Here is a 57,218-nt window from a genome sequence, read left to right as displayed (position 1 = left end):
CAGAATGCCGCCGATATCGTTGATGGTGGCGCGGCGCACCTGTTCGGCGCTTTCCATCACGATCTGCGTGCCGATGCCATCGCGGGAAAACAGTTCCTGGAGCAGCGCGCCGTCTTCCCGATAGCTGAGCAGATGGCTGCGGCGCACGCCGCTGCGGCAGGCTTTGACCGCGCCGCGTAAAAATCTGACGGTGCCGGACTGGTAATCCCCTTCCTGCTCCATGGCTTCAATGCGCTGCTGGGCGTCATCCGGGAATAGCTCGGAAATGATCTTGCCGTCTTCATTAATCACCCCCTGCGAAGAACAGAAGCCGATCATTTTCTCCGCCTTCAGCTTGATCGCCAACTGGGTAGCGACTTCTTCCGAGGTCAGATTAAAGCTCTCCCCGGTGACGGAAACCGCCACCGGCCCCAGCAGAACGATCGCCCCGCTGTCCAACTGGCGGTGCAGGGCATCTTCGTCGATACGGCGGATGCGTCCGCTGTGGCAGTAGTCGACGCCGTCGTCCACGCCGAGGGGCTGGGCGATGATAAAGTTTCCGCTGACGACGTTAATGTGTGCGCCCTGTAGCGGGGTATTGTTCAGGCTCATGGAGAGCCGGGCGGTGATATCCAGTTGCAGCATCCCGGCGGCCTGCTTGACCAGTTCCAGCGTGGTCCGGTCGGTGATGCGGATATTCTTGTGGTAGTGCGGCTCGTAGTGGTGCGTGGTCAGGTTGCTGTCAATCTGGGGGCGCGCGCCGTACACCACCACCAGCTTAATCCCCAGACTATGCAGCAGCCCGATATCGTTAATGATGCTGGCGAAGTTTTCATTCTCGATGGCTTCGCCGCCCAGCATGATGACAAAGGTTTTGCCACGGTGGGCATTGATATAGGGAACCGAGTGGCGGAAGCCTTCCACCAGTTCTGTACTACGCTCCTTCACTGTGACTCCTTTTTGCATGTTTATTCGTAATTTTTGTATTTTTATTCTTTATCAAACAAAACGCAAGGGGTAAGTAACCGGCGAAAGAGGGGAGGGATAAATTAGGAATTTCCCCTAACGGGCCTGAAATATAGGGCGCGTAATGCATAAAAATCATTTTTGAATGACATAGGGATGGAGATTGGTTAAAGTTTTCGAAATTTTTAGCGCTCTGTTTTGCGCATCCGCCAACGACACAGTAATCAGATCGGAGTTGCATGTCTTATTCGAATCACAATCTGACTCGGCGGCGCCTGTTGCAAAGCGCCGCGGCAACCTGGCTGTTAAGTGTAAGCGGTATCGGCATGGCCGCCGCCGCGCAGGTGATAGCCGTGCGCGTCTGGCCTTCCTCTTCCTATACCCGCGTCACGCTGGAATCAAATCTGGCGCTCAAGTATAAGCAGTTCACCCTCGGCAACCCGGATCGCATCGTGGTGGATATCGAAAATATCCACCTGAATAGCGTGCTGAAAACAATCTCCAGCCAGTTTCAGCAGAACGATCCCTTGATTAAAAACGCCCGCATCGGCCAGTTTGATAAAAATACCGTGCGTCTGGTGCTGGAGCTAAAACAGGGGACCGACGCCAAACTGTTTACCCTGAGCCCGGTCGCCGAGTTCCGGCATCGCCTGGTGATGGATCTCTACCCGCTGGCCGGCCGTTATGATAATGCGGAAGATCCGTTGCTGGCGCTGCTGGAGGATTACAACAAGGGCGATCTGGAGCGGACGCTGCCGGCGGAGGCGCCGCAGCAGGGCAAAGCCGGGCGCGACCGTCCGCTGGTGGTCATGCTCGATCCCGGTCACGGCGGCGAAGACCCCGGCGCTATCGGTAAAAACAAAACCCGCGAAAAGGATATCGTGCTGCAAATCGCCCGCCGGCTGCGCGCGTTGATCGAACGCGAGCCCAGGATGAAAGTGTATATGACGCGCAATGAAGACGTGTTTATTCCGCTGCGCGTGCGGGTGGCCAAAGCGCGCAAACAGCGGGCCGACCTGTTTATTTCCATTCATGCGGATGCGTTTACCAACCGCGCGGCCAGAGGCTCGTCGGTATTCGCGCTGTCGAAGAAAGGGGCGACCAGCACCGCGGCGAGATTTCTGGCGCAGACGCAGAACGAATCGGATTTGATCGGCGGGGTCAGTATGAGCGGCGATCGCTATCTCGACCACACCATGTTTGACCTGGTCCAGACTGTGACCATTAACGACAGCCTGAAGTTCGGCGGGGAAATATTGACCCGGCTGGGCAAGGTGAACCGGCTGCATAAGAACCGCGTCGATCAGGCCGGATTCGCGGTGCTGAAAGCGCCGGACATCCCGTCGGTGCTGGTGGAAACGGCTTTTATCAGCAATCTGGAAGAAGAACGTAAATTGCGCACCAGCCGTTTTCAGCAACAGGTGGCCGAATCCATTTTCGCCGGCATTAAAGCCTATTTCGACAGCCAGGCGCGGAGGTAGCGCGCAAGCGACGGCCCGCAGGGGGACCGCCGGGGATGGCAGCGCACAAACAAAAAAACACCCGTCAGGGTGTTCTTGTTATGCTGATAATCAATTGGTTGCGGGGGCCAGATTTGAACTGACGACCTTCGGGTTATGAGCCCGACGAGCTACCGGGCTGCTCCACCCCGCGTCCGTCTTGATATCGTACTGCTTTTGATGTTCTATTCACATCAATTGGTTGCGGGGGCCGGATTTGAACCGACGACCTTCGGGTTATGAGCCCGACGAGCTACCAGGCTGCTCCACCCCGCGTCCGTGGATGCGCACTATACTCCCCATCCGTTTCTATGCAACCTATTTCTGTGAAAAATATGCCATAACCCGCGCAGGTGTTGAATTTACCGCCTGATGGATTATTTTTTAAACGTTATGGCGCGGGTTTCTATAATGTGGGGGGCGGCGTTTGAGGTCGGACCCCACCCCCCCTTCGCAGGGGAGGGCGCGTTGTTGCTCCTCCCCCTGGCAAGGGGGAGGTCGGGAGGGGGTCATTAATGGCAAAGCATCGGACTGAAAGGCTTCTGCAATTTTTTATGGCGGGCTATCCCTGCCCGCCACCCTGCGGGCCGCCGTATCCGGCGTTAAAAATTGCTCCTGCAATTTTTTATCTGCGCCGTTTCTTTCTCTATAGGTGTTTGTTATCGTTCGGCGGTGGATCCGTCGATGTCATAAAGAGAGCGCAAAGAAGATGAGAGGATGTTGGGGAAAATACGTGCTGACCGGTATCGTCATCGCCATTCTGGCCGGGTGCCAATCCAAACCTACCGATCGCGGGCAGCAATATAAGGACGGACACCTCAACCAGCCTTTGGAACTGGTGAATGAGCCGAATGCCGCGGGCAAACCGGTCAACGCCAGGGATTTCGCCACCCAGGTCTCCGAAATCAGAGCCGCATCGCCGGGCTTATATACCAGCAACAACAACACCTTTGACGCGATAAAACGCTGGATGATATCGGGCGCCGATACCCGGGAGCTGAGCCAATTCGGTCTCAGCGCCTGGCAGATGGAGGGGGTGGACAACTTCGGCAACGTGCAGTTTACCGGCTATTACACCCCGGTGCTGCAGGCCCGCTATACCCGTCAGGGAGAGTTCCGCTATCCGCTCTATGCCATGCCTTCCCGCGGCAAGAAAAACCGTCGCCTGCCGGATCGGGCGGCGATTTATTCCGGCGCGTTGGACGAGGGGCTGGTTCTGGCATGGTCCAACTCGCTGGTGGATAACTTTATGATGGAAGTGCAGGGCAGCGCCTATATTGATTTCGGCGACGGCCGCCCGCTGACGTTCTTCGGCTATGCCGGCAAGAACGGCCATGCCTACCGCAGTATCGGCAAGGTGCTGATCGACCGCGGCGAAGTGGCGCGGGAAGAGATGTCGATGCAGGCGATCCGTAAATGGGCCGAACAGCACTCCGAGTATGAAGTCCGCGAACTGCTGGAACAGAATCCCTCCTTTGTGTTCTTTAAACCGATGATGACGTCGCCGGTGAAGGGGGCGAGCGCCGTACCGCTGGTGGCCAAGGCCTCGGTGGCCTCCGACCGCTCGCTGATCCCCGCCGGCACGGCGCTGCTGGCGGAGGTGCCTTTGTTGGATAATGAAGGGAAGTTCACCGGTAAATACGAGATGCGTCTGATGGTGGCGCTGGATGTCGGCGGGGCGATCAAAGGCCAGCACTTCGATATTTATCAGGGCATCGGGCATGAAGCCGGTCACGCGGCGGGGTTTTATAACCACTATGGCCGGGTATGGGTATTGAAAAATACTCAAAGCAATGGAGTGTTATTCAGCGCGTCTCAGGGCGGTCAAACAATAAATAACCATAGTTCAGGGCCGCTGCTGGTTAATAATTCAGTGCAATAATGACCCCGCCTAATCTATCTCAGGGGGAAATCCCCTGAGATAGTAATTTTCAGCGCCTGTTTTAATTATTTGCTTGAGTTTTATTTATTATTCCTTTGATTCCCTTCATCCTTTGCGTTTTTTTGGCTAAACAAATACAGTAAATTTTCTTTGAAAAAATGAACCAAATGATAATATCCGCTGCGGCATTATATTAACTCGAACGATATCTTTCCAAGCTAAACCCTCTTCTTTCTTATAGAGACGGGATTTTATTGTCGATAAATTCGTAAATGCCTATCTGGTTTATTTTCGCTATTTGTTTTTTACTTATATATAACATTTCGGGGAAAATGATGAAATTAAAATTATTGACGGCTGCCATAGCTTCTTTAATCAGTATTAATGCGCTGGCGGTAACCATTGATTATCGCCATGAGTTTAAAGATACCGCCAAAGCCGATCATCGAGATCGCCTGTTAATCTCCAACCGTTTTGCCAATGGTTTCGGTTTGTCCGTCGAAGCCCGATGGGCCCAGCATAACAACGACAACACGCCGAACAAGCCGTTCAACGAGACGGTGAGCAACGGCACCGAGGTGATTGCCAGCTACCTGTATAAATTTGACGATACCTTCTCCCTGGAGCCGGGATTATCTTTGGATTCCACCTCCAGCTATAATAGCTATCGTCCTTATTTACGCGGTAAAGCCAATATTACCAGCGATTGGGCGGTAAGTTTGCGCTATCGTCCTTATTATAAGCGCATCAGCAGTAATATCGGTACGACAGGATCAACCTCGGAGAACGGCTACAATCTTACCGCGGTGGTCAGCTATTCTTTCCTGAAGGATTTTCAGGCGGAGTATGAACTGGATTACCAAAAATCAAATTCCGCCAGAGTAAAATTGTCGGATAATGAAAACTACAGTCTCGCTCATGATTTAAAAGTTTCTTATAAATGGGATAAAAACTGGCGGCCTTATGTCGCGTTGGCAAATGTGCCCGAATCCGGCACTACCGATAATCGTCAAACGCGTTATCGCGTCGGGGTGCAATATAACTTCTGATAGGTTATAGCATCAATAATCGCCGACGATAAAATCGAGCCGTCTGATATTCAGACGGCTTTTTCACATGATTAAATTAACGCGGAAATTAAATTTTAAAGCCGTATTTGGCGCTTAATCCCAATTCGTTGACAATGCGCACGCCGGTTTGCAGCGCCTCGCCCTGCAAATCCCGCAGCGGCCGGCGCAGGCTGCCCGCCGGCAAGCCGACCGCTTTCATCAGCGATTTTACCGCCACCGGGTTGATCGCCGAATAGGTATAGTGCAGCAGCGGCAGCAGGTGCTGATAGGCCGTGCGAAAGCGTTCCGCGTCGGCGCCGTCTTTCCACGGCCGGGAGATCTCCGCCAGCTCCGCCGGCGCGATGTTGCCGGTCATATTGGCGGTGCCGTGCCCGCCCAGCGACATGGTCGGCACCACCAGACCGAGGTTCGGCGAGTCGCAGCACATAACGGAAACGTCAGGATTGCCCGCCAGAACCTGGGCGACCTGACCGACGCGCGTGGTGGACTCTTTATGAATCACGTAGTTCGGATGCTTAAATATGCGCAGCAGCGAGCTCCAGTGCAGGTCGGTTTTCACCCGCGGCGGATTATTATAGATCCCTAACGGCAGGTCGGTGGCGTCGGCGATCTCCAGAAAGTAGTTTTCGATGTCGCTTTCGCTGGCGCAAATGTAGGCCGGCGCGGCGATAATGGCGCCGTCCGCGCCGTTATCCCTGGCGTAGCGCACGTAATCGATGGTGGTGTCGGTATTATTGCCGGTGCAGCCGTAGAACAGCTTCATTTTATCGGTGCCGTATTGCGCGGTGCGGCGGATAATCTCTTTTCTCTCTTCCACGGAAAGCATGGAGACCTCCCCGGTCGACCCCATGATTAATACGGCGGCGGTGCCGTGGTCTTCCTGAAATTTCAATAAGGTTTCAAACGCCCCGAAGTCGACGCTGCCGTCTTCATTAAATGGGGTGATCAGGGCGACGAACGACCCGGTGATTTTTTCTCTACTCATCTCTCTTTCCTGCCTGTTTAGTCATATACGGATAAATACGCATCAGGATTGCAGCGGCTCGGCGATAAAGCCCGCCTCGACAAAACGTAATAGATGCGCCAGAACGCGATCGTCGTCGCTGTTGTCGCACAGCCCTTTGGATAGCAGCGCCAGACGGCCGGAGCGCGGATCCGCATCGGTCAGCACGTGCATCGCCGCGCCGCGGGCGAATTCATAGCGCCAGATAATCTCCTCGCGGGATAATTCAGGCAGCGCGCGGGAAAACGCATCGATAAAACGATGAGCCGTGTGATCGAACTGGGCAGAAAGCAGGGCGGTCACCCCCAGCCCCGGCGTGGCGCGCAGATGTTGCAGCAGACGAACCACGATGCGTCCGCCGTCGGGGGTGCGGGCCGTCTTGACCAGCGGGCGCAACAGCGCATCCAGCAGCGCGGCGACGGGCGGGACGGCGCCGTAAGCCTGCTCCACCTCATCCAGCAGGCGCGTCCTTTCTTCATTCAACGGACCGAGAACCGCATCCAGCACGGCGCGCAGCAACCCATCCTTGGAGCCGAAGTAATAATTCACCGCCGCCAGATTGACGTTGGTGGCCTCGGTAATTTCACGAATGGTCGTCAGTTCGCTGCCTTTGCAGGCAAAGATGGTGATCGCTTCCCGCAGGATGCGCTGCTTGATGTCCGCCTCTTTCTCTTGGCTCTGTTGTTTGCTTTTCACTAAAGCCACCATGACTCATCCTTTTCGTGTTGTGGTTTAAGCCGGCCGCAGTTCCTGATAGACCAGCGTCGCCCAGTAGCGGATACCCAATGGAATCAACGCATCGTTAAAGTCGTAGTGCGGGGTGTGCAGATGGCGCACCTCCGCGTCGTCCTGGGCGCTGTTTCCCAGCATCATAAAAGCGCCGGGGCGCTGTTCCAGCATGTAGGAAAAATCCTCCGCCCCCAACAGCGGGGTCATCGCCGTGTCGACCTGCTCGGCGCCGACAACCTGCGCGGCGGCGGCGATCGCCAGCTCTGTGACCCGGGCGTCGTTAATCAGCGGCGGATACTGATGCTGGTAGCTCACCTCCGCCGTGGCGCCAAAGCCCTGCGCGGCGTGGTGCGCCAGTTCGCGCAGGCGCGTTTCCAGCAGTTGGCGGACCGCCGGGGAGTAGCTGCGTCCGGTGCCTTTCAGCCGCACACGGTCGGGGATCACGTTAGGGGCATTGATATCGCCGCCCTGGATATGGCCGATGCTCAGTACGGCGGCTTCCATCGCCGGAACGTTGCGGCTGATAATGGTTTGCAAGCCGAGCATAAACTGCGCGGCGGGCAGGGTGGGGTCGATGGATAAATGCGCCCCTGAGCCGCCGTGCCCGCCGGTGCCGTGAAAGGTTACCTGCCAGACATCGCTGGCCGCCAGCATCGGGCCGCTGCGAATGGAAAAGCGGCCGGCGGCGATGCCGGGCTTATTGTGCAAGCCAAATAGCTGGTCGCAGGGAAAGCGCGTCAGCAGGCCGTCGTTCAGCATGGCGGGCGCGCCGCCCAATCCTTCCTCCGCCGGCTGAAAAATAAAATGCACCGTGCCGGCGAAATCCGGGTGCAGCGCCAGATAGCGCGCGGCGCCGAGCAGCATGGCGGTATGGCCGTCGTGGCCGCAGGCATGCATTTTTCCCGGATGCCGCGAGGCGTAAGGCAGGCCGGTTTTTTCGCTGATGTACAGCGCGTCCATATCCGCCCGCAGGCCGATGCTCCCTGCGCCGGGGTAGCGGCCGCGCAGCGTGGCGACCACGCCGGTTCCGCCGATGCCTGTGGCGACGGAAAGCCCCCAGGCCGTCAGCTTTTCCGCCACCAGCTGCGCGGTGGCGAACTCTTCAAAGCCGATTTCCGGGTGCTGATGAATGTGGCGGCGGATGGCGATTAGCTCCGGTAAAAAGCGCCGAATGGCCGATTCCATCTCCCCTTGATCGACAAGGGTAAGGGTTGAGTCTGTCATGATGCGTTTCCTGTGTTCGCCCGCGCTTAAAACGTGCCCGGATAGCTGCCGCCGTCGATAAGCAGGTTTTGTCCGGTGATATAGCCCGACTGCGCCGCGCACAGAAAGGCGCAGGCGGCGCCGAACTCTTCCGGGCGGCCGTAGCGTTTCGCGGTATTGGCGGCGGCCCGCTCGCGCTGGATATCGGCGAAGTCCCGGCCGGTTTGTTCCGACAGCGAGCGGATGTGCTGCCACTGCCCCTCGGTGTCGAAAATCCCCGGCAGAATATTATTAATGGTCACGTTGCGCTCAACGACCGTACGGGACAGGCCGGCGACAAACCCGGTCAGCCCTGAGCGGGCGCTGTTGGACAAGCCCAGTTCAAGCTGGGGAATTTTCACGCTGCGGGAGGTAATATTGACGATGCGGCCGAAACCGCGTTCGCTCATGCCGTCGACGGTCAGCCGGATCATCTCGATCGGCCCCAGCATCATGCTGTCGAGCGCCGCCAGCCAGTGTTCGCGCTGCCAGTGGCGGAAATCCCCCGGCGTCGGCCCGCTGGCGTTATTAATCAAAATATCGGGCCGGGGGCAGGCTTGCAGCGCGGCCCGGCGCCCGGCTTCGGTGGTGATGTCGGCGACGGCGGCGGCCGGGCGGTTGCCGGTCTGCTGATAAATGTCCTGCCGGGCGTCCTCTAAGGCGCTTTCGCTGCGGGACAGCAGCGTCACCTCGACCCCTTCCCGCGCCAGCTGCAATGCGGCGGCTTTACCCAGCCCCCGGCTTGCGCCCCATACCAGCGCTTTTTTGCCCTGAATGCCAAGATCCATACCATTAAACCTCTTGAGTTAGCCGTTCGCCCACCGTCGGCGCGGCGTTGGGGGGAATCCGCCGTTGGCGCAGCGTGGTTTCCCGCTGTCCGCTTGGCACCGCGTCGATCAATTTGCGGGTGTAAGGGTGCTGCGGCTGGTGCCAGATACTGTAATGGTCGCCGCTTTCCACGCAGCGCCCGTCTTGCATCACCATCACCCGGTCGGCGATATAGCGCACCACGGCGAGATCGTGAGAAATAAACAGCAGCGACAGCCCCATTTCGTTCTTCAGTTCCACCAGCAGGTTGAGGATTTGCGCCTGAATAGAGACATCGAGGGCGGAAACGGGCTCATCGCAAATCACCAGCGACGGGCGCACCACCAGCGCCCTGGCGATGCCGATGCGCTGGCGCTGGCCGCCGGAAAATTCATGGGGATAGCGCGCCAGGCTGCTTTGCGGCAGCCCGACGCGTTCAATAATGTCGCGTATCGCCCGCTGGCGCTCGGCGCGGTTGCCGAGACCGTGCACGATCAGCGGAGTCTCAAGAATATGGCCGATATCGTGGCGCGGATTGAGCGAGGCGTAGGGATCCTGAAACACCATTTGCACCTGACGGCGCAGCGCTTGCAGGCGTGACTCTTTCAGGCGGGTAATCTCCTGGCCGTCAAGAATGATCTGGCCTTGCGACGGCGGCAGCAGGCGCAGGATGGTTTTCGACAGGGTGGACTTGCCGCAACCGGACTCGCCCACCAGACCCAGGGTTTCACCGGGATAGATATCCAGCGAGACGTCGTCCACGGCGGCGACGGCGCCCTGCGGCGTCGGATATTCGGTGCGGATATGGCGCAGCGACAGCAACGGCCGGCCGCTGCGATCCGGAATGCGTTCGGGCAGCGGCGGCGGGGTGAACAGGGAGAACGCGGTTTCATCGCCCTGCGTGTGGTGGTGAATCTCCGCCAGCCGCGCGGTGTGGTAATGCGCTTCCCCGTCCATATGCAGCGAAGTGGCCAGCAGCCCCTGGGTGTAGCGGTGCGCGGGGGCGGCGAACAGCTGCGCCGTCGGCGCTTCCTCCACTTTCTGCCCGGCGTACATCACGGCAACGCGGTCGGCCCACTGCGCCACCAGGCCGAGATCGTGGGTAATCAGCAGCAGGCTCATGGAAAGCTCATGGCGCAGATTATCCAGCAGTTCCAGAATTTGCGCCTGAATGGTGACGTCCAGCGCGGTGGTCGGCTCATCGGCGATCAACAGCCGCGGCTGGCAGGCGACCGCCATGGCGATCATCACCCGCTGGCGCTGTCCGCCGGACAGGTTATGCGGGAAATCGTCCACGCGGCGGGCGGGGTCGGGAATTTTTACCAGATCCAGCAGTTCGACGGCCCTGGCCCGCGCGGTGGCGGCGGACAGGTTTTCGTGCACCTGCAGGGTTTCGCTGATCTGCCGGCCGATGGATAACACCGGGTTGAGCGAGGTCATCGGCTCCTGAAAAATCATCGAGACGGCGTTGCCGCGCAGCCGACGCATCTGGCGGTCCGGCAGCGTGAGCAGATCCCGGCCTTCGAACAGAACGCGCCCGCTGATGCGGCCGGGTTCGGACACCAGCCGCATCAGCGCCAGCGCGGTGGCGGATTTGCCGCAGCCCGACTCCCCCACCAGCGCCAGCGTCTCGCCGGCGTTGATGGTCAGATTCAGCCCGCGCACGGCCTGATGCCCCGGAAAGGCGACGCGTAAATCCTGGATCTCCAGCAGCGGCTTCATACGTCTCTCCCCCGCAGGCGCGGATTCAAGGCGTCGTTCAGGGCGTCGCCCACCAGATTCAGCGACAGCACGGTCAGCACCAATACGGTGCCGGGCAGCACGGTGAGAAACCACTCGGTGCGCAGTGACTCGCGGCCGGCGCCGATCATGCTGCCCCAGCTCACCCGGTTCGGATCGCCGAAGCCGAGAAACGACAGCGCCGATTCGATCAGAATGGCCGACGCCACCATCACCGAGGTGGTGACGATAATCGAGGGCAGGGCGTTGGGCAGCATTTCCTGAAAAATAATGCGCAGGCTGGAAAAGCCCTGGCTGCGCGCGGCCATAACAAAATCGCTTTCCCGCAGCGAACGGAATTCGGAACGCACCAGACGGGCGATGGTCGGCCATGACGCAATCCCGATAGCCACGGAAATCAGGCCGACGGAAGGGCTGCCGATGGCGACCAGCACCACCACCAGCAGAAAGGTGGGGAAGGTCTGGAACAGTTCGGTAATGTGCACCAGCACATCGTCTATCCGGCCGCCGAAATAGCCGGCGAGGGCGCCCACCAGGGTGCCGATCAGCAGGCTGACGATCACCGCGGAGAAACCGATCTGCAGCGAGACCTGTGAGCCGTGGACGATGCCGGCGACGACGTTCCGCCCCAGCGAGTCTGTTCCCAGCGGAAACTGGGCGTCTTCCCCCGGCCACAGAAAGGGCTGGGCCACCATATCCAGCGGATCGCCGGGATAGATAAGCGATGCGCAGGCGGCCATCAGGAACACGGTAAGCAGCAACAGTAAACCGCACATCCCCGCCGGATTGCGGATAAAGGCGCGGATTTCCGGCGACAGGCGCAGGGGCGTTTTTAACGGTTTGGCCGCCGCGGCGCCGTTTTCCTCAGGGGCGATTTTGTCAGGGACAATGTTATTCATAATCAACGAACCTTAATGCGCGGATCGAGCCAGGATTGCAGTAAGTCCACCAGCACGTTCGCCAGAATGACCAGAAACGCCGACAGCAGCAGCACGCCAAGCAGCACGTTGAAATCGCGCGCCATCACGGCTTCCAGCGCCAGACGTCCCAGCCCCGGCCAGCTGAATACGGTTTCCACCACGGCGGCGCCGCCCAGCAGGTTGCCGAAATGCATGCCGGCCACGGTAGTGATGGGCAGCAGGGCGCAGCGTAAAATATGGCGAACGGTGACCAGCAACGGCGCCAGCCCTTTGGCATGGGCGGTGCGCACAAAATCCTGCTGGGCGATTTCCAGCATCGCCGCGCGGGTCAGACGCGCATAGATGGCGATAAAAAAGCTGCTGAGCGCCATTATCGGCAGGACGGCATGCCGCAGCATGTCCTGGAGATGCGCCCAGCCGGTCAGATTGGCGCCGATGGTCAGGTTCCCTCCGCTCGGCAGCCAGTCGAGGTGGACGGAAAACAGGATCAGGGCCATCAGGCCAATCCAGAATCCGGGGGTGGAATAGAGCAGCAGCGCCACTAGCGAAAGCAGCCGATCGGGCCATTTCCCCGCCCACACCGCCATCACGGCGCCCAGCAGGATGCCGACCACGATAGCCACCAGCTGCGACAGCAGCATCAGGAACAGCGTGCCGGGCAGGCGGGACATGATCAGCTCCATCACCGGCGCGTTGTAGCGCGGCGAAAAGCCGAGGCTGAACTGCGCCAGGTTGCTCAGGTAGGCGTACAGCTGTTGCAGAATGGGCAGATCGAGGCCGAACTGGGTGCGCATATGGGCCATGGTGGCTTCGGTCGCGCTGCCCGACTCGCCGGCCAGCACGTCGACCGCATCCCCCGGCACCAGCTGCAGCAGGAAAAACACCAGAATGACGATGCCGATCGCCGTCGGCAGCGCGTGGAGCAGCGTGCGTCGCAATACGCGCCCGATTCGTTCTAATCTCTTCATCACATGCCTTTATAAGGCTCCCTCCTGCGTCAGCGGGGGAGCATCCTCTTACCGATCCAGCCACACTTCGGCCAGGCTGCCGTTTACCCCCTGAATATCGGTCAGGTGGTTGTGTACCCGCTTGTTGTAAATGGTCAGGCGTTTAATCTGCAGCAGGTTAAGGTCCGGCAGCTCGACTTCGACGATGCGCTGGAACTGTTTATACAATTCGGCGCGTTTGGCCGGATCGATCTCCACCGAGGCCTGTTCCAGCAAGCGGTCCACTTCCGGGTTGTGGTAGTGAGATCCGTTGCCGAAGGGTACGCCGGGCTTAAAGGACTGCGACCAGTAGAGACGCTGTACGCCTACCGCGGGATCGAACAGGTTGGAAATGGAGTGGTTGGTAAAATCAAAGTCGCGATCGGAGTAAACGCGCTTGATATACGTGGCGAAATCCTGTGAGCGAATGGTGACGTCGATACCGACTTTCGCCAGGGCGGATTTAACGTATTCGGCCACGCGTTTAAAGCCGTCGCCGTAAGGCAGGTAGTCGTGGGTCAGCTTAAAGCGGATGCCGTTCGCCTGTTTGGGAAAGCCCGCCTCGTCCAGCAGGGCATTGGCCTTGGCGATATCGAAACCATAGGGGGACGGCGTGCTGTCATGGAATTGCGCCAGCTCCGGGGTAATCGGCGTCGGCGAGCTTACCGCGTAGCCGTACCACACCACGTTTTTCAGTACGTCGCGGTTAATACTGTGGGCGATGGCCTGGCGAACTTTCAGGTGTTTCAGGTAGCTATTATCCAGATTGAATTCGATGCGGGTTTGCGTCGGCCCGTAGCCGTAGCCGCCGGTTTCAATACCGAGCTTGCCGTTTTTCTCGATGCGTCCGATTTCGCTTAACGGCACCGGCGATTCGCTGCCGAGGTCGAGCGCGCCGGTTTCAAACGCAATGGTGCGCGTGGCGGCGTCGGGAATAAATTTCACCACCAGCTTATCAATATAGGGCTTGGGCTGATCCCAATAGTGCGGGTTGCGTTCGTAAATGATATGGCTGCCGCGCACCCATTCCTTAAAGACATAGGGGCCGGTGCCGACCGGCGCGGTATTGTGCGGATTGCTGCGAATATCGGTGCCTTCATACAGATGCTTCGGCACGATGGGCGCTTCATTCGCCGAGAAGGCGCTCAATAAATAGGGCGCCGGCTGCGACAGTTCAACCACCGCGGTATAGGGATCGGGGGTTTTCACGTCGGTGACGCTGGCGAAGGTCCCCTGGCCGCGTGAATTATATTGTCTGACCGCCAGTATGGAGAAGGCGACGTCCGCGGAGGTGAAATCCTTGCCGTCGTGCCATTTCACGCCCTGGCGCAGATGAAAGGTATACTGCTTGCCGTCCGGGCTGATCGACCAACTGGTGGCCAAGGCGGGAACGGGCTTCAGATCGAAATCATAATTAAGCAACCCTTCGATGACCTTGGAATTTACCTTGAGAATGGGACCGGCGGTATTGATCAGCGTGGTCAGCACCGGCGGTTCCGGCTCGACCAGAAAATTAAGGGTTCCGCCGCGTTTGGGCGTGGGTTCTGCTGCCTGGCCGTGTAGACTGAATAGCGAAGAAGCGACTACCAATATTGATAAAAGTGCATGTTTTTTCATCTTTCCCATCCGTATCGGAGCGTGGATTCTGCGTTTTTATTTTCTATCGCGACCGTATCCCAACGACCGTTTTAAACAAACGTTTAAATTCGGATAAGCAATGTCGAATTACGCATAAATCATTGGCGGCGCCGACGATTGGGCAAGGCGCGGATTCAGGCTATTATATAGTTCGCTAACTACTACCATGAGGTCGTCATGTCGATTAAACGTTATCCACACCTGGCTCACTGGGGCGCGTTTACCGCCGTTGTTGAAGACGGAAAATTGATTCGCTGCGAGCCATTCGCGGGCGACCCTTCACCTTCCCCCATGCTCGACTCCATCGTCCCGCTGGTCTATTCGGAACGCCGCATCCGGCGGCCCGCGGTGCGTCGTTCCTGGTTGCAGCAGCGTGAAAAAAGCGATGGTTCGCTGCGCGGCAAAGAAGACTTCGTCGAGGTCGACTGGGACGTGGCGCTCGACCTGGTGGCGGAGGAAAACCGCCGCATCCGCGATCGCTACGGCGCCGACGGGCTGTTTGCCGGCTCCTACGGCTGGTCTTCCGCCGGACGCTTTCACCATGCCCGCTCCCAGGTACGCCGGTTTTACTTTTCCGGCGGCGGCGCGGTGGATCAGCTGGGCAACTACAGCTGGGGGTCGGCGCAGTTTTTCCTGCCGTATGTCATCGGCACCTTTCATCCGCTGACCGGCAAGGTGACCGAGTGGCGCAGCGTCGCCGAACACTGCGATATTTTTCTCGCCTTTGGCGGCCTGGCGCTGAAAAACGCCCAGGTGGCCTCCGGCGGCGCGGGGCACCATACGCTGCGGCCGGCGCTGGAAAAGCTGGTGGCGAAGGGCATTCCGGTGATCAATATCAGCCCGATGCGCGATGACTGCCCGGCATTCGTCAATGCGGAGTGGATTCCCATCCGCCCGAATACCGACGTGGCGCTGATGCTGGCGCTGGGGTATGAGATTCAGCGTCTGGGGGCCGACGACAAGGATTTCCTGCAACGTTACTGCGTCGGCTATGAGCAATTGACGGACTATCTTGGCGGCCGTAGCGACGGCACGGCGAAAACGCCGGCCTGGGCCAGCGCCATTACCGGCATTCCGGCGGCGCGCATCGAGCGGCTGGCGCGGCAGTTGATCGGCGTGCGCAGCTTTATCACCTGCTCCTACTCCGTTCAGCGGGCGCATCGGGGCGAACAGCCCTATTGGATGATGATCGCCCTGTCGTCGATGCTGGGGCAGGTCGGGCTGCCGGGCGGCGGTTTCTCGTTCGGCCACGGCTCAATGAACAGCGTCGGCAACGAACGTATCGCCACCCCGGCGCCGGCGTCGCCTTCCCACCCGAATGCCGGGCGGTCGATTCCGGTGGCGCGCATCGCCGATATGCTGTTGCACCCCGGCCAGCCCTATACCTTTCAGGGGGAAACGCATCACTACCCCGATATCCATTTGATTCACTGGGCCGGGGGCAATCCTTTCCATCACCACCAGCAGTTGAACCGGCTGGTGGAGGGGTGGAGCAAGCCCGATACGGTGGTGGTGCAGGATATCGTCTGGACGCCGGCGGCGCGGATGGCGGATATCGTGCTGCCGGTGACCACCACCCTGGAGCGCAACGATATCGGCGGCTCTTCCCGCGATCGCTTTATTTTCGCCATGCATCAGGCCATCGCCCCGCGGCATCAGGCGCGCCATGATTTCGACATCTTCAGCGAACTGGCGCAGCGGCTGGGCTATGGGGATGCCTTTACCCAAAACCGCAGCGAGCGGGAGTGGCTGACGACGCTCTATGACGAGTGCCGCGCCAGACAGCAAGAGGCTGCGCAATCCTGGCCGTCGTTTGACGAGTTCTGGCGGCAAGGGCACGTCGAGATCCCGATGGACGACAAGCCGTTCGTGTTTTTTGAGGATTTCCGCCGCGATCCGCAGCAGCATGCGCTGCAAACGCCCAGCGGTAAAATCGAACTGTTCAGTTCCACCATCGCCGGGTATGACTACCCCGACTTTGCGCCGCATCCCGAATGGCGGCCGCCGGTTGAATGGCTGGGGGCGTCGGCCACGCAAACCTGGCCGCTGCACTTTATTTCCATTCAGCCTGGCGATCGGCTGCACAGCCAGCTGGCGACGACGCCGCAGGTCGAAGCGAATAAAACCGCGGGCCGGGAGACGCTCTATATGCATCCGCAGGATGCGGCGGCGCGCGGCATCAACGAGGGTTTCCAGGTGGAAGTCAGCAACGATCGCGGCCGTATTTACGCCGGCGTGCGGATCACCGACGGCGTGACGCCGGGGGTGGTGATTATGTCTACCGGCGCCTGGTTCGATCCCGGTTTCGGACAAAAAGAGTGGCATCCGGTCGAGCAGTCGGGGAACGCGAACGTGCTGACGCTGGATATCGGCACCTCCTCCTTGACCCAGGGGCCGAACGCCATGAGCTGCCTGGTGGAGGTGGCGCCGGTTTAGGGGTATCCTGTGGCGTTTTTATTTTCCCGATTTAAAGGTTGGCAGCAATGAGTACGCAATTATCCGAAGCCTATTTACAGCGTTTCGGCGGCACCGCGCGTTTATACGGTCGGCAGGCGCTGGCGCTGTTTTCTCAGGCGCATGTCTGCGTGATAGGCATCGGCGGGGTGGGGTCATGGGCGGCGGAAGCGCTGGCCCGCACCGGCATCGGCGCCATCACCCTGATTGATATGGATGATGTGTGCGTCAGTAACACCAACCGGCAGATCCACGCGCTGCGGCAGCATACCGGGCAGGCGAAAACCGAGGTGATGGCCGAACGCATTCTGGCCATCAATCCTGAATGCAGGGTGACCTGCGTGGATGATTTTATCAGCGCCGAGAATGTCGCGACGCTGCTCGACGGCGATTTCAGCTATGTGATCGACGCGATTGACAGCGTGCGCCCCAAAGCCGCGCTGCTCTCCTACTGTCGGCGCTACAAGATCCCGGTGGTGACCACGGGGGGCGCCGGCGGACAGATTGATCCGACGCGTATCGCGGTGGCCGATCTGGCAAAAACCATTCAGGATCCGCTGGCGGCCAAACTGCGCGAGCGGCTGAAGCACGACTTCAACGTGGTGAAAAACAGCAAGGGCAAGCTGGGGATAGACTGCGTGTTTTCCAGCGAACCACTGGTCTACCCGCAGCCCGACGGCTCGGTGTGCGCTTCGCGCGGCAGCGCCGAGGGGGTAAAACGCATGGACTGCGCCTCCGGTTTCGGCGCCGCGACCATGGTGACGGCGACGTTCGGTTTTGTTGCCGTTTCCCATGCGCTGAAGAAGATGATGGCGAAAGAGGCGCGCCGGTCAGGGGGGTAATCCAGGCTGTCCCATCCGTGGTTTTTAGCGTCGGCCGGCGTAAAATCAGCCCTGTCGCGCAATCGTACGCACCCTGGCGGCCAGCGCCGCCAGGCCGCTGGAGCGGGAGGCGCTGAGCTGTGCGCGCAGCCCCAGGGCGTCGAACAGCGCCAGCGGATCTTCCTCAAGCAGCGCCTGCGCGGTTTTCCCTTCCGCGGCGGTCAACAACACCGCCAGCAAACCGCGCACAATGCGCCCGTCGCTGTCGCCGTAAAAGTGCAGCGTGCCGTCTTCCTGACGTTGATAACCCAGCCAGACCTGATTTTCGCAGCCGGTCAGCGCGATATCTTCGCTTTTTAACCTTTCCGGCAGGGCGGGAAGCTGTTTGGCTAATAAAATAAGCTGCCGGTAGCGTTCCTCCCATGAACGACAGGCGTCGAAACGCGTTTTCAGGTCGGCGGCGCTAATCTGGCGGCCGAACGGATGAGGGGCGAGTGTTATCGTCATGGTGATAGCGTTTAATCCGTGAGTAATTCAAGCGCCGCGCGGACGGCGGCGATCAGCGCATCGATATCCTGCTGATTATTATAGGGCGCAAACGACGCGCGCAGCGTACCGTTGACGCCGAGCGCGGCCATCAACGGCTGGGCGCAATGATGGCCCGCCCGTAGCGCCACGCCGCTCTCGGCCAGCAGCGTCACCAGATCGCTGTGGTGAACGCCGGCGAAATCGAAAGAGAGCACGCTCGAATCAGCGCAGCGGAAACTGCGAAAACCGGGGAATTGCGCCAGCTGAACTTCCGCCTGCCGGGCCAGGTTCCGGCTGTACCGTTCCGCCGCCGGCCAATCCTGCTGTGACAGCCACTCCAGGGCGGCGGACAAACCGAGAACGCCGGCGATATGGGGCGTACCCGCCTCAAACCGCTGGGGGATCGCCTGGGGGGTAAATCCGTCAAAGGAAACCTGGGTCATCATTTTGCCGCCGCCCTGCCATGGGGTCATGCTTTCCAGCAGGGCCGTTTTGCCGTACAGCACGCCGAGGCCGGTGGGCGCATACAGCTTGTGGGCGGAAAAAGCATAAAAATCAATATCCAGCGCCTGAACATCGGGCGGGCTGTGCGCGATGCCTTGCGCGCCGTCCACCATCACCACCGCGCCGTAGCCATGAGCCAGCTGAATGGCTTTCGCCAGATCGGGCATGCCGCCGGTGACGTTGGACATCTGCCCCAACGCCAGCAGGCGGGTTCTGGGGGTGAGCAAATCGGCGAGCCGGTCGATATCCGGCAATAGATCGGCGCCGATGGGCAGTTTCACCACGCGCGCGCCGGTTTGCTGCGCCACCATCAGCCAGGGGATCAGGTTGGCGTGGTGTTCCGCTTCGCTGACCAGGATCTCATCCCCCGCCCGCAGTCGCGGACGGGCGTAGCTTTGCGCCACCAGATTGATTGCCTCGGTGGTGCCTTTGGTCCAGACGACGGCGCGCGGATCCGCCGCATTAATAAGCGCGGCGACCTGTTGCCGCGTATGCTCAAAACGCAGGGTCAGCCGCTGCGCTGCGCGGTGCTGGCTGCGATGGACCGTGCCGCTTCCCTGGCGATAAAACTGTTGCACGGCGTCGATGACCGGCTGCGGTTTTAAGGTGGTGGCAGCACTGTCAAGGTATACGCCCGGCTGGATAAGCGCGGGGAAATGCTGGCGGAAAATTGTGGCGTTAAACCGTGTCATGAGCATCCTCTTGTGGGAGTCAGATCCTGTCTCATTTTGAGGGGGGAAACAAGTTTAGGACGATGCTTAGCGCCGCTTTGTGGAAAAATGAATAAATCTTGCTATGCTTTAAAATGTTAATGTTCAGGATTTCATGATGTACAGGGTAGATTGGAAAATATTTTTATCCATTGGGAGTTAATTATGAAGAATAAAATCTCTATTTTTGCCGCTATCGTAATGGCGTTTTCTTTAGCCGCCTGTTCCAGCAATTATGTTATTCATACCGACGACGGGCGCACCATCATTACCGACGGCAAACCCAAGGTTGATGATGATACCGGCCTGATTAGCTATACCGATGCCTACGGCCAGAATCAGCAGCTTAACCGCGCCAATGTTAAAGAAATAGCTGAAGCTAAGTAGTTATCGCGGTCGTGGCGGGCAGGATAGCCCGCCATAAAAAAAGCACCGCATTCGCGGTGCTACATAAAATCACTATGGACAGACAGGATAAATGTACAGGAAGTGAAAAGGTAGCCTGGCTACCCTGTCCGCAAAGGCAGACAAATAAATAGCAAACACAACATCACAACCACAAGCCAAAAGCACCTCAGGTCACCCCTCCGCACTTTTCGTTCCGGCTCAGGAAGTTGCGCTAATATAGGTATTTGCTGGTACATCCTCAACGGACAATTTATAATGCCTCGGATTACAAAATCTAATAGATAAATAAAGATGATAAGCGTCTTATTTATCGATCAATAAAAGAATTTCATTCATGTCAAAACGTTTACCTCCGCTTAATTCTCTGCGGGTATTTGATGCGGCGGCCCGGCACCTGAGCTTTACCAAAGCGGCGGAGGAGCTGTTCGTTACGCAAGCGGCGGTCAGTCATCAGATTAAGTCTCTGGAGGATTTTCTGGGGCTGAAACTATTTCGCCGGCGTAACCGTTCGTTGCTGCTGACGGAAGAGGGGCAAAGTTACTATCTTGATATTAAAGAAATCTTTTCCTCACTTAATGAAGCGACCCGTAAATTGCAATCCCGCAGCGCCAAAGGCGCGCTGACCGTCAGTCTGCTTCCCAGCTTTGCCATTCACTGGCTGGTTCCCCGGCTTTCGAGCTTTAATGCGGACTATCCGGGCATTGACGTGCGCATTCAGGCGGTGGATCGTGACGAGGATCGCCTGTCGGACGATGTGGACGTCGCCATTTTTTACGGTCGCGGCAACTGGCCGGGGCTGCGGGTGGAAAAACTGTATGCCGAGTATCTGCTGCCCGTCTGCTCGCCGGTGCTGCTGACCGGGAACCATCCGTTGAAAACGCCGGCGGATCTGGCGGCGCATACGCTGCTGCACGATGCCTCGCGCCGCGACTGGCTGGCTTATACCCGCCAGCTCGGCGTACAGATTAACGTGCAGCAAGGGCCGATTTTCAGCCACAGCGCGATGGTGCTACAGGCGGCGATCCACGGGCAGGGCGTGGCGCTGGCGAACAATGTGATGGCGCAGACGGAGATCGAAGCCGGCAGACTGGTTTGTCCTTTTAACGATGTACTGGTGAGTAAAAATGCTTTTTATCTGGTATGTCATGACAGTCAGGCAGAACTGGGTAAAATAGCCGCCTTTCGGCATTGGATTCTGGCGCGGGCGGCCAGCGAGCAGGAAAAGTTTCGTTTCCGTTACGATAACGGTACGCGCTGAGGCCGGTGGTGGCCGGGCCTTGGCTTTACAGACCGATTGAATTGGATTTCAACAATGAATAGTCGTTTTATGCTGGTGTTTTCCGCCATCAGCGGTTTTATTTTCGTCGCCCTGGGGGCGTTCGGTTCTCACGTGTTAAGTAAAACGCTGGGGCCGACGGAGCTGGACTGGTTACAGACCGGGCTGGAGTATCAGGCGTTTCATACGCTGGCGATCCTGGCGCTGTCCATCTCCATGCATCAGCGCGCCAATCTGTGGTTTTACTGGAGCAGCGTGTTTCTGGCATTGGGTACGGTGTTGTTCAGCGGCAGTTTGTACTGCCTGGCGCTTTCGCATCTGAAGCTGTGGGTTTATGTCACGCCGCTTGGCGGATTCTGTTTTCTGATTGGGTGGCTGTTGATGCTGGTTGGCGCGTTGCGTCTGAAGAGAAAGGCCGAACGCCATGAATAAAGTTATTTTGTATTGCCGTCCCGGTTTTGAAAAAGAGTGTGCGGCGGAAATAACCGCCAAGGCGGCGCATCATGACGCCTATGGTTTTGCCCGGGTAAAGGATAACAGCGGGTATGTGATATTCGAGTGCTACCAGCATGAAGACGCCGAGCGGCTGATAAAAGAGCTGCCGTTTCATGAGCTGATTTTCGCCCGCCAGATGTTTCTCGGCGGCGATCTGCTGCGCGACCTGCCGCCGGAAGATCGCATCACGCCCATTGTCGGCATGCTGACCGGCGCCGTTGAGCGCGCCGGCGAACTGCGGGTGGAAGTGCCGGACACCAATGAAAGCAAAGAGCTGATGAAGTTCTGCCGCAAGTTTACCGTGCCTTTACGCGGCGCGCTGCGCAAAAACGGCATTCTGCTTGAGCGTGAAAAGGCCGAACGGCCGGTGTTGCACGTGCTGTTTATTGCCCCCGGCTGTTGTTACGTCGGCTATTCCTTCAGTAATAACAATTCTCCCTTCTATATGGGGATCCCGCGCCTGAAGTTTCCGTCCGAGGCGCCCAGCCGTTCAACCCTGAAACTCGAAGAGGCGTTTCACGTCTTTATTCCCGCCGATGAATGGGATGAGCGCCTTGGCAGCGGCATGTATGCGGTCGATCTGGGGGCCTGTCCCGGCGGCTGGACTTATCAGCTGGTGCGGCGCAGCATGATGGTGCACGCCGTGGATAACGGCCCGATGGCGCCGAGTCTGATGGATACCGGGCAGGTTATTCATCATCAGGCCGACGGTTTTCGTTTTGAGCCGCCGCGCAACAACGTTTACTGGCTGGTGTGCGATATGGTGGAAAAGCCGGCCAAGGTTACCAGCCTGATCGCCGACTGGCTGGTGAAAGGCTGGTGCCGGGAAGCGATATTCAATCTGAAACTGCCGATGAAAAAACGCTATGAGGAAGTTGCGCAGAACCTGACGCTACTCCGCGAGCGGCTGGAGGAAAACGGCATTAATGCGGAAGTTCATGCCAAACAGCTCTACCACGACCGCGAAGAAGTGACGGTGCACGCCCGCCGTTTCTGGGCCGCGGTGCCGGGTCGGCGCGATGAGCGGTAGCATTCGCCAGGGGCGGCGGGAGAAGCGGGATTAAGGATTTTGCTGCGGCAACCGTAACTGCTGAAGATTGCCGTCCAGCGTCAGATCCCGGCTGAGCGTCGCCACCCGGCGGCTGATAAAGGCCATCTCCCGCTGTTGTTCCAGTTTGGCGCGCCATTTTTCCGCTACGTTTTCCAGTTGCTGATAAAGCGCGTCCAGACTTCCCGCCTGTTGCAGCAAGAGCACCGCGCTTTTGGGGCCAATCCCGCTGACGCCGGGGATTTTACTGCTGCTGATGCCGGCCAGTCCCCAATAATCCGTAAGCTGCTGCGGCAGTACGCCGAACTCCTGCCGTACAAAAGGCAGGTCCAGCCAGCGCTTCTGGAAGTAATCTCTGATTTGGATGGTCGGCGCCAGTAGCTGACAGTAACCTTTGTCGGTGGAGACAATGGTCGCCTGATGCCCGGACGCCGCCACTTTGCTGGCCAGCGTCGCCGCCAGATCGTCGGCCTCGTTGCCGGGCGAATGCCAGTTGGCGACGCCCATCTCGGCAAATGCGGCTTTGATCTGCGGCAGTTCCTGTTTAAGGTCCTCCGGCATCGGCGCGCGCCCGGCTTTATAGTCGGGTAAAATCTGATGGCGCCAGCTGGCGCTGCGATCTTCATCGTCGAATACCGCCACGGCGTGGCTCGGCTGGCTGTGTTGCAGCAACTGGCCCAGCGCATGCTGACAGGCCGTGACGCAGGGCGAGCCTTGTACCGCATGAATCCGCCGTATCAGGTTAAGCGCATCGACAATCAGCAAATGTACGGGCATGGGCGTCTTCCTGGTGATGTCCCTTGTCTGCGGGGAAGGCGCGTTTCCCCGCGTTGGCGTCAAGCAGACGGCTAAGCGCAGATCTCGTAACAGGGAATATAGGCGCTGCCGGGCAGTTTCATGCGCTGCTGCGCCACGAAGCCCTGTAGCAACCTATCCATGCTTTTCATCATCCGCGGGTCGCCATGGAGTTTATAGGGGCCTTGCTGTTCAATGGCCTGAATGCCGACCTCCTTAACGTTTCCGGCGACGATGCCGGAGAAGGCGCGACGCAGCGCGGCGGCCAGTTCTTCCGCCGGCTGGTCGGGATGCAGGTTAAGGTTGGCCATATTTTCATGGCTGGGATTGAACGGCAACTGCAAGTCCGGCGCAATGCGCAACGACCAGTTAAAGCTGTATGCGTCGCCGGTATGGCGGCGGCTTTCCTTGACCAACGGCATCGATTTTTTCATCTGACGGGCGACTTCCGCCGCGTCATCAATAACGATGGAGTAGTAACGGCGCGCCTGGCGCCCCAGGGTGCCGATAATAAATTCATCTAATACGCGGAAATAATCGGCGCTCTCTTCCGGCCCGGTGAGGATGATCGGCAACACCTGTTCGCTGTTCTCCGGATTCATCATAATCCCCAGCAGATAGAGGAACTCTTCCGCCGTACCGACGCCGCCGGGGAAAATAATGATGCCGTGGCCGATACGCACAAAGGCTTCCAGCCGTTTTTCAATATCCGGCATGATGATCAGCTCATTCACCAGCGGGTTGGGCGGCTCCGCGGCGATGATGGAAGGTTCCGTCATACCGATGAAACGCCCGTCTCTGTAGCGCTGCTGGGCGTGTCCGACGGCGGCGCCTTTCATCGGCGCTTCCATGGCGCCGGGGCCGCAGCCGGTACAGATGTTCAGCTCGCGCAGGCCGAGCTGGCTGCCCACTTTTCGGGCGTAGAGATATTCGGTTTCATTAATGGAATGTCCGCCCCAGCACACCACCATATTCGGCTCTTCGCCGACGTGCAGCGCTCTGGCGTTGCGTAAAATAGAGAAAACCAGATTGGTGATGTGGGCGGAGTTTTCCAGATTCAGGTTGTAGTAGCGTCCGGCGTCGGTGATTTGACCGTTAACAAACAGAATATCGCGCAGCACGGCGAACAGGTTGGCCTGCAGCGAACGGATAATATAGCCGTCGACAAAGGCTTCCTCCGGCGGGTTGACCAGCTCCAGTTTGACGCCGCGCTCACGGCGCAGCACGTTAATATCAAAGTTCTCATAACGGGAAAGCAGCTCTTTGCTGTTATCCGTCTGGCTGCCGGAATTCAATACCGCCAGGGAACAGTTGCGAAACAGGCGGTAGAGATCGCTGCTGGCGGAGCTTTTCAGCATATCCACTTCCAGCTGCGATAACAGATCCATAGACCCTAACGGGCTGATATGCGTAATCAATGTTGCTCCTTAAAATGCAGTAAAATCCGCTGAGGATGGCGATCTATTTTTTCTTGATATCCCACCTTAGCGTGCTGCCATCATTTTTTCCAATCATCACCGCCGTCGGCGACAAAAGTTGCGTAACGCTACGCATTTATTGCCGCGGCAGTCGTCCGGTCGCCGGGGTGAAAGGGACATTGCTGCGCCACGGATTGATGTCCAGTCCGCCGCGGCGCGTGTAGCGCGCGTAAACGCTAAGCTGTTGCGGCTGACAGTAATGCATCAGATCGTTGAAAATCCGCTCGACGCATTGTTCGTGAAACTCATTGTGATGGCGGAACGACACGATATAACGCAGCAGCGACTCCCGATTAATGCGTTTCCCGCGGTAGCGAATCTGAACCGAGCCCCAATCCGGCTGATGGGTAATCAGACAGTTGGATTTCAGCAGATGACTGACCAGCGTCTCTTCCACCCAGGTTTCATCCTGCGCGTTTGCCGCCAGATAGTCGGCGTTGAATTCATAGTTGTCGATGCGAATGTTCTGATCGTCGATACATTCGCCGTCAAAGCCGGCGATAGGCTGGCCTTCCAGCTCACCGAGTCTGAACAGCGTTACCTGGACCGGGCCTTGCGCGCATTGGGCAAGATCGTCGGTTAGCGTGGCGCGCACGCGCTCCCAGCTGTCGAATACGGTTTGGTTGAAGCTGTTGAGATAAAGTTTGAAACTTTTCGATTCAATCAGATTCAGGCTGGCGGCATCCAGCTGCATTTCACCCACGGCGACCTGGGGTACGCCGTTTTCGTTCAGCCAGGAAAGCTCATACAGCGTCCAGATATCCGCGCCGTGAAACGGCAGTTCCTGCGGCAGGATGCCGAGCGGTTCACGGTTCAGGCTGCGGGGAACCGGTTGTAATAAACCGGCGTCATAGCGATCGTGATAAGGTGTCGGTTTTCCCAGCGTCAGCCCGCTCAGGGCCTGATGCTTGTCGTAAGCGGACATGCTGTTACCTTGATGTAAGAAGATAGGATATGGTGAGTAGTGTAACCCGACTAACAGAATGATGAGAAAAATTATGGATTATGAGGTGACTCAGGCATTGGCGGCCTTTACCCGGCGCTATGTCGAACTATGGCGGCAGGAAACAGGCCAGCCGCCCGCCAGCGAGGCGCTATACGGCGTTCCTTCCCCCTGTATTACCGCCAGCCGGGAAGATGCGGTTTACTGGCTGCCGCAGCCGTTTTTACCGGCGGCGTCGCTGGACGGCGTCGAACGGGCGCTGGATATCGGCCTGCATCCGGATATCCATGCGTTTTATACCGCGCAGTACGCCGGCGACATGGCGGCGCGCTTCGGCGAGGTCGCGTGCATTTTGCTGCAGGTCTGGAGCGAGGAGGATTTCTCGCGCATGCAGGAGAACCTGATCGGCCATCTGCTGACGCAGAAGCGCTTAAAACTGCCCCCGACCTTGTTTCTGGCGACCACCGACTCCGAAATGACGATGATTTCGCTCGCCAATATTTCCGGGGAAGTGATTCTGGAGGAGTTTGGCACGCGAAAACATCAGGTGCTGGCGCCGACGCTGGCGGATTTTCTCTCTGGTCTGCATCCGGTGCTGGCCTAATCATTAATCGCGTTTCACTTTTTGCCATGTGAGAGATCTCTTACATTTGCTGTGAGAGATCTCTCATCTTTTATAGCTAAGTTAGCGTGCATGTTTATTTTTTCATTATTAATTAGTTGGTTAAGTTTAGCTTCCCTCTTTTTTCGCCGCGAAGATTGATAAACAGCATTATTTTCCCCTTGCTGAAATGGAACAATTAATACATCTTATTACTTAAGTTAGTAACCGGTTACACTGGGTTTGATGATAATCATCAGTAATGATGAATGATTTATCAGGTTCTGTTTTAAGGAAGATAAGTTTCAGGACGAAACCGGGACACCTCCAGGAAGGAGACAGAGAGCCGCACGGGAAGTGTCGGTGGGGCAGGAGCCTGATGGATTGAGTCAGGGACGATACAGGATGGATAAGTCAGGAAGAAAGTCGGACGCCAGCATGGATTGTCGGTCAGGAAGACTGCCAGGGAAAAGTTTTCAAGGATGAGCAGGGACGCAACGGTGTAGCGGGATGGCTATAAAACGAACCGGGGGTACTGAGCAATCAGTACCCCCATTTTTTTATGGCGGTCAATCCTGCCCGCCACCCTGCGGGCCGTCGCAGGCGACGTTTAAAAACGCTCCCGGCGTTTTTTTATGGCGGTCAATCCTGCCCGCCACCCTGCGGGCCGTCGCAGGCGACGTTTAAAAACGCTCCCGGCGTTTTTTTATGGCGGTCAATCCTGCCCGCCACCCTACGGGCCGTCGCAGGCGACGTTTAAAAACGCTCCCGGCGTTTTTTACCGCAGTCGTTTAGCAAAATGCGAATATTGGGCGAGACTGATATCAATGCTATGCTTTGCCGCCAACCGCAACAGGCTTCAGCCGTGAGAGACCGCATGAGTTTAGAGAGTCAGGTTCGTCAGTCGCTGATCGACATCGAACGCGTATTAAAAGACAGCCCTTTCTGGCAGACCTCCCCCCCGGAAGCCTCCGCCTTCGCCAGCGTCGAGCCTTTCTGTATTGACACCATGCGGGCGGAACAGTGGCTACAGTGGGTGCTGCTGCCGCGTATGCACGCCTTGCTTGACGGCGGCGCCCCCTTGCCGACCGAATTTTCCCTGCTGCCCTATTTCGAAGAGGCGCTGGAAGGCGTTCCCTCCGATCTTGAGCCGATTTTAACGGAGGTTGGCCAGCTCGACGCGCTATTTGCCAATCGCCGGAACTCCCCGGATGAACACCACGATGCTTGAGATCGTTTATCAGGATGAGCATCTGGTGGCGGTCAATAAGCCGGCCGGTTGGCTGGTCCATCGCAGCTGGCTGGATCGTAAAGAGAAAGTGGTGGTGATGCAGACGGTGCGCGATCAAATCGGTCGGCATGTCTATACCGTCCACCGTTTGGACCGGCCGACGTCCGGCGTGCTTTTACTGGCGCTGTCCAGCGACGTGGCCCGGCTGTTGTCGCAACAGTTTGAGCAGCATCTGTTGCGGAAAACCTATCACGCCGTGGTGCGCGGCTATGTGATGGATGATGGGGTGGTCGATTACGCCCTGACGGAGGAACTGGACAAAATAGCGGATAAATTCGCCAATCCCGATAAGGCGCCGCAGCCCGCGGTGAGCCATTATCGCGCGCTGGCGCGGGTTGAAATGCCGGTGGCTATCGGCCGCTACCCGACGTCGCGCTACAGCCTGCTTGAACTGACGCCGCAAACGGGACGCAAACATCAGCTGCGTCGTCATATGTCACACCTTCACCATCCGATTATCGGCGACAGCGCCCACGGCGATCTGCGGCAGAACAGAGGCATGGGGGCGCATTTCGCCTGCGGCAGGCTGATGTTGCATGCGAGCCGGCTGAATTTGACTCACCCGGTGAGCGGCGAGGCATTAACGTTGCAGGCGCGCTGGGATGCGCCGTGGCAGGGGGTAATGGCGCAATTTGGCTGGCAGGGGATTCTCCCTGAGTTTGAAAGGGTTGAGTTTCATGCGGCGTCGGGTCAGGATAGCGGGCATTTCATTAAGTCTTAAATAAAATTGGAGTTACAAATCATGGCGCAGATTGGTATTTTTGTTGGCTCGGTCTACGGCAACGCGGTGCTGGTAGCCGAAGAAGCGGAAAATATCCTCAGAGAACGCGGACATGAGGTTAACGTTTTTGAGGATGCGTCGCTGGAGTCATGGCTGAGCTACCTTGAGCACTATATTCTGGTGGTGACCTCAACCACGGGCCAGGGACAGCTCCCTGACTCGATCGCGCCCCTGTATGCCGCTTTACGCGAGCAGGGGGGCTATCAGCCGCAGCTGCGCTATGGATTGATCGCGCTGGGCGACAGCAGCTATGAGAATTTCTGCGGCGGCGGGCATCAGTTTGACGCGCTGCTGCAGGAAATCGGCGCCAAGCGCATCGGCGACGTACTGGAAATCGATGCGATTGAGCATCCTGAACCGGAAGTGGTTTCCTGTCCGTGGGTAGAGCAGTGGGTGGAGTCGGTCGAGGCGCAAGGGGAGTAAGCCGCATACAAAACGGGAGCGCGAAGCTCCCCGTTCAGACCATTGACAAGCCCGTTATTAGGGAGGGCGTGGCGAGGGGCCGTAGCGGCGTAAGCCGCCGACAAATTTGCCAGGAGCAAATTTGAACAGCATTGATATGCTGGCCCGCTAGGGTGGGACACAAGGATGTGTCCCATAATAGCCCCTCGGTACGGTAGGCCCGGATATCTCAGGCTTACAGACGACTTTGTCAGCAACCTCCGTTTTACATTGTCCCGTAGCCTGGCCGTCAGCGATTTTTAGTCAGCTTCTCCAAATCGGCTTCGATCTCGGCGATTTTGTTCGATACCACGCCTTCCAGATGGCGCAGATCGTCAAGGATCTTGCGTTTCAAATCGACTTCCACCTGTTCGTGCTGACAGATTTGATCGAGCTCCTCAATCACATAGCGCAGGTTGGGGCTGATTTCGTTGATCTCTTTGTAAGCCTGACCGGAATTGTCCGCCATGATGGTTTTACGCTGACGCGGATATTTGAATTTTACGCTTTTGGCGAAAAACTCCCCCTTATCCTTGCGAAAGTATATTTTCAGAATGTCGTTGCTGGCTTCCTGACGCAGACTATAGCGGTCGATATCATCCGGGTTGCTGATACCCAGGCTTTTCAGATTGTCATACATGGCGCGGCCTTTTTTGATTTTAAAATACGTCGATGATTATAGAGAGAAGCGACCGGGTTTATCTGTGATTGTTCACGATTTTTTGTGCGCTGGCGCGGCGGCCTGAAAGGTGGCGGCCACGGATGGCACGCCCATAGAAAATGGCGGGTTGGATAAACCCGCCGGCTTCGCCTGTTAGTCGATGGTGCGCAATAACTCGTTAATTCCCACTTTAGCGCGGGTTTTCGCGTCCACTTTCTTGACGATAACCGCGCAATACAGACTGTGGCTGCCATCTTTCGACGGCAGATTGCCGGAGACAACCACAGAACCCGCCGGTACGCGGCCGTAGTGGATCTCACCGGTTTCACGGTCGTAAATCCGCGTACTCTGGCTGATAAATACGCCCATGGAAATCACCGAGCCTTCTTCAACGATCACCCCTTCAACCACTTCCGAACGCGCGCCGATAAAGCAGTTGTCTTCGATGATGGTCGGGTTGGCCTGTAAAGGCTCCAGAACGCCGCCGATGCCGACGCCGCCGGACAGGTGCACGTTTTTACCAATCTGCGCGCAGGAACCCACCGTTACCCAGGTATCGACCATGGTGCCTTCATCGACATAGGCGCCGATGTTGACGTAAGACGGCATCAGCACGGTGTTGCGGGCGATAAACGCCCCCTGGCGCACGCTGGCCGGCGGCGCCACGCGGATACCTTCGCGCTGGAAACGCGCTTCATCATAATCGGCGAATTTCATCGGAACCTTGTCGAAAAAGCGCGTTTCCGCCCCTTCGATAAGCTGGTTATCGTTAATGCGGAAAGAGAGCAGCACGGCTTTTTTCAGCCATTGATGGGTGACCCACTGGCCGTCGATTTTTTCCGAAACGCGCAGCGCGCCGCTGTCCAGCAGGCCGACGGCCTGACTGACCGCTTCGCGGGTGACGGCGTCTGCGCTGGCGGGGGTAATCTCGGCGCGGCGCTCGAAGGCATTTTCGATAACGTTCTGTAGTTGTTGATGCATCCTGTTTTCTCTTTCCTGATTGTGAAAATTAACTCAATGGTACTTTATCGTTTGGGTTAAGGGCTTCTGTCAACCGTTGTTGCAATTTAACGCGCAATTCCGGTTTTAGCGCCCGTCTCTCGCTGTCGGCGAGAATAAACAAGTCCTCCACCCGTTCGCCGATGGTGGAAATACGGGCGCCGTGCAGCGACAGATTAAGGTCGGCGAAAATTTCGCCGATACGGGCCAGCAGCCCCGGCTGATCGAGGGCGCTAAGCTCCATATAGCTGCGTCTATCCGTATGAGTCGGCAGAAAGTTCACCTCGGTCGGTACGCTGAAGTGGCGCAGCTTCGGCGACGAGCGGCGCGCGCGCGGATGCTGATAGTCACGCTGGGTCAGCGCCTGCTCAAGGGCGTAACGCGTGGTCTCGTGACGGTCCTGCGCCAGCGGGCTGCCGTCCGGCTCCAGGACGATAAAGGTATCCATCGCCATGCCGTCGCGACTGGTAAAGATTTGCGCATCGTGCACGCTGAGGTTGCGGCGATCCAGCTCGCCGGCCACGGTGGCGAACAGATAGGGCCGGTCCTGGCAGCGGATAAAAATTTCCGTGCCGCCCCGGCTGGCCTGATGGCTGATCAATACCAGCGGTTTACCGCTGTCGTGCTCCAGCAGGTGGCGGGCGTGCCAGGCCAGCTGGTTGGGGGAATGGCGCAGGAAATAGTCGGCGCGGCAGCGGCCCCAGATATTATGCAGCGCCTCTTCATCGATATTATCCATACGCAGCAGAGCCAGCGCCTGTAAGCGGTGGTGGCGCACGCGTTCTCGCACGTCCGGGGTATTCTGCATTCCTCGGCGCAGCTGTTTTTCCGTGGCGAAATAGAGCTCGCGCAACAGACTCTGTTTCCAACTGTTCCACAGGGTTTCGTTGGTGGCGCAGATGTCCGCGACGGTCAGGCTGACCAGATAGCGCAAGCGGGTTTCGCTCTGCATTTCCGTGGCGAATTGCTGAATCACGGTCGGGTCCTGAATATCGCGGCGCTGGGCGGTAACGGACATCAGCAGATGGCGGCGCACCAGCCAGGAAACCAGCTGCGCTTCACGCAGATTCATTCCGTGCAGCGTCGCGAACTCCAGCGCATCCAGGGCGCCGAGCTCGGAATGATCGCCCCCGCGCCCTTTGGCGATATCGTGAAACAGGGCGGCGAGCAGCAGCAGTTCCGGCTGCGGAAGACGCGGATAGAGCTCCACGCACAGCGGGTGGCGCGTTCGGGTTTCCTCCTCGGCGAAGCTTTCCAGCTTCAGCAATACCCGGATAGTGTGCTCATCGACGGTGTAGGCGTGAAACAAATCAAACTGCATTTGCCCGACGATGTTGCTCCACAGCGGCGTATAGGCCGACAGCACGCTGTGGCGATGCATGGGGAGCAGGGCGCGGCTTACCGCATGCGGGTGGCGCAGGATATTCATAAACAGCTGCCGCGCCTCCGGGATGGCGCATAGCGGGCCGGCGAGATGGCGCCGCGCATGTCGCAACTGGCGCAGCGTGGTGGAATAAATCCCCGCGATGTCGCGGTCGCGCACCATCAGGTAAAACATGCGCATGATGGCTTCCGGCTTATGGATGAACAATGTGCTGTCACGCAGATCGATCAGGTTGCCGCGCAGCTGAAATTCGTCATCGATCGTCCGGGGCTTTTCGTTCGGCTCCAGCGCCAGAATCGCTTCGTCGAACAGCTGCAGCAGCATCTGGTTCAGTTCGCTGACGCGATGGGTCACCCGGTAGAAGTCTTTCATCATCCGCTCTACCGGCGCATTGCCTTCGCCCCGGTATTGCAGAAGCTGCGCCACGTTGAGCTGACGGTCGAACAGCAGACGATTGTCGTAGCGCGGCAGCAGCAAATGCAAGGCAAAGCGGATACGCCACAGAAAGCTCTGACACTCGTTGATCTCCTTGCGCTCCGCCTCGGTCAGAAAGCCGAAACCGACCATCTCGTCAAGGGAGGTGGCGCCGAAGTGGCGGCGGGCCACCCACAGCAGGGTGTGAATGTCGCGCAATCCGCCGGGGCTGCTTTTGATATCGGGCTCGAGATTGTAGCTGGTGCCGTGGTAACGCTTGTGACGCTCCTGCTGTTCGACGATTTTGGCCGCGAAAAAGGTCGCCGAGGGCCAGAAGTCTTCGCTGAATACCTGTTTTTGCAGATTGAGGAACAGCGCCACGTCGCCGCAGATCATGCGGGATTCAATCAGGTTGGTGGCGACCGAGATGTCCGCGCGTCCTTCCTGCAAACACTCTTCCAGCGTTCTGACGCTGTGACCGACTTCAAGCTTGAGATCCCACAGCTGGGTAATGAATGCGCCCACGCGCTGTGAGTGCTGTTCGCTGAGCTTTTCCTGGCTCAGCACCAGAACGTCGATATCCGACAGCGGATGCAGCTCGCCGCGCCCGTAGCCGCCAACGGCGACCAGCGCCGTTTGCGACACGTTTTCAAAACCGTAAAAAAACCACAGCCGTTGCAGCAAATGGTCGATGAACTGCGTTCTGGCGTCAATAAGCGTTTCCGCACTGACGCCGGAGGTAAACTCGCTTGCCAGCCAGTCTTGAAACTGTTCCAACTGCTGTTTCAGCACCCGGCAGTTCAGCATCTCGTCGCGGTAAGTGAGGGGCGAATCAGGAGGCGGAACAACCGCGGGGGATGGCGCGGGAATATCTGGCGGAAGGTTTTTTTGGATCATATGCGCAGCCCATAACAAATTGCCGTGAGTGATGACAACGACGGAACCGACGAGACCGTTATCGCCGCGCCCGCCGTCATTCCCGCAGGTCCCCGCTTTCGCGAGGAGGAATCTCAAGCAACGCCGGTCATCGGTGAAAGCAGATCCCTGCCTACTGCCGCAGGGACGACGAGATGGCGCCAACCAGCTAAATTGGCGCGATATTATGCCTGGTGCGTAATGATGTTGGGGATGGTGTCATCTTTCCGCAATGTCATTATTTCGCAGCCGTCGTCGGTTACCACAATAGTGTGTTCGTACTGCGCCGACAAGCTGCGATCTTTGGTTTTTACCGTCCAGCCGTCTTTCATGGTGCGAATGCGGAAATCGCCGGCGTTGACCATCGGTTCGATGGTAAAAGCCATGCCGGGCTGTAACACCACGCCGCCGTCGTCCGCGTCATAGTGCAGCACCTGCGGTTCTTCATGGAACCCTTCGCCAATACCGTGACCGCAGTATTCACGCACCACCGAGAAGTCGTGCGATTCAACGTATTGCTGGATCGCTTTGCCCAGCGCGCGCAGGCGGATGCCGGGTTTCACCATTTTCAACGCCAGATACAGGCTTTCCTGGGTGATGCGGCACAGGCGTTCGCCCAGGATGGTGGGTTTGCCGGCGATAAACATTTTCGAGGTGTCGCCATGAAAACCATTTTTGATCACCGTGACGTCGATATTGACGATATCGCCGTCTTTGAGGATTTTCTCTTCGCTGGGAATGCCGTGGCATACCACTTCATTGACGGAGATGCACACGGATTTGGGGAAGCCGTGGTATCCCAGAGAGGCGGAAATGGCCTGCTGTTTATTGGTGATGTGATCGTGGCAGATTCTGTCCAGTTCGGCGGTACTGACGCCGGGCACCACGTAAGGTTCGATGATTTCCAATACTTCGGCGGCCAGGCGTCCGGCCACGCGCATTTTTTCGATGTCTTCAGGAGTTTTTATTGATATTGCCATTGAATAATGTCCGCAGGTGTCGCATTGAACGACGAAATTAAGATTGCTCGGTAAGTAATAACGTATGTTATCAGCCCTGCTAGCGGCTTGCCAAATGATGATTATGAAACGGCGCGGCGGGAATAACAAAAGTTGGTGTCCCGGCGGGAATTATGGTATAAAGCGCGCCGATGATCCGACTGGGTATTTTTGCATACCGTTCGGCTGAATCAACTAAACTCACTTTGTGTATATAACACACACGTGTCGGCACATTCGCCGGGGTGCTCCAAAGGTTTTCAACCTGCGGGGTCGGCGCAATGGGACACGTGGAGGCTTAACCCCATACTTAATTTACAGAGGTAATCATGGCAACTGTTTCCATGCGCGACATGCTCAAGGCTGGCGCCCACTTTGGTCACCAAACCCGTTACTGGAACCCGAAAATGAAGCCGTTCATCTTCGGTGCGCGTAACAAAGTGCATATCATCAACCTTGAGAAAACCGTACCCTTGTTCAACGATGCGCTGGCTGAGCTGAGCAAAATTGCTTCTCGCAAGGGCAAAATTCTGTTCGTCGGTACCAAACGCGCAGCAAGCGAAGCGGTAAAAGAAGCTGCTGACAGCTGCGATCAGTTCTTCGTGAACCATCGCTGGCTGGGCGGTATGCTGACTAACTGGAAAACCGTTCGTCAGTCCATCAAACGTTTGAAAGATCTGGAAACTCAATCCCAGGACGGTACTTTCGACAAACTGACCAAGAAAGAAGCGCTGATGCGCACCCGCGAACTGGACAAGCTGGAAAACAGCCTGGGCGGTATCAAGGATATGGGCGGTTTGCCGGACGCGCTGTTCGTCGTTGACGCCGATCATGAACACATCGCAATCAAAGAAGCCAACAACCTGGGTATCCCGGTGTTCGCTATCGTTGATACCAACTCCGATCCGGATGGCGTTGACTTCATCATCCCCGGTAACGATGACGCCATCCGTGCAGTGAACCTGTACCTGAGCGCCGTTGCGACCGCCGTTCGCGAAGGCCGTTCTCAGGATCTGGCTGAACAAGCGGAAGAAGGCTTGGTAGAAGCTGAATAATAAGGCTGGCTCTGTGAGCCCTTATTAACCAGGTATTGACATATGTTGGTTAGGGGGCCTGTTAAGGCCCCCTTTTTACTTATCTCCCCCGTGAGATAACCGAGGAAAAGACAATGGCTGAAATTACCGCTGCCCTGGTAAAAGAACTGCGTGAGCGTACTGGCGCAGGCATGATGGAATGTAAGAAAGCGCTGGTTGAAGCGAATGGCGACATCGAGCTGGCTATCGACAACATGCGTAAGTCCGGCCAGGCGAAAGCCGCCAAGAAAGCCGGCCGCGTGGCTGCTGAAGGCATCATCCTGACCAAAATTTCCGCAGACGGCAAATACGGCGTGATCGTTGAACTGAACTGTGAAACCGACTTCGTCGCCAAAGACGCCGGCTTCAAGGCTTTCGGTGAAGAAGTGGTTAGCGCGGCGCTGAACGAGCGCATCGCCGATGTTGAAACGCTGAAAGCGAAATTTGAAGAACAACGCACCGTGCTGGTGGCGAAAATTGGTGAAAACATCAATGTTCGTCGTATCGCGGTTCTGGAAGGCGACGTGCTGGGTTCTTACCTGCACGGCGCGCGCATCGGCGTCGTCGTTGCGGCAACCGGCGCGGATGAAGAGCTGATCAAGCATATCGCCATGCATATCGCCGCCAGCAAACCTGAATACGTTAAAGCCGACGATGTTCCGGCCGACGTGGTGGCTCGCGAGCACCAGATCCAGCTGGATATCGCCATGCAATCCGGCAAACCGCGTGAAATCGCGGAAAAAATGGTCGAAGGCCGTATGCGTAAATTCACCGGTGAAATCTCCCTGACCGGTCAGCATTTCGTTATGGACCCGAGCAAAACCGTCGGCGATCTGCTGAAAGAGCACAACGCCGACGTAACCAGCTTCATCCGCTTCGAAGTGGGTGAAGGTATTGAGAAAGCCGAAGTCGACTTTGCCGCTGAAGTTGCGGCAATGAGCAAGCAATCTTAATATAAAAAAAGGAGCCGCCGGTTGGCGGTTCCTTTTTATCCAGCCAAAATAATTTCAGCGCATTTGTGGGTGTTCACATTCTGGTGAACAGCGATAAGTGCGACAGTAGCGACTCCCAATACTACGATGACAGCCTGTAGGATGAGAACACCATGGCAACCAATGCAAAACCCGTATATCAACGAATCCTGCTTAAGCTGAGCGGCGAAGCTCTGCAGGGAAACGATGGTTTTGGTATCGATGCGAGCATTCTGGATCGCATGGCTCAGGAAGTGAAAGAACTGGTTGAGTTGGGTATCCAGGTCGGTGTGGTCATCGGCGGTGGCAACCTGTTTCGTGGCGCCGGCCTGGCCAAAGCAGGGATGAACCGCGTTGTGGGCGACCATATGGGGATGCTGGCGACCGTCATGAATGGCCTGGCGATGCGTGATGCGCTGCATCGCGCCTATGTAAACGCCCGTCTGATGTCGGCGATCCCGCTGAACGGCGTGTGTGATAATTACAGCTGGGCGGAAGCAATCAGCCTGTTGCGCAATAACCGGGTGGTGATTTTCTCCGCCGGTACGGGGAATCCTTTCTTTACCACCGATTCGGCAGCCTGCCTGCGCGGCATTGAAATTGAAGCCGACGTGGTGCTGAAAGCGACGAAGGTGGATGGCGTTTATTCCGCCGATCCGGTGCAGGATCCCTCCGCGGTATTGTATGAAACGCTGAACTACCAGGAAGTGTTGGAACGCGAGCTAAAAGTGATGGATTTAGCCGCTTTTACGCTGGCGCGCGACCACAACCTGCCGATCCGGGTTTTCAATATGAACAAGCCCGGCGCGCTGCGTCGCGTGGTCATGGGTGAGAAAGAAGGGACGTTGATCAGTAATAACGGATAACCCTAAAAATAGGGTAATATTCTCCCCTGATAACAAAAGATAGCCAGCTCGCGCTGGTATTAATTATTCACCGGGTCATGCGTTGCCATGCCCCGTCAGGCAACCAGCTTTCAAGGGTTCACAACGTGACTAATGAAATCAGAAAAGATGCTGAAACGCGCATGGAAAAATGCGTAGAGTCTTTCAAAAACCAGATCAGCAAAATTCGTACCGGCCGCGCGTCGCCCAGCATTCTTGACGGTATTCAGGTCGAATATTACGGCAGCGCCACGCCGCTGCGTCAGTTGGCCAACGTGGTGGTGGAAGATTCCCGCACCCTGGCGATTACCGTATTCGATCGTTCGCTCGGCCCGGCGGTTGAGAAAGCGATCATGTCTTCCGATCTCGGTCTGAATCCTTCGTCCGCGGGTTCCGTCATTCGCGTGCCGCTGCCGCCGCTGACGGAAGAGCGCCGTAAAGATCTGATCAAGGTGGTGCGCGGCGAAGCGGAGCAGGGACGGGTATCGGTACGTAACGTGCGTCGTGACGCCAACGATAAGCTGAAAGCGCAGCTGAAAGACAAAGCGATCAGCGAAGATGAAGAGCGCCGTGCTCAGGACGAGGTTCAGAAACTGACCGATATCTACATCAAAAAAGTGGATGCCGCCCTGGCGGAGAAAGAAGCGGAACTGATGGATTTCTAATCGGCTCGCTTGAGAGGCGTCGCGGGAAAGGTGATGGTGCCGTCGGCATCAGCCTTGCCGCGGCGCCTTGTTTTTGGCGAATGGTTTTTGATGTTCGATAAATCCATTGCGGCAGGTCAGCCTTGTTGGCGATAATTTGCGATAAACAATATAGACACTTTACGGCAATCGTCTCAGACTAGTCTGCTTTCCTGTCATCACATCCCGTTATCCAGAGCATTTTAATGAAGCAACTGACTATTCTTGGCTCGACCGGTTCTATTGGCGTCAGTTCGCTGGCGGTGATTAGGGCGAATCCAGATAAATTTGCGGTAAAGGCATTAGCGGCGGGACGCAACGTCGAGCGCATGCTGGAGCAGTGCTTGGCTTTTCGCCCGGACTACGCCTCAATGGCGGATGAGGCCTGCGCCAGATTGTTGCGGCAGCGGCTGGCGCAACACGGATGCCGGACGGAAGTCCTGTCCGGGGAACAGGCGGCGTGCGAACTGGCCGCGCTGGATGATGTCGATCAGGTGATGGCGGCCATAGTCGGCGCGGCGGGTCTGCCGCCGACGCTGGCCGCCATCCGCGCGGGCAAACAGGTCTTGTTGGCGAACAAAGAGTCGCTGGTGACCTGCGGACGCCTGTTTATGGATGCGGTGGCGCAAAGCAGCGCGCAGTTGCTGCCCATCGATAGCGAACATAATGCGATTTTTCAGAGTTTGCCTGAGCAAATTCAGCGTCAGTTAGGCTACTCTTCTTTAGAGCGGTATGGCGTGGAGCGTATTATACTCACCGGATCCGGCGGGCCGTTTCGCGAAACGCCGCTTGCAACCCTGGCCGGGATGACGCCCGATCAGGCCTGCGCGCACCCTAACTGGTCGATGGGGCGCAAAATTTCAGTGGATTCCGCCACCATGATGAACAAGGGGCTGGAGTACATTGAGGCGCGCTGGCTGTTTAATGCCTCCGCCGAGCAGATGGAAGTGATTATCCATCCGCAGTCGGTGATTCATTCCATGGTGCGCTATGTCGACGGCAGCGTGCTGGCGCAGCTGGGATCGCCGGATATGCGTACGCCGATCGCCCACGCCATGGCGTATCCCGAGCGGGTGGCGTCGGGAGTAAAGGCGTTGGATTTCTGCCGGTTGGGCGCCCTGACGTTTTCCGCCCCGGACTATGCGCGCTATCCCTGTTTACAACTGGCTATTGATGCCTGTAATCACGGTCAGGCGGCGACCACGGCGCTAAACGCCGCCAATGAAATCGCGGTCGCCGCCTTTTTACAGTTACAAATTCGTTTCACCGATATTGCTGCGGTTAATCAGCAGGTGATCGAGCAACTGACATTGCCGGAGCCGGTAAGCGTGGATGAAGTTCTCTTTATCGACCTTTGGGCCAGGCAGGCTGCAACACAGACGCTGGGCATGATGCGCCATAGGTAAATTCACATGGCACGATTTGTTCATGTGTGGTTGAGATGGTATAGTCTGCGCCACTCAACGACCGGCCGGGCGATGTTTCCTGGGGCGGTGGTGAAGTTAAGCCGTGATCGTTCACGGCTTTTTTGCGCTGACAGAGTCTGATGTTACGGAAGGACTGTTGTATTTCTTGCTTGAGGAAATAAGTACGCGTTATGCCGTCCGATAATCAAAAAAGTGCTAATAATCTGTCATCCGCTGGGCCACGGCACGTCGCCATCATTATGGATGGAAATGGTCGCTGGGCGAAAAATCGGGGGAGACTGCGGATTTTTGGCCATCAGGCCGGTGTGAAATCGGTACGCCGGGCGGTAAGTTTTGCCGTCAGCCATGAACTTGACGCGTTAACCCTTTATGCGTTCAGCAGTGAAAACTGGAATCGTCCCGCGCAGGAAGTCACCGCCCTGATGGAGCTGTTTGTCCGGGCGCTGGACAGCGAAGTCAAAAGCCTGCATAAACACAACGTTCGCTTACGCGTTATCGGCGATATCAGCCGTTTCAGCCTGCGTTTGCAAGAGCGCATCCGTCGTTCGGAAGAGCTGACAAAAAATAATCAGGGCCTGGCGCTGAATATTGCCGCGAATTATGGCGGCCGTTGGGATATCATTCAGGGAGTACGGCGGCTTGCCGAGCAGGTACAGGAAGGAACGCTGCGTCCTGATGGTATTGATGAAGCGTCATTGTGCCAATATGTTTGCCTGAATGAACTGGCGCCGGTTGATTTGGTGATCCGCACCGGCGGCGAACATCGGATAAGTAACTTCCTGCTGTGGCAAATCGCTTATGCCGAGCTTTACTTTACCGATGTCCTTTGGCCTGATTTTGATGAACAAGTCTTTGAAGGTGCGCTGAATGCATTTGCACAACGCGAGCGTCGCTTCGGGGGAACAACACCTATCGATGCGGATGCATCCTAGGGGGAACTTTTGCTGAAGTATCGCCTGATTACTGCTTTAATTTTAATTCCGATCGTTATCGCAGCGCTGTTTTTGTTGCCCCCGGAGGGCTTTATTCTGGTCACGCTGGGCGTTTGCATGCTGGCCGCCTGGGAATGGGGACAGCTTGCCGGGTTCGCCTCATACGGCCAACGGCTGTGGCTGGCTATTCTGTGCGGTTTTTTGCTGGCGCTGATGTTGCTGACGCTGCCGGCATACCGTTATTCGATCCACGTACCGCAAATTAGCGCCGCGCTCTGGGTTTCTCTCGCCTGGTGGGTTATCGCGCTGTTTCTGGTTCTGTTCTATCCCGCTTCCGCGGCATTATGGCGCCGTTCCCGCATTCTGCGGCTGCTGTTCGGCGTAGCGACCATCGTGCCCTTTTTCTGGGGAATGGTCGCCCTTCGCCAGTATAACTATGATATCAATCCCTTTATCGGCGCGTGGTGGCTGCTGTACGTCATGCTGCTGGTATGGGGGGCGGACAGCGGCGCTTATCTGTTCGGCAAACTGTTCGGCAAGCGTAAGCTGGCGCCGAAAGTGTCTCCGGGGAAAACCTGGGAAGGGCTTATCGGCGGGTTGATCACCTCGGCGGCGCTCTCTTTGCTATTCAGCCGCTATGCGCCGCTGGCGATTGCGCCGGCGACGCTGCTTATCTGTTCCGTCGTCGCCGCGCTGGCTTCGGTACTGGGTGATTTGACCGAAAGCATGTTTAAACGCGAGGCGGGCATTAAAGACAGCAGCCATTTGATCCCCGGGCACGGCGGCGTGCTTGACCGTATTGATAGCCTGACGGCCGCCGTACCGGTGTTTTCCTGTCTGATGCTGTTGATGTTTAAAGCCGTATAGGATGAGGCGTTAGGGATTATTTATGATGAATTTCCTCTGGAGCCTGGCCGCATTTATCATCGCACTGGGTGTGTTGATCACCGTGCATGAGTTCGGCCACTTCTGGGTGGCTCGTCGCTGCGGCGTGAAGGTCGAACGTTTTTCCGTCGGCTTCGGCCGGGCGCTATGGCGCCGTCGTGATAAACTCGGCACCGAATTCGTTATCGCCTTAATTCCGCTGGGCGGCTATGTCAAAATGCTCGATGAGCGCGTCGATACCGTGGCGCCGGAATGTCGTCATCAATCTTTTAATAGCAAGACGGTCTGGCAGCGTGCCGCTATCGTCAGCGCGGGACCCATCGCCAATTTCCTGTTCGCCATCGTCGCCTATTGGCTGGTGTTTATTATCGGGGTGCCCGGCGTTCGTCCGGTGGTGGGGGAAATACTGCCCGATTCCATCGCCGCGCAGGCTGAAATATCAGCCGGGATTGAACTAAAGTCGGTTGACGGTATCGAAACGCCTGATTGGGATACGGCGCGCCTGGCGCTGATCGGCAAAATCGGCGACGGTGAAGTGGTGGTGGGCACGGCGCCTTTCGGCGCCGGCCAGTCCGCCCAAATAGCGCACAAAACGCTGGACCTGCGCAACTGGCAGTTTGAGCCGGATAAACAGGATCCCGTCACCTCGCTGGGGATGGTTCCCCGGGGGCCGCAGGTTGAGGCGGTGCTCACCCAGGTACAACCGGGGTCGGCGGCGGAAAAAGCGGGTTTACAAGCCGGGGACAGGATCGTTAAAGTCGGCGGACAGGTTTTAACCCACTGGCGCGATTTTGTTACCGCCGTGCGCGATAATCCCGACCGGGATATCGAACTGGAGGTGGAGCGGGGCGGGATAACCTTGCCTCTGACGTTGACGCCGGCGAGCAAATCCGTCGGCGGCGGCAGAGTTGAAGGACTGGCTGGAGTGATGCCCAGCGTGGCGCCGCTTCCCGAGGAATACCGAACGGTACGGCAGTATGGGCCGTTTAGCGCCATTTATCAGGCGACGGACAAAACCTGGCAACTGATGAAGTTGACCGTCAATATGTTGGGAAAACTGGTGACGGGTGATGTTAAGCTGAATAACCTGAGCGGTCCGATTTCGATTGCTCAGGGGGCGGGAATGTCGGCGGATTACGGATTGATCTATTATCTGATGTTTCTGGCGTTAATCAGCGTCAATCTGGGGATCATCAATCTGTTCCCGTTGCCGGTGCTGGATGGTGGACACCTGCTCTTTCTGGCGGTCGAAAAACTGCAGGGCAGGCCGGTTTCTGAGCGTGTGCAGGACGTTAGCTACCGCATTGGTACAGTATTGCTGATGTTGTTAATGGGACTCGCACTTTTCAATGATTTCTCGCGCCTGTAGGCGTGGGATTAGGTTAGGAAAAACGCATAACAACGATGGCGATGAAAAAGTTGCTCATAGCGTCGCTGCTGTTTAGCAGCGCCACCGTATACGGTGCAGACGGGTTCGTAGTGAAGGACATTCATTTCGAGGGCCTGCAACGGGTTGCCGTCGGAGCGGCATTACTCAGCATGCCAGTCCGCGTTGGTGATACCGTCAGTGATGATGATATCGGTAATACCATCCGTGCTTTGTTCGCTACCGGAAATTTTGAGGATGTCCGCGTCCTGCGCGACGGCGAAACGCTGATTGTGCAGGTCAAGGAGCGCCCGACGATCGCCAGCATGACGTTTTCCGGCAACAAGTCGGTGAAAGACGACATGCTGAAAGAGAATCTGGAGGCTTCCGGCGTGCGGGTGGGCGAGGCGCTGGACCGTACCGCGCTCTCCAGCATCGAGAAAGGGCTGGAGGATTTCTATTATAGCGTCGGTAAATACAGCGCCTCGGTAAAGGCCGTCGTCACGCCGCTGCCCCGTAACCGCGTCGATCTGAAACTGGTGTTTACCGAAGGGGTCTCCGCCAAGATTCAGCAAATCAATATCGTCGGCAACAAGGCATTCAGCTCCGACGAGTTGATTTCGCGTTTCCAACTGCGCGATGAAGTGCCGTGGTGGAACGTGGTCGGCGATCGCAAATATCAGAAGCAGAAGCTGTCCGGCGACCTCGAAACGCTGCGCAGTTTTTATCTGGATCGCGGTTACGCCCGCTTCAGTATCGACTCCACCCAGGTCAGCCTGACGCCCGATAAAAAGGGTATCTACATCACCATCAACCTGACGGAAGGCGATCAGTACAAACTTTCCGGCGTCGCCGTCAGGGGGAATCTGGCCGGCCATTCCGCGGAAATCGAAGGGTTGACCAAAATTGAGCCGGGCGAGCTGTATAACGGCGCCAAGGTTACCCGCATGGAAGAGGACATCAAGAAGCTACTGGGCCGTTACGGTTACGCCTATCCGCGCGTGGTGACCCAGCCTGAAATCAATGACGCCGACAAGAGCGTCAAACTTGATATCAACGTTGATGCCGGTAATCGCTTCTATGTTCGCCGCATCCGTTTCGACGGTAACGATACCTCCAAAGACTCCGTGCTGCGTCGTGAAATGCGCCAGATGGAAGGCGGCTGGCTGGGCAACGATCTGGTCGAACAGGGTAAAGAGCGCCTGAACCGGCTGGGGTACTTTGAAAGCGTCGATGTGGAAACGCAGCGCGTTCCCGGCACCGCCGACCAGGTCGACGTGACCTATAAGGTCAAAGAGCGTAACACAGGGACATTCAACTTCGGCGTGGGCTTCGGCACGGAAAGCGGCGTCAGCTTCCAGGCGGGCGTGCAGCAGGATAACTGGCTGGGTACCGGGAATTCCGTCGGCATCAGCGGGACGCGAAACGACTACCAGACCTACGTCGAGCTCTCTCTGACCGACCCGTACTTCACGGTGGACGGCGTCAGCCTCGGCGGTCGTATCTTCTACAACAAGTTTGAAGCGTACGACGCGGACCTGTCCGATTATACCAACGCCAGCTACGGCATCGGCAGCACCCTGGGCTTCCCGATCAACGAGAACAACTCGCTGCGTCTGGGGCTGGATTACGTCCATAACGACCTGTCGGATATGAGACCGCAGGTGGCGATGTGGCGCTATCTGGATACCGTCGGCGTCAACCCGGATGTGGTTGGCGAAAACGTTAAATCCAGTGCGGATTTCACCGCCAACGATTTCTTCCTGAATACCGGCTGGACCTACAATAATCTGGACCGCGGCTACTTCCCGACCTCGGGCACCCGTGCGTCGGTCAACGCCAAATTCACGGTTCCGGGCTCGGACAACGAATACTACAAACTGACGTTTGATTCGGCCTCCTACTTCCCGCTGAGCGAAAACCGTAACTGGGTGCTGATGGGGCGTGCCCGCGCCGGTTATGCCGACGGTCTGGGGGGCAAGGAGGTGCCGTTCTACGATAACTTCTATGCCGGCGGTTCGAGCACCGTGCGTGGCTTCCAGTCCAATACCATCGGGCCTAAGGCGGCGTACTATAAATGCCCGACGGCGTCATTGCCGAACTCTTATGCAAATTGTCCGATCGATGCGGACAATCTGGACGACGCGGTGGGCGGTAACGCCATGGCGGTATTGAGCGCGGAACTGATTGTGCCGACGCCGTTTATCAGCGAGAAGTATGCCAACTCGGTGCGCACCTCGTTCTTTGTCGACGGTGGTACGGTATGGGATACCAACTGGGAAAACACCCAGGCAACCATTGATGCGGGCGTCCCGGATTACGGCAAGGCGAGCAACTTCCGTGTTTCCAGCGGCATCGCCCTGCAATGGATGTCTCCGCTTGGGCCGCTGGTCTTCTCCTATGCCCAGCCGGTTAAAAAGTACGATGGCGACAAATCGGAGCAGTTCCAGTTTAATATTGGCAAAACCTGGTAAGGCGGCGTCGGTAGATCGTATGTAAGACAAGTCGCATGGCGGGCAGGGTCTGGAATGCTGAATAATGCATCAATACTATGACGCTATGCACATCAACGTGTTAAGACACAAACGGTTAGGTTGAGGAGTTTATAGTGAAAAAGTGGTTGTGTGCCGCAGGTCTCGGATTAGCATTGGCTGCTTCAGCCAGCGTTCAGGCCGCTGACAAGATTGCCGTTGTTAACGTATCCAGCATTTTCCAACAGTTGCCGCAGCGTGAAACGGTAGCTCGTCAACTGGAAAACGAGTTCAAAGGCCGCGCTTCTGAATTGCAATCATTGGAAAAAGATTTGCAAACCAAAATGCAGCGTCTGCAACGTGATAGCTCCACCATGAAAGCGAGCGATCGCAATAGAATGGAAAAAGATATCATGGCTCAGCGCGAGCAGTTCTCCACCAAAGCGCAGGCATTTGATCAGGACAATCGCCGTCGTCAGATGGAAGAGCGCAACAAAATCCTGAGCCGTATTCAGGATGCGGTAAAATCCGTTGCCAGCAAAGAAGGCTATGATGTGGTGATCGATGCTAACGCGGTAGCCTATGCCGCCAATGCCAAAGACATTACCGCCGACGTGCTGAAACAGGTTAAATAATACATGGATTCGATTCGACTGGATGCTTTGGCACAGCAGTTGGATGCGCAATTACACGGTGATGGCTCTGTGGTCATCACCGGCGTTGCTTCTATGCATTCAGCAAAGTCCGGGCAGATTACGTTTCTGTCCGACAGCCGCTATCGTCAGCAGCTGGCGGAAACCCAGGCTTCCGCGGTGGTGCTGACGGAGGCGGATCTGCCTTATTGCCAGGCAGCGGCGCTGGTAGTTAAAAATCCTTATCTTACCTATGCGCGTATGGCGCAGCTGATGGATACCACGCCGGCCCCGGCCGCCGATATCGCGCCCAGCGCGGTTATCGCCGCGGACGCCGTGCTGGGACGGCAGGTTGCCGTCGGCGCCAACGCCGTCATCGAAGCCGGCGCGCAGCTGGGCGACGGCGTAATCATCGGGGCGGGCTGTTTTATCGGTAAAAACGCGCGTATCGGCGCCGGCACCCGCCTGTGGGCGAACGTCACGGTGTACCACAACGTTGAAATCGGCCAGCAGTGCCTGATTCAATCGGGCGCGGTCATCGGTTCCGACGGTTTCGGCTACGCCAACGATCGCGGCAACTGGGTGAAGATCCCGCAGTTGGGAACGGTGAGAATCGGCGATCGGGTGGAAATCGGCGCCAGCACCACCATCGATCGCGGCGCGCTGGATGATACGATCGTCGGCAACGGGGTGATTATCGATAATCAATGCCAGATTGCTCACAACGTGGTAATTGGCGACAATACGGCCGTCGCCGGCGGTGTCATTATGGCAGGCAGCCTGAAAATCGGGCGTTATTGCATGATCGGCGGCGCCAGCGTGATCAATGGCCATATGGAGATCTGCGATAAAGTCACGGTGACGGGAATGGGCATGGTGATGAGACCGATCACCGAACCTGGGGTATACTCGTCGGGCATTCCTTTGCAGCCCAATAAAGTTTGGCGCAAAACCGCCGCGCTGGTGATGAATATCGACGATATAAGCAAGCGGTTAAAAGCCATTGAACGAAAAGTCGATAACGGTTAATCATCGCGGTTTTGTCTGATGGGGTGGAAACGCATAGTCTGGATGTAAATGAAAAGTTCGGGTGCGGGCGGAATCGTATTCTGTAAATGAATAGCGTATGCCCACGCCGACGTACTAATCCTTATTTGCGGCCTGCCGAAAGATCCCCTTTTAGGGTCTGAGCAGGCCGTGTTGTTGATGGCATCAGTTTTATGGACAGGAAGAGTATTTTGACTACTGACACTCATACTCTGCATATTGAAGAGATCTTAGAATTATTACCTCACCGGTTTCCGTTTTTACTGGTTGACCGCGTGCTGGATTTTGAAAAAGGGAAGTTTTTACGGGCGGTGAAAAATGTCTCTTTCAATGAACCCTTCTTTCAGGGGCATTTCCCGGGCAAACCTATTTTCCCCGGAGTGCTGATTCTGGAAGCCATGGCGCAGGCCACGGGCATTCTGGCGTTTAAAAGCGTCGGCAGGCTGGAGCCGGGGGAGCTTTATTACTTTGCGGCAATTGACGAGGCGCGCTTTAAACGCCCCGTACAGCCGGGGGATCAAATGATCCTCGAGGTCGAATTTATTAAAGAGCGTCGCGGCGTTGCACGCTTTAAGGGCGTCGCCAAAGTTGATGGTGAAGTAGCCTGTGAAGCGTCAATGATGTGTGCTCGTCGTCGAGAGGCCTGATAACGTGATTGATCAAACCGCCTTTGTTCATCCCAGCTCCATCGTCGAAGATGGCGCTATCATTGGCGCCAATGTACATATTGGCCCATTCTGCTACATCGGTTCTCAGGTCGAGATCGGTGCGGGTACTGTGCTGAAGTCGCACGTCGTGGTTAATGGCATCACCAAGATTGGCCGCGACAACGAAATCTATCAGTTCGCCTCTATTGGTGAAGTGAATCAGGATCTGAAGTATGCAGGAGAGCCGACTCGCGTTGAGATCGGCGATCGTAACCGTATACGCGAAAGCGTCACTATTCATCGTGGCACCGAGCAAGGCGGTGGGTTGACCAAAGTCGGCAGCGATAATCTGCTGATGATCAACACCCATATCGCCCATGACTGCGTGATAGGCGATCGCTGTATCCTGGCCAATAACGCCACGCTGGGCGGGCACGTCTCCGTCGATGATTTCGCCATCATCGGCGGTATGACGGCGGTGCATCAATTCTGCATTATCGGCGCGCACGTCATGGTCGGCGGATGCTCCGGCGTGGCGCAGGATGTGCCTCCCTACGTGATTGCGCAGGGAAACCACGCCACGCCGTTCGGTTTGAACATTGAAGGATTGAAGCGCCGCGGTTTCGACAAAGAGACCCAGCACGCCATCCGTAACGCCTACAAGCTGATTTACCGCAGCGGTAAAACGCTGGACGAGGTAAAACCGGAAATCGAAGCGCTGGCGGCCGCTCACCCGGCGGTACAGGCATTCCTCGATTTCTTCGCCCGTTCTACCCGCGGCATCATTCGTTAATCCATGCCGCCGCGTCCTTTGGTTATCGGATTGGTCGCCGGAGAAACCTCCGGCGATATTCTTGGCGCCGGCCTGATCCGGGCGCTGAAAGCGCAGGCGCCGGATGCCCGTTTCGTCGGCGTCGCCGGGCCGCGTATGCAGGCCGAAGGCTGCGAAGCCTGGTACGAGATGGAAGAGCTGGCGGTGATGGGCATCGTGGAGGTGCTTGAACGGCTGCCGCGCCTGCTTAAAATTCGCCGGGACTTGACGCAGCGCTTTAGCGAACTGCGGCCCGACGTTTTTGTCGGCATTGATGCGCCGGATTTCAACATCACGCTGGAAGGCAGACTGAAACGGCGCGGCATCAGCACCATTCACTACGTCAGCCCGTCCGTGTGGGCCTGGCGGCAAAAACGCGTTTTCAAAATAGCCAAAGCGACCAATCTGGTGCTGGCCTTTCTTCCTTTTGAAAAAGCGTTTTACGATCGTTTTAACGTGCCCTGTCGTTTTATCGGCCATACGATGGCGGACGCCATGCCTCTGCAGCCGGATAAGCAGGCGGCCAGAGCCGCGCTCGGCATCCCCGAGGGCAGTCCCTGTCTGGCGCTGCTGCCCGGCAGCCGAGGCGCCGAGGTGGAGATGCTCAGCGCCGATTTTCTGCACGCCGCCCGGCTGCTGCGCCAACGTTTTCCCGCGCTGGAAATCGTCGTTCCGCTGGTCAACGGCAAGCGTCGCGAGCAGTTTGAACGGATAAAAAACAGCGTGGCGCCCGATTTGCCGCTGCATATACTGGACGGGCGGGCGCGCGAAGCGATGATCGCCAGCGACGCCGCGCTGCTGGCCTCCGGCACCGCCGCGCTGGAGTGCATGCTGGCCAAATGCCCGATGGTGGTGGGTTATCGTATGAAACCGTTCACCTTCTGGCTGGCGCGGCGATTGGTGAAAACGCCCTGGGTTTCCCTGCCCAATCTGCTGGCCGGGCGCGAACTGGTCAGCGAACTGCTGCAGGCCGACTGCACGCCGGATAAACTGGCGGCGGCGCTGCTGCCCTGGCTGGCCGATAAAAGCAAAACCGCCGCGCTGCAGGCCGCGTTTTTGGAGTTGCATCGGCAGATTCGCTGCAATGCCGACGAACAGGCGGCGCAGGCCGTATTGGAATTAGTGAAATCATGAGCGAGACCTTTACCTACCCGCCGGCGTACTGCCGTATCGCCGGGGTTGATGAAGTGGGGCGCGGCCCGTTGGTGGGCGCCGTCGTCACCGCCGCGGTGATCCTCGATCCCGCCCGGCCGATTATCGGGCTGGCGGATTCAAAACAGCTGAGTGAGAAACGCCGGCTGGCGCTGTATGATGAAATAAAGGAAAAAGCGCTCTCCTGGAGTCTTGGCCGGGCGGAGCCTGAAGAAATAGACCGCTTGAACATTCTGCACGCCACCATGCTGGCGATGCAGCGGGCCGTGGCCGGGCTGGCGCTGACGCCGGATTTGGTATTGATCGACGGCAATCGCTGTCCCGCCTTGCCGATGCCGGCGCAGGCGGTGGTGAAAGGGGATAGCCGCGTGGCGGAGATCAGCGCGGCCTCCATTATGGCGAAGGTGACGCGCGACAGCGAGATGGTGGCGCTGGATAAACTTTTCCCCGCCTACGGTTTCGCGCAGCACAAAGGCTATCCCACCGCTTTTCATCTCGAGAAGCTGGCGGCTTTGGGCGTCACCGCGTTTCACCGCCGGAGTTTTGCTCCGGTTAAACGGGCGCTGGGACTGGCGTAATCATCATTAACTCTCAGCGCGGCCGCTCGCCGCGTTGACTAATCGATAAATTCTGGGATCTGGAGATGGCCGAACCACGTTTTGTTCACCTGCGTGTTCACAGTGACTATTCCATGATCGACGGGCTGGCGAAGGTCGGGCCGCTGGTAAAAAAAACGGCGTCGCTGGGCATGCCGGCGCTGGCGATTACCGATTTCACCAACCTGTGCGGGCTGGTGAAGTTTTATGGCGGCGCCCATGGCGCCGGCATCAAGCCGATAATCGGCGCGGATGTCTACGTCGCCAGCGAAGAATTGGGCGATGAACTCGCTCATCTCACGCTGCTGGCGATGGATAATGAAGGCTACCAGAATCTGACGCTGCTGATTTCCCATGCTTATCAGCGCGGTTACGGGGCCGAGGGCCCGACGATAGATCGCGACTGGCTGATCGAGAAAAATCACGGATTGCTGCTGCTCTCCGGCGGCCGCAACGGCGACGTCGGCAAGTTTATGCTACGCGGCAATCAGACGCAGGCCGAACAGTGCCTGGCGTTTTATCAGCAATATTTCCCCGATCGTTATTACCTGGAGCTGATCCGCACCGGGCGCCCGGATGAAGAAAGCTATCTCCACGCCGCCGTGGAACTGGCTACCAAACACGGCCTGCCGGTGGTGGCGACCAACGACGTCCGCTTTATCAGCGAAGAGGATTTCGACGCCCACGAAATCCGCGTCGCCATCCACGACGGTTATACGCTTGACGATCCCAAACGGCCGCGCAACTACAGTCCGCAGCAATATATGCGCACGGAAGAGGAGATGTGCCAGCTGTTTGCCGATATCCCCGAGGCATTGGCCAACAGCGTCGAAATCGCCAAGCGCTGCAACGTGACCATCCGCCTGGGCGAATACTTCCTGCCGCAGTTTCCGACCGGGGAGATGTCCACGGAGGATTATCTGGTCAAACGGGCGAAAGAGGGGCTGGAAGAGCGTCTCGAGTTCCTGTTCCCGGACCCGGCGGAGCGGGCGGAGAAACGCCTGGAATATGATGAACGCCTGGATATCGAGCTGCAAGTCATCAACCAGATGGGCTTCCCCGGCTACTTCCTGATCGTGATGGAGTTTATCCAGTGGTCCAAGGATAACAATGTGCCCGTCGGTCCGGGGCGCGGGTCGGGCGCCGGTTCGCTGGTGGCCTACTCGCTGAAGATCACCGATCTGGACCCGCTGCAGTTTGACCTGCTGTTCGAACGCTTCCTCAACCCCGAGCGCGTCTCCATGCCGGACTTTGACGTCGACTTCTGCATGGAAAAGCGCGACCTGGTTATCGATCACGTCGCCGATATGTACGGCCGCGACGCGGTATCGCAGATTATCACCTTCGGCACCATGGCCGCCAAAGCGGTGATCCGCGACGTGGGGCGGGTGCTGGGCCATCCTTACGGCTTTGTCGATCGCATTTCCAAACTGGTGCCGCCCGACCCGGGGATGACGCTGGAAAAAGCCTTTGCGGCGGAACCGCAGCTGCCCGAAATCTACGAGGCGGATGAAGAGGTGCGGGCGCTAATTGATATGGCGCGCAAGCTGGAAGGCGTAACGCGCAACGCCGGCAAACACGCCGGCGGGGTGGTTATCTCCCCCACCAAAATCACCGACTTCGCCCCGCTGTACTGCGATGCGGAAGGCAACCATCCGGTCACCCAGTTTGATAAAAGCGACGTCGAATATGCCGGGCTGGTGAAGTTCGACTTCCTCGGCCTGCGTACGCTGACCATCATCGACTGGGCGCTGGAGATGATTAACGCGCGCCGGGCGAAGCAGGGTCAGGAGCCGATAGATATCGCCGCCATCCCGCTGGATGACAAAAAGAGTTTCGACATGCTGCAACGCTCGGAAACCACGGCGGTGTTCCAGCTTGAATCGCGCGGCATGAAGGACCTGATCAAACGCCTGAAGCCCGACTGCTTTGAAGATATGATCGCGCTGGTGGCGCTGTTCCGCCCCGGTCCGCTGCAGTCCGGCATGGTGGATAACTTTATCGACCGCAAACACGGGCGCGAGGCCATCTCCTATCCGGATATCGAGTGGCAGCACGAGTCGCTGAAACCGGTGCTGGAGCCGACCTACGGCATTATCCTGTATCAGGAACAGGTCATGCAGATCGCCCAGGTGCTGGCGGGCTATACGCTGGGCGGCGCGGATATGCTGCGTCGCGCCATGGGTAAAAAGAACCCGGTCGAAATGGCCAAGCAGCGCGGCGGTTTTGAAGACGGCGCGAAGGCGCGCGGGGTGAACGGCGAACTGGCGATTAAAATCTTCGACCTGGTGGAGAAATTCGCCGGCTACGGATTTAACAAATCGCACTCGGCCGCCTATGCGCTGGTTTCCTACCAGACCCTGTGGCTGAAGGCGCACTATCCGGCCGAGTTTATGGCGGCGGTGATGACCGCCGATATGGACAACACCGATAAAGTGGTCGGGCTGGTGGACGAGTGCTGGCGCATGGGGCTGAAAATCCTGCCGCCGGACATCAACAGCGGCCTTTATCATTTCCACGTCAACGACGACGGCGAGATCGTTTACGGCATCGGGGCGATCAAGGGCGTCGGCGAAGGGCCGATTGAAGCGATTATCGAAGCGCGTAATCAAGACGGCTATTTCAAAGAGCTGTTTGATCTGTGCGCCCGTACCGATATCAAGAAACTGAACCGCCGGGTGCTGGAAAAGCTGATTATGTCCGGGGCGTTCGACCGCCTGGGGCCGCATCGCGCCGCGCTGATGAACTCGCTGGGGGATGCGCTGAAGGCCGCCGATCAGCACGCCAAGGCGGAAGCCATCGGCCAGGTGGATATGTTTGGCGTGCTGGCCGATGCGCCCGAACAGGTCGAGCAGTCCTACAGTACGGTTGCGCCCTGGCCGGAACAGGTGGTGCTGGACGGCGAGCGGGAAACGCTGGGGCTCTACCTGACCGGCCATCCGATCACCCAGTACCTTAAGGAGATCGAACGTTACGCCGGCGGCGTGCGTTTGAAAGATATGCACCCGACGGAGCGGGGCAAAATGACCACTGCCGTGGGCCTGGTGCTGGCCGCCCGGGTAATGGTCACCAAGCGGGGAAACCGCATTGGCGTTTGTACCCTGGACGACCGTTCCGGTCGTCTGGAAATTATGCTGTTCACCGATGCGCTGGAGAAATATCAGCATTTACTGGAAAAAGACCGTATCCTGATCGCCAGCGGGCAGGTCAGCTTTGACGACTTCAGCGGCGGGCTTAAAATGACCGTCCGGGAGTTGATGGATATCAGCGAAGCGCGGGAAAAATATGCGCGCGGACTTGCTATATCGCTGACTGACAGGCAAATTGATGACCAACTATTAAACCGTCTCCGCCAATCGTTGGAACCTCATCGATCGGGGACGATCCCGGTGAATCTCTATTACCAGCGTGAAGATGCGCGCGCCCGGTTGCGTTTCGGCGCGGCATGGCGCATAACGCCGACGGATACGTTGCTGAACGATCTGCGCACGTTAGTGGGTAATGAACAGGTGGAACTGGAATTTGACTAATATAGGAATACTATGAGTCTGAATTTTCTTGATTTTGAGCAGCCGATTGCAGAGTTGGAAGCGAAAATTGACTCGCTGACCGCAGTCAGCCGTCAAGACGAAAAATTGGATATTAATCTGGACGAAGAGGTCCAGCGCCTGCGCGAGAAGAGCGTTGAGCTGACGCGCAAGATTTTCTCCGATCTGGGCGCCTGGCAAGTCGCCCAGCTGGCGCGTCATCCGCAGCGTCCGTATACGCTGGATTACATCAGGCACATTTTTAGCGACTTCGACGAATTGGCGGGCGATCGCGCCTATGCCGACGATAAAGCGATAGTGGGTGGGATTGCGCGTCTCAACGGGCGTCCGGTGATGATCATCGGCCATCAGAAGGGACGGGAAACCAAGGAAAAGATCCGCCGCAACTTCGGCATGCCGGCGCCGGAAGGATATCGTAAAGCGCTGCGTCTGATGGAGATGGCCGAACGTTTCAAAATGCCGATCATCACCTTTATCGATACGCCGGGCGCTTATCCGGGCGTCGGCGCCGAAGAGCGCGGCCAGTCGGAAGCCATTGCGCGCAACCTGCGTGAAATGTCCGCCCTGCGCGTGCCCATCGTCTGCACCGTGATCGGCGAAGGCGGCTCCGGCGGCGCGCTGGCCATCGGCGTGGGCGACAAGGTCAATATGCTGCAGTTCAGCACCTATTCGGTGATTTCGCCGGAAGGATGCGCCTCCATTCTGTGGAAAAGCGCGGACAAGGCGCCGCTGGCCGCGGAAGCGATGGGCATCACCGCGCCGCGTCTGAAAGAGCTGAAAATGATTGATAGCGTGATCCCGGAACCGCTGGGCTCGGCGTACCGCAATATCGATGCGATGTCCGCCTCGCTGAAAGCGCAGTTGCTGTCCGATCTTGAGGATCTGGATGCGCTGAGCGAAGAAGAACTGCTCAACCGCCGCTACCAGCGTCTGATGAACTACGGCTATTGCTGATTATCCGCCGTTGCGGCGTCAGGCCCGCTATCCTGTGGATAGCGGGCTTTTCTCTTTCTGCGTCCGGGTTCACCCGGCGTCAGCGATCTTCGATAATCAGATACGCCGCGTGAATCGGGCCATGCACGCCGATAACCTTAATCAATTCAATATCCGCGGTGGAGCTGGGACCGGCGATAAGATTGATGCAGGCGGGCATCCGTTCGCCGTTTTGCGCCATATGATGCAACCGCTGCGCCAGCTGTGCCACCCGCGGCAGAATGTCGCTTTTGCGCAGCACAAAGATGGAGGTTTCGGGCAGCAGGCTAATGGAACAGCCTCGTTCCGGCCCGGAGAACAGCACTACGCCGCCGGATTCCGTCAGCCCCGCTTCGGCATAGACCACGCCAATCTTCGCCCGTTCGGCCAGGCGGATATTCTCCTGTCGCGCTTCCGGCCGCCAGACGTGCGCCTGGTAATGCCGTTGCAAGGTCTGGGTGACGCCCAGTTCGGCCAAACGCGCGTCGCCGCTGACCACCAGCGGCGTCGGGCCGTACTCTGCGCACAGCGCCAGCAGATTCTCCAGCAGCGTTTCTGACGAGGTCAGCACGCAGTTAGCTTTAAGGGTTGTTCGGGCGAAATCGACAAAGGCCTGACAGCGCTGGTCCCGCGTCAGCTCCGTCAGGCGCGTCTGCGCCAGAAACGTCGTTTCCGACATCGCGCCAATCGGCGTATGACGCACCTTGCGGCCGAGCCGTCCGGCGATTTCCGCTAAAAAGTCGTCACGGTTTTGTTGATTAAGCATTATTTTTTCCCCTCGGACCGATGGCGTTTAAACCAACTGCGGAAACTTTCGCCGTCCGCCTGCGGCAGGTCGCGCGCCTGCGTCCATGCGCCCAGCGCGCCGATGTTAAAGGGCGCTTTGCCGTCTTTAATCGCCCAACCGGCGGCTTTGGCGCCCACCACCATCCCCACTTTCCATAGGCCGGGATGGGCGTTGGCATAGTTGAACAGTTTGATGACGCGCTGCTCCGTTTTCGGGGTGATGCCCTGTTCCGCCATCACGCGGCGGTGCTTGAGCAGCAGCTGCGCCAGCGGGATTTTCACCGGACAGACCTGATTGCAGGCGGTGCAGAGCGAGCAGGCGTAAGGCAGATCTTTAAATTCCTTATAGCCGCCCAACAGCGGCGACAGCACCGAGCCGATGGGGCCGGGGTAGATCGAGCCGTAGCCGTGGCCGCCGATATGGCGATAGGCCGGACAGGTATTGATGCAGGCGCCGCAGCGGATGCAGCGCAGAATCGAGCGGAATTCGGAACCCAGCACCTGAGAGCGTCCGTTATCGATGATGACCAGATGGAACTCCTCCGGCCCGTCGATATCGCCTTCCCGCCGCGGGCCGGTCAGCCAGGTGTTATAGCCGGTGAGCCGGGCGCCTACCGCGCTGCGGCACAGCATGGTGATCAACACGTCGACTTCGGCGAAGGTGGGCGCGATGCGCTCCATGCCCATCACCGCGATATGGGTTTTCGGCAGGGTGGTGCACAGCCGGCCGTTGCCCTCGTTGGTCACCAGACACACCGAACCGGTTTCGGCGACGGCGAAATTACAGCCGGTAATGCCGATATCGGCGCTGAGAAAATCCTGACGGATCTTCCGGCGGATAAACAGGGTCATGGCTTCCGGCGTTTCCGGGCCGTCGTAGCCCAGGCGTTCTTTCAGGATGCGCTGGATTTGGTGGCGGTCTTTATGGATCGCCGGGACCACGATATGCGACGGCGGATCCTCATCCAGTTGCAGAATATATTCGCCGAGATCGGTTTCCACCACCTCGATGCCCGCCTTCTGAAGCACGTGGTTCATGCCGATCTCTTCCGTGACCATCGATTTGGACTTGACGATTTTTTTAGCCCGCTTGGCCTGGGCGACGTTAAGAATATACTCGGTGGCCTGTTCGCAGGTGCGGGCAAAAAAGACCTGCCCGCCGTTCGCCGTCACTTTCTCGCTCAACTGATACAGATAGGCGTCGAGATTCTCCAGTACGTGATTACGGATCTGCTCCGCCTGGTCGCGCCACTGTTCCCAATCGCCCAGCTCTTCCACCATCTTTTGCCGGTTGGCGCCGATGCGCTCCTGCGCCATGGAAACGTTGCGGCGCATGATGTCGTCCTGCATCTCTGCGTTGATGCGCGGCTTGAAATCGACTTTACTGGTTTTCAAATACATGGCGGTCTCCTTATCGGCTCATCAGTACTATCGGCTCATTAATACTTCGGCGATATGCATCACCTTGACGGGTTGTTTTTCCCGGCTGAGCCGGCCGCCGATGTTGATCAGACAGCTGACGTCGGCGCTAATCAGATAGTCCGGCTGCGGCGCCATCAGGTGGCGTACCTTTTCCTTGACCATCTCGCCGGAGATCTCGGCCATCTTGACCGAAAAGGTGCCGCCGAAACCGCAGCAGGTTTCCTGGTGTTCGAACGGCAGCAGTTCCAGCCCGTCGACGTGGCGCAGCAGCGTAAGCGGCGCCTCGGTGACGCCCAGCTTACGCGACAGGCTGCACGAGGGATGATAGACCGCTTTGCCGGGCAGACGCGCGCCGACGTCCACTACGCCCAGGATATCGACGATAAACGAAGTGAGATCCTGCATGCGGTCGGCCACGGCCTGCGCGCGCCGCGCCCACTCCGGCTCGTCGCTCAGATAGCCGGCGTAGCTTTTGATGGCGTAGGTACAGGAGCCGGCCGGGGAAAC

Annotated in this window: 51 protein-coding genes and 2 tRNA genes (2 of these 53 cut by a window edge); 30 read left to right on the top strand and 23 right to left on the bottom strand. The window is 57.6% G+C overall.

The window, feature by feature from the left end:
- Positions 1 to 945, bottom strand: partial view of an amino-acid N-acetyltransferase gene (argA, locus tag MFP24_RS04495; RefSeq protein WP_249246715.1) — the 5' portion only. It extends 402 nt beyond the left edge of the window; only the first 945 of its 1,347 coding nucleotides appear in the window; its start codon is at positions 943 to 945; the stop codon falls past the left edge of the window.
- 239 nt (positions 946 to 1,184) lie between these two features.
- Between argA and amiC the strand changes: the two genes are divergently transcribed.
- Positions 1,185 to 2,426, top strand: coding sequence for an N-acetylmuramoyl-L-alanine amidase AmiC (gene amiC, locus MFP24_RS04490; RefSeq protein ID WP_249229314.1), 1,242 nt, complete (start codon positions 1,185 to 1,187; stop codon positions 2,424 to 2,426).
- 95 nt (positions 2,427 to 2,521) lie between these two features.
- Here the strand turns inward: amiC and MFP24_RS04485 are convergent.
- Positions 2,522 to 2,598 (bottom strand) — tRNA-Met (locus MFP24_RS04485).
- Positions 2,599 to 2,643: 45 nt separating this feature from the next.
- Positions 2,644 to 2,720: transfer RNA gene (locus MFP24_RS04480), tRNA-Met, on the bottom strand.
- Between the two features lie 433 nt (positions 2,721 to 3,153).
- Between MFP24_RS04480 and mltA the strand changes: the two genes are divergently transcribed.
- Together mltA and MFP24_RS04470 are read left to right on the top strand one after the other, a co-directional pair.
- A complete protein-coding gene (gene mltA / locus MFP24_RS04475) occupies positions 3,154 to 4,326 on the top strand; it encodes a murein transglycosylase A (RefSeq protein WP_249229315.1) in 1,173 nt (390 codons plus the stop codon).
- A gap of 335 nt (positions 4,327 to 4,661) precedes the next feature.
- Positions 4,662 to 5,375 (top strand): oligogalacturonate-specific porin KdgM family protein, encoded by a 714-nt coding sequence (locus tag MFP24_RS04470; protein ID WP_249229316.1) that lies wholly within the window; start codon positions 4,662 to 4,664, stop codon positions 5,373 to 5,375.
- 88 nt (positions 5,376 to 5,463) lie between these two features.
- Here MFP24_RS04470 and MFP24_RS04465 read toward each other — a convergent pair whose 3' ends face one another.
- The 8 genes from MFP24_RS04465 to MFP24_RS04430 are packed head-to-tail and all read right to left on the bottom strand — an operon-like array spanning position 5,464 to position 14,440.
- Positions 5,464 to 6,381, bottom strand: a complete 918-nt coding sequence (locus MFP24_RS04465; RefSeq protein ID WP_249229317.1) for a 4-hydroxy-tetrahydrodipicolinate synthase family protein — start codon at positions 6,379 to 6,381, stop codon at positions 5,464 to 5,466.
- A gap of 42 nt (positions 6,382 to 6,423) precedes the next feature.
- Positions 6,424 to 7,107, bottom strand: a complete 684-nt coding sequence (locus MFP24_RS04460; protein WP_249229318.1) for a TetR/AcrR family transcriptional regulator — start codon at positions 7,105 to 7,107, stop codon at positions 6,424 to 6,426.
- A gap of 24 nt (positions 7,108 to 7,131) precedes the next feature.
- Positions 7,132 to 8,352: a M20 aminoacylase family protein gene (locus MFP24_RS04455; RefSeq protein ID WP_249229319.1), complete on the bottom strand. Its 1,221-nt coding sequence runs from the start codon at positions 8,350 to 8,352 to the stop codon at positions 7,132 to 7,134.
- A 26-nt stretch (positions 8,353 to 8,378) separates the two neighbouring features.
- Positions 8,379 to 9,158 carry an SDR family oxidoreductase gene (locus tag MFP24_RS04450; protein ID WP_249229320.1) on the bottom strand — a complete coding sequence of 260 codons (780 nt, stop codon included), beginning with the start codon at positions 9,156 to 9,158 and terminating at the stop codon, positions 8,379 to 8,381.
- A 4-nt stretch (positions 9,159 to 9,162) separates the two neighbouring features.
- Entirely contained in the window at positions 9,163 to 10,899 is a 1,737-nt protein-coding gene (locus tag MFP24_RS04445; protein ID WP_249229321.1) for an ABC transporter ATP-binding protein, read from the bottom strand.
- Positions 10,896 to 11,816, bottom strand: coding sequence for an ABC transporter permease (locus tag MFP24_RS04440; protein ID WP_249229322.1), 921 nt, complete (start codon positions 11,814 to 11,816; stop codon positions 10,896 to 10,898). The genes MFP24_RS04445 and MFP24_RS04440 overlap by 4 nt, the downstream gene beginning before the upstream one ends.
- A 2-nt stretch (positions 11,817 to 11,818) precedes the next feature.
- Positions 11,819 to 12,805 carry an ABC transporter permease gene (locus tag MFP24_RS04435; protein ID WP_249229323.1) on the bottom strand — a complete coding sequence of 329 codons (987 nt, stop codon included), beginning with the start codon at positions 12,803 to 12,805 and terminating at the stop codon, positions 11,819 to 11,821.
- A gap of 48 nt (positions 12,806 to 12,853) precedes the next feature.
- Complete coding sequence (locus MFP24_RS04430) at positions 12,854 to 14,440, bottom strand: ABC transporter substrate-binding protein (RefSeq protein ID WP_249229324.1); 1,587 nt, start codon at positions 14,438 to 14,440, stop codon at positions 12,854 to 12,856.
- A 198-nt stretch (positions 14,441 to 14,638) separates the two neighbouring features.
- Between MFP24_RS04430 and MFP24_RS04425 the strand changes: the two genes are divergently transcribed.
- Together MFP24_RS04425 and tcdA are read left to right on the top strand one after the other, a co-directional pair.
- Entirely contained in the window at positions 14,639 to 16,897 is a 2,259-nt protein-coding gene (locus MFP24_RS04425; protein ID WP_249229325.1) for a molybdopterin guanine dinucleotide-containing S/N-oxide reductase, read from the top strand.
- A gap of 47 nt (positions 16,898 to 16,944) precedes the next feature.
- Positions 16,945 to 17,757 carry a tRNA cyclic N6-threonylcarbamoyladenosine(37) synthase TcdA gene (gene tcdA, locus MFP24_RS04420; RefSeq protein WP_249229326.1) on the top strand — a complete coding sequence of 271 codons (813 nt, stop codon included), beginning with the start codon at positions 16,945 to 16,947 and terminating at the stop codon, positions 17,755 to 17,757.
- 45 nt (positions 17,758 to 17,802) lie between these two features.
- Here tcdA and csdE read toward each other — a convergent pair whose 3' ends face one another.
- A complete protein-coding gene (gene csdE, locus MFP24_RS04415) occupies positions 17,803 to 18,243 on the bottom strand; it encodes a cysteine desulfurase sulfur acceptor subunit CsdE (protein ID WP_249229327.1) in 441 nt (146 codons plus the stop codon).
- An 11-nt stretch (positions 18,244 to 18,254) separates the two neighbouring features.
- Entirely contained in the window at positions 18,255 to 19,460 is a 1,206-nt protein-coding gene (gene csdA / locus MFP24_RS04410) for a cysteine desulfurase CsdA (RefSeq protein WP_249229328.1), read from the bottom strand.
- 183 nt (positions 19,461 to 19,643) lie between these two features.
- Between csdA and MFP24_RS04405 the strand changes: the two genes are divergently transcribed.
- The 4 genes from MFP24_RS04405 (at position 19,644) to rlmM (ending at position 22,687) form a co-directional block, all read left to right on the top strand.
- Positions 19,644 to 19,865, top strand: a complete 222-nt coding sequence (locus MFP24_RS04405; RefSeq protein ID WP_136167132.1) for a YgdI/YgdR family lipoprotein — start codon at positions 19,644 to 19,646, stop codon at positions 19,863 to 19,865.
- A gap of 355 nt (positions 19,866 to 20,220) precedes the next feature.
- Complete coding sequence (locus MFP24_RS04400; protein ID WP_249229329.1) at positions 20,221 to 21,144, top strand: transcriptional regulator GcvA; 924 nt, start codon at positions 20,221 to 20,223, stop codon at positions 21,142 to 21,144.
- 54 nt (positions 21,145 to 21,198) lie between these two features.
- On the top strand, positions 21,199 to 21,594 hold the full coding sequence (locus MFP24_RS04395) for a DUF423 domain-containing protein (RefSeq protein WP_136165131.1): 396 nt from the start codon (positions 21,199 to 21,201) through the stop codon (positions 21,592 to 21,594).
- The gene (gene rlmM / locus MFP24_RS04390; RefSeq protein ID WP_249229330.1) at positions 21,587 to 22,687 is read left to right on the top strand and encodes a 23S rRNA (cytidine(2498)-2'-O)-methyltransferase RlmM; all 1,101 of its coding nucleotides are present in this window, start codon (positions 21,587 to 21,589) and stop codon (positions 22,685 to 22,687) included. Before MFP24_RS04395 ends, rlmM begins: the two co-directional genes overlap by 8 nt.
- A 30-nt stretch (positions 22,688 to 22,717) precedes the next feature.
- On the opposite strand, the gene xni is transcribed toward rlmM, so the two are convergent.
- The 3 genes from xni to queF form a co-directional block, all read right to left on the bottom strand.
- Entirely contained in the window at positions 22,718 to 23,482 is a 765-nt protein-coding gene (gene xni / locus MFP24_RS04385) for a flap endonuclease Xni (RefSeq protein WP_249229331.1), read from the bottom strand.
- A gap of 71 nt (positions 23,483 to 23,553) precedes the next feature.
- Complete coding sequence (gene ppnN / locus MFP24_RS04380) at positions 23,554 to 24,918, bottom strand: nucleotide 5'-monophosphate nucleosidase PpnN (protein ID WP_249229332.1); 1,365 nt, start codon at positions 24,916 to 24,918, stop codon at positions 23,554 to 23,556.
- Positions 24,919 to 25,054: 136 nt separating this feature from the next.
- Complete coding sequence (gene queF / locus MFP24_RS04375; protein ID WP_249229333.1) at positions 25,055 to 25,903, bottom strand: NADPH-dependent 7-cyano-7-deazaguanine reductase QueF; 849 nt, start codon at positions 25,901 to 25,903, stop codon at positions 25,055 to 25,057.
- Between the two features lie 73 nt (positions 25,904 to 25,976).
- Between queF and syd the strand changes: the two genes are divergently transcribed.
- The 4 genes from syd (at position 25,977) to MFP24_RS04355 (ending at position 29,017) form a co-directional block, all read left to right on the top strand.
- Positions 25,977 to 26,525 (top strand): SecY-interacting protein, encoded by a 549-nt coding sequence (gene syd, locus MFP24_RS04370; RefSeq protein ID WP_249229334.1) that lies wholly within the window; start codon positions 25,977 to 25,979, stop codon positions 26,523 to 26,525.
- Between the two features lie 874 nt (positions 26,526 to 27,399).
- Complete coding sequence (locus MFP24_RS04365) at positions 27,400 to 27,753, top strand: YqcC family protein (RefSeq protein ID WP_249229335.1); 354 nt, start codon at positions 27,400 to 27,402, stop codon at positions 27,751 to 27,753.
- Complete coding sequence (truC, locus tag MFP24_RS04360) at positions 27,746 to 28,534, top strand: tRNA pseudouridine(65) synthase TruC (RefSeq protein WP_249229414.1); 789 nt, start codon at positions 27,746 to 27,748, stop codon at positions 28,532 to 28,534. Before MFP24_RS04365 ends, truC begins: the two co-directional genes overlap by 8 nt.
- 21 nt (positions 28,535 to 28,555) lie before the next feature.
- On the top strand, positions 28,556 to 29,017 hold the full coding sequence (locus MFP24_RS04355; RefSeq protein WP_249229336.1) for a flavodoxin: 462 nt from the start codon (positions 28,556 to 28,558) through the stop codon (positions 29,015 to 29,017).
- A 268-nt stretch (positions 29,018 to 29,285) separates the two neighbouring features.
- On the opposite strand, the gene MFP24_RS04350 is transcribed toward MFP24_RS04355, so the two are convergent.
- The 4 genes from MFP24_RS04350 to map form a co-directional block, all read right to left on the bottom strand.
- Positions 29,286 to 29,675, bottom strand: coding sequence for a DUF3461 family protein (locus MFP24_RS04350; RefSeq protein ID WP_009114152.1), 390 nt, complete (start codon positions 29,673 to 29,675; stop codon positions 29,286 to 29,288).
- A 174-nt stretch (positions 29,676 to 29,849) separates the two neighbouring features.
- Entirely contained in the window at positions 29,850 to 30,677 is an 828-nt protein-coding gene (gene dapD / locus MFP24_RS04345) for a 2,3,4,5-tetrahydropyridine-2,6-dicarboxylate N-succinyltransferase (protein WP_249229337.1), read from the bottom strand.
- A 28-nt stretch (positions 30,678 to 30,705) separates the two neighbouring features.
- Positions 30,706 to 33,390 (bottom strand): bifunctional uridylyltransferase/uridylyl-removing protein GlnD, encoded by a 2,685-nt coding sequence (gene glnD, locus MFP24_RS04340; protein WP_249229339.1) that lies wholly within the window; start codon positions 33,388 to 33,390, stop codon positions 30,706 to 30,708.
- Between the two features lie 203 nt (positions 33,391 to 33,593).
- A complete protein-coding gene (gene map / locus MFP24_RS04335) occupies positions 33,594 to 34,388 on the bottom strand; it encodes a type I methionyl aminopeptidase (protein ID WP_249229340.1) in 795 nt (264 codons plus the stop codon).
- Between the two features lie 347 nt (positions 34,389 to 34,735).
- Here map and rpsB point away from each other — a divergent pair, with 347 nt between their 5' ends.
- The 17 genes from rpsB (at position 34,736) to accA (ending at position 54,485) form a co-directional block, all read left to right on the top strand.
- Positions 34,736 to 35,461 (top strand): 30S ribosomal protein S2, encoded by a 726-nt coding sequence (gene rpsB / locus MFP24_RS04330; protein ID WP_009114148.1) that lies wholly within the window; start codon positions 34,736 to 34,738, stop codon positions 35,459 to 35,461.
- Positions 35,462 to 35,574: 113 nt separating this feature from the next.
- Positions 35,575 to 36,432 carry a translation elongation factor Ts gene (gene tsf / locus MFP24_RS04325; RefSeq protein ID WP_249229341.1) on the top strand — a complete coding sequence of 286 codons (858 nt, stop codon included), beginning with the start codon at positions 35,575 to 35,577 and terminating at the stop codon, positions 36,430 to 36,432.
- 152 nt (positions 36,433 to 36,584) lie between these two features.
- Positions 36,585 to 37,316 carry a UMP kinase gene (pyrH, locus tag MFP24_RS04320; protein WP_249229342.1) on the top strand — a complete coding sequence of 244 codons (732 nt, stop codon included), beginning with the start codon at positions 36,585 to 36,587 and terminating at the stop codon, positions 37,314 to 37,316.
- Positions 37,317 to 37,441: 125 nt separating this feature from the next.
- Positions 37,442 to 37,999: a ribosome recycling factor gene (frr, locus tag MFP24_RS04315; protein WP_249229343.1), complete on the top strand. Its 558-nt coding sequence runs from the start codon at positions 37,442 to 37,444 to the stop codon at positions 37,997 to 37,999.
- 224 nt (positions 38,000 to 38,223) lie between these two features.
- Positions 38,224 to 39,423, top strand: a complete 1,200-nt coding sequence (gene ispC / locus MFP24_RS04310) for a 1-deoxy-D-xylulose-5-phosphate reductoisomerase (protein ID WP_249229344.1) — start codon at positions 38,224 to 38,226, stop codon at positions 39,421 to 39,423.
- Positions 39,424 to 39,614: 191 nt separating this feature from the next.
- On the top strand, positions 39,615 to 40,376 hold the full coding sequence (ispU, locus tag MFP24_RS04305) for a (2E,6E)-farnesyl-diphosphate-specific ditrans,polycis-undecaprenyl-diphosphate synthase (protein ID WP_249229345.1): 762 nt from the start codon (positions 39,615 to 39,617) through the stop codon (positions 40,374 to 40,376).
- A gap of 9 nt (positions 40,377 to 40,385) precedes the next feature.
- Complete coding sequence (cdsA, locus tag MFP24_RS04300; protein ID WP_249229346.1) at positions 40,386 to 41,243, top strand: phosphatidate cytidylyltransferase; 858 nt, start codon at positions 40,386 to 40,388, stop codon at positions 41,241 to 41,243.
- Positions 41,244 to 41,265: 22 nt separating this feature from the next.
- Entirely contained in the window at positions 41,266 to 42,630 is a 1,365-nt protein-coding gene (rseP, locus tag MFP24_RS04295) for a sigma E protease regulator RseP (protein ID WP_249229347.1), read from the top strand.
- Between the two features lie 35 nt (positions 42,631 to 42,665).
- The gene (gene bamA / locus MFP24_RS04290; protein WP_249229348.1) at positions 42,666 to 45,101 is read left to right on the top strand and encodes an outer membrane protein assembly factor BamA; all 2,436 of its coding nucleotides are present in this window, start codon (positions 42,666 to 42,668) and stop codon (positions 45,099 to 45,101) included.
- A 134-nt stretch (positions 45,102 to 45,235) separates the two neighbouring features.
- The gene (skp, locus tag MFP24_RS04285; protein WP_249229350.1) at positions 45,236 to 45,733 is read left to right on the top strand and encodes a molecular chaperone Skp; all 498 of its coding nucleotides are present in this window, start codon (positions 45,236 to 45,238) and stop codon (positions 45,731 to 45,733) included.
- A gap of 3 nt (positions 45,734 to 45,736) precedes the next feature.
- A complete protein-coding gene (gene lpxD, locus MFP24_RS04280) occupies positions 45,737 to 46,759 on the top strand; it encodes a UDP-3-O-(3-hydroxymyristoyl)glucosamine N-acyltransferase (RefSeq protein WP_136165151.1) in 1,023 nt (340 codons plus the stop codon).
- Between the two features lie 191 nt (positions 46,760 to 46,950).
- A complete protein-coding gene (fabZ, locus tag MFP24_RS04275; RefSeq protein ID WP_210416971.1) occupies positions 46,951 to 47,424 on the top strand; it encodes a 3-hydroxyacyl-ACP dehydratase FabZ in 474 nt (157 codons plus the stop codon).
- A gap of 4 nt (positions 47,425 to 47,428) precedes the next feature.
- A complete protein-coding gene (gene lpxA / locus MFP24_RS04270) occupies positions 47,429 to 48,217 on the top strand; it encodes an acyl-ACP--UDP-N-acetylglucosamine O-acyltransferase (RefSeq protein ID WP_249229351.1) in 789 nt (262 codons plus the stop codon).
- Positions 48,218 to 48,220: 3 nt separating this feature from the next.
- Entirely contained in the window at positions 48,221 to 49,369 is a 1,149-nt protein-coding gene (gene lpxB / locus MFP24_RS04265) for a lipid-A-disaccharide synthase (RefSeq protein ID WP_249229352.1), read from the top strand.
- On the top strand, positions 49,366 to 49,965 hold the full coding sequence (rnhB, locus tag MFP24_RS04260; protein ID WP_249229353.1) for a ribonuclease HII: 600 nt from the start codon (positions 49,366 to 49,368) through the stop codon (positions 49,963 to 49,965). Before lpxB ends, rnhB begins: the two co-directional genes overlap by 4 nt.
- Positions 49,966 to 50,030: 65 nt before the next feature.
- The gene (dnaE, locus tag MFP24_RS04255; RefSeq protein WP_249229354.1) at positions 50,031 to 53,513 is read left to right on the top strand and encodes a DNA polymerase III subunit alpha; all 3,483 of its coding nucleotides are present in this window, start codon (positions 50,031 to 50,033) and stop codon (positions 53,511 to 53,513) included.
- 12 nt (positions 53,514 to 53,525) lie between these two features.
- Complete coding sequence (accA, locus tag MFP24_RS04250) at positions 53,526 to 54,485, top strand: acetyl-CoA carboxylase carboxyl transferase subunit alpha (RefSeq protein WP_249229355.1); 960 nt, start codon at positions 53,526 to 53,528, stop codon at positions 54,483 to 54,485.
- Positions 54,486 to 54,564: 79 nt separating this feature from the next.
- Here the strand turns inward: accA and MFP24_RS04245 are convergent, their stop codons facing one another.
- The 3 genes in view from MFP24_RS04245 to MFP24_RS04235 are tightly spaced (at most 27 nt apart) and all read right to left on the bottom strand, a layout consistent with a single transcriptional unit that may run on beyond the window.
- Positions 54,565 to 55,269, bottom strand: coding sequence for a LutC/YkgG family protein (locus MFP24_RS04245; RefSeq protein ID WP_249229356.1), 705 nt, complete (start codon positions 55,267 to 55,269; stop codon positions 54,565 to 54,567).
- The gene (locus MFP24_RS04240; protein ID WP_249229357.1) at positions 55,269 to 56,690 is read right to left on the bottom strand and encodes a LutB/LldF family L-lactate oxidation iron-sulfur protein; all 1,422 of its coding nucleotides are present in this window, start codon (positions 56,688 to 56,690) and stop codon (positions 55,269 to 55,271) included. Before MFP24_RS04240 ends, MFP24_RS04245 begins: the two co-directional genes overlap by 1 nt.
- A 27-nt stretch (positions 56,691 to 56,717) precedes the next feature.
- Positions 56,718 to 57,218 carry the 3' portion of a (Fe-S)-binding protein gene (locus tag MFP24_RS04235; protein ID WP_249229359.1) on the bottom strand. Its footprint extends 219 nt past the window's final position, so only the last 501 of its 720 coding nucleotides appear in the window; its start codon lies off the right edge, out of view; it ends in the stop codon at positions 56,718 to 56,720.

It is taken from the genome of Brenneria tiliae, from assembly GCF_023347575.1.
Lineage (GTDB): Bacteria > Pseudomonadota > Gammaproteobacteria > Enterobacterales > Enterobacteriaceae > Brenneria > Brenneria corticis.
Note: the sequence above shows the minus strand (reverse complement) of the source record. Positions and strands in the feature narration are given on the sequence as shown.

What these genes read in the sequence shown, in the direction of transcription:
- amiC (WP_249229314.1), top strand. Translation starts at nt 1,185, where the DNA reads ATGTCTTATTCGAATCACAATCTGACTCGGCGGCGCCTGTTGCAAAGC.
- mltA (WP_249229315.1), top strand. Translation starts at nt 3,154, where the DNA reads ATGAGAGGATGTTGGGGAAAATACGTGCTGACCGGTATCGTCATCGCC.
- MFP24_RS04470 (WP_249229316.1), top strand. Translation starts at nt 4,662, where the DNA reads ATGAAATTAAAATTATTGACGGCTGCCATAGCTTCTTTAATCAGTATT.
- MFP24_RS04465 (WP_249229317.1), bottom strand. Translation starts at nt 6,381, where the DNA reads ATGAGTAGAGAAAAAATCACCGGGTCGTTCGTCGCCCTGATCACCCCA.
- MFP24_RS04460 (WP_249229318.1), bottom strand. Translation starts at nt 7,107, where the DNA reads ATGGTGGCTTTAGTGAAAAGCAAACAACAGAGCCAAGAGAAAGAGGCG.
- MFP24_RS04455 (WP_249229319.1), bottom strand. Translation starts at nt 8,352, where the DNA reads ATGACAGACTCAACCCTTACCCTTGTCGATCAAGGGGAGATGGAATCG.
- MFP24_RS04450 (WP_249229320.1), bottom strand. Translation starts at nt 9,158, where the DNA reads ATGGATCTTGGCATTCAGGGCAAAAAAGCGCTGGTATGGGGCGCAAGC.
- MFP24_RS04445 (WP_249229321.1), bottom strand. Translation starts at nt 10,899, where the DNA reads ATGAAGCCGCTGCTGGAGATCCAGGATTTACGCGTCGCCTTTCCGGGG.
- MFP24_RS04440 (WP_249229322.1), bottom strand. Translation starts at nt 11,816, where the DNA reads ATGAATAACATTGTCCCTGACAAAATCGCCCCTGAGGAAAACGGCGCC.
- MFP24_RS04435 (WP_249229323.1), bottom strand. Translation starts at nt 12,805, where the DNA reads ATGAAGAGATTAGAACGAATCGGGCGCGTATTGCGACGCACGCTGCTC.
- MFP24_RS04430 (WP_249229324.1), bottom strand. Translation starts at nt 14,440, where the DNA reads ATGAAAAAACATGCACTTTTATCAATATTGGTAGTCGCTTCTTCGCTA.
- MFP24_RS04425 (WP_249229325.1), top strand. Translation starts at nt 14,639, where the DNA reads ATGTCGATTAAACGTTATCCACACCTGGCTCACTGGGGCGCGTTTACC.
- tcdA (WP_249229326.1), top strand. Translation starts at nt 16,945, where the DNA reads ATGAGTACGCAATTATCCGAAGCCTATTTACAGCGTTTCGGCGGCACC.
- csdE (WP_249229327.1), bottom strand. Translation starts at nt 18,243, where the DNA reads ATGACGATAACACTCGCCCCTCATCCGTTCGGCCGCCAGATTAGCGCC.
- csdA (WP_249229328.1), bottom strand. Translation starts at nt 19,460, where the DNA reads ATGACACGGTTTAACGCCACAATTTTCCGCCAGCATTTCCCCGCGCTT.
- MFP24_RS04405 (WP_136167132.1), top strand. Translation starts at nt 19,644, where the DNA reads ATGAAGAATAAAATCTCTATTTTTGCCGCTATCGTAATGGCGTTTTCT.
- MFP24_RS04400 (WP_249229329.1), top strand. Translation starts at nt 20,221, where the DNA reads ATGTCAAAACGTTTACCTCCGCTTAATTCTCTGCGGGTATTTGATGCG.
- MFP24_RS04395 (WP_136165131.1), top strand. Translation starts at nt 21,199, where the DNA reads ATGAATAGTCGTTTTATGCTGGTGTTTTCCGCCATCAGCGGTTTTATT.
- rlmM (WP_249229330.1), top strand. Translation starts at nt 21,587, where the DNA reads ATGAATAAAGTTATTTTGTATTGCCGTCCCGGTTTTGAAAAAGAGTGT.
- xni (WP_249229331.1), bottom strand. Translation starts at nt 23,482, where the DNA reads ATGCCCGTACATTTGCTGATTGTCGATGCGCTTAACCTGATACGGCGG.
- queF (WP_249229333.1), bottom strand. Translation starts at nt 25,903, where the DNA reads ATGTCCGCTTACGACAAGCATCAGGCCCTGAGCGGGCTGACGCTGGGA.
- syd (WP_249229334.1), top strand. Translation starts at nt 25,977, where the DNA reads ATGGATTATGAGGTGACTCAGGCATTGGCGGCCTTTACCCGGCGCTAT.
- MFP24_RS04365 (WP_249229335.1), top strand. Translation starts at nt 27,400, where the DNA reads ATGAGTTTAGAGAGTCAGGTTCGTCAGTCGCTGATCGACATCGAACGC.
- truC (WP_249229414.1), top strand. Translation starts at nt 27,746, where the DNA reads ATGCTTGAGATCGTTTATCAGGATGAGCATCTGGTGGCGGTCAATAAG.
- MFP24_RS04355 (WP_249229336.1), top strand. Translation starts at nt 28,556, where the DNA reads ATGGCGCAGATTGGTATTTTTGTTGGCTCGGTCTACGGCAACGCGGTG.
- MFP24_RS04350 (WP_009114152.1), bottom strand. Translation starts at nt 29,675, where the DNA reads ATGTATGACAATCTGAAAAGCCTGGGTATCAGCAACCCGGATGATATC.
- dapD (WP_249229337.1), bottom strand. Translation starts at nt 30,677, where the DNA reads ATGCATCAACAACTACAGAACGTTATCGAAAATGCCTTCGAGCGCCGC.
- glnD (WP_249229339.1), bottom strand. Translation starts at nt 33,390, where the DNA reads ATGATCCAAAAAAACCTTCCGCCAGATATTCCCGCGCCATCCCCCGCG.
- map (WP_249229340.1), bottom strand. Translation starts at nt 34,388, where the DNA reads ATGGCAATATCAATAAAAACTCCTGAAGACATCGAAAAAATGCGCGTG.
- rpsB (WP_009114148.1), top strand. Translation starts at nt 34,736, where the DNA reads ATGGCAACTGTTTCCATGCGCGACATGCTCAAGGCTGGCGCCCACTTT.
- tsf (WP_249229341.1), top strand. Translation starts at nt 35,575, where the DNA reads ATGGCTGAAATTACCGCTGCCCTGGTAAAAGAACTGCGTGAGCGTACT.
- pyrH (WP_249229342.1), top strand. Translation starts at nt 36,585, where the DNA reads ATGGCAACCAATGCAAAACCCGTATATCAACGAATCCTGCTTAAGCTG.
- ispC (WP_249229344.1), top strand. Translation starts at nt 38,224, where the DNA reads ATGAAGCAACTGACTATTCTTGGCTCGACCGGTTCTATTGGCGTCAGT.
- ispU (WP_249229345.1), top strand. Translation starts at nt 39,615, where the DNA reads ATGCCGTCCGATAATCAAAAAAGTGCTAATAATCTGTCATCCGCTGGG.
- rseP (WP_249229347.1), top strand. Translation starts at nt 41,266, where the DNA reads ATGATGAATTTCCTCTGGAGCCTGGCCGCATTTATCATCGCACTGGGT.
- bamA (WP_249229348.1), top strand. Translation starts at nt 42,666, where the DNA reads ATGGCGATGAAAAAGTTGCTCATAGCGTCGCTGCTGTTTAGCAGCGCC.
- lpxD (WP_136165151.1), top strand. Translation starts at nt 45,737, where the DNA reads ATGGATTCGATTCGACTGGATGCTTTGGCACAGCAGTTGGATGCGCAA.
- fabZ (WP_210416971.1), top strand. Translation starts at nt 46,951, where the DNA reads ATGGACAGGAAGAGTATTTTGACTACTGACACTCATACTCTGCATATT.
- lpxB (WP_249229352.1), top strand. Translation starts at nt 48,221, where the DNA reads ATGCCGCCGCGTCCTTTGGTTATCGGATTGGTCGCCGGAGAAACCTCC.
- rnhB (WP_249229353.1), top strand. Translation starts at nt 49,366, where the DNA reads ATGAGCGAGACCTTTACCTACCCGCCGGCGTACTGCCGTATCGCCGGG.
- dnaE (WP_249229354.1), top strand. Translation starts at nt 50,031, where the DNA reads ATGGCCGAACCACGTTTTGTTCACCTGCGTGTTCACAGTGACTATTCC.
- accA (WP_249229355.1), top strand. Translation starts at nt 53,526, where the DNA reads ATGAGTCTGAATTTTCTTGATTTTGAGCAGCCGATTGCAGAGTTGGAA.
- MFP24_RS04245 (WP_249229356.1), bottom strand. Translation starts at nt 55,269, where the DNA reads ATGCTTAATCAACAAAACCGTGACGACTTTTTAGCGGAAATCGCCGGA.
- MFP24_RS04240 (WP_249229357.1), bottom strand. Translation starts at nt 56,690, where the DNA reads ATGTATTTGAAAACCAGTAAAGTCGATTTCAAGCCGCGCATCAACGCA.